The organism is Bacillus sp. FSL R5-0585 (assembly GCF_038004545.1).
GTDB classification, from domain to species: Bacteria; Bacillota; Bacilli; order Bacillales; family Bacillaceae_G; genus Bacillus_A; species Bacillus_A cereus.
In genome coordinates this window covers 3,453,161-3,508,567 of record NZ_JBBORJ010000001.1, presented here as the reverse complement: position 1 = coordinate 3,508,567, position 55,407 = coordinate 3,453,161, and the positions used below count along the sequence as shown (strand labels likewise).

Below are 55,407 nucleotides of genomic sequence, written 5' to 3'. Positions count from 1 at the left end.
AATCCGAATTGGCGTGCCCGATTTGGAATCTTAGAAAATATGTATAAGAGTCATCCTGTGAAAATTGATATAGCGGGAACAATAGATTCTATTAATCAAATCACTAAAGAGGATTTATACTCTTGCTATAATACTTTCTATCATCCTAACAATATGTTACTTTTTATTATCGGACCTGTAGTTCCTGAAGAAGTAATAAAGCTCATTCGGGAAAATCAAGGGAGAAAAACATTTCCAGACCCTGAAGAGATTCAACGTATATTCCCTAATGAAGATGCAAAAGTGAATAAAAGGTCAAGTATTATGAAACTTCCAGTTCAAATACCTAAAGTTTTTATTGGATATAAGGAAGCTAATCCTATGAGACAAGGTAAAGAGTTGCTTAAATATGAGCTATCTCTAAATGTTTTACTGGAGCTAATGTTTGGTAAGGGCTCTAAAGCGTACGAGAAGATGTATGATAATGGTTATTTGGATGAATCGTTTACTTTTGATTATACAAATGAAAAGTATTTTGGTTTTTCGGTAATTGGTGGAGGTAGCCAAGAGCCTGAAGAAATTATAAAAATTGTCAATGAAACTATCTTTGAGTTTAAGAAGGAATCAATAAAGAAGGAAGATGCACAACGTGTAATTAAGAAAGAGATTGGCAACTTCTTAAGTGCTATTAACTCTCCTCAATTTATCGCTAATCAATTTACACGCTATCGTTTTAATGATATGGATTTATTTGACGTTTTGCCAATGCTTGAAAATCTAACCGAAAACGATCTTGAAGAAGTACTACATTTACATTTTTCTGATGAATCAAGAACAACGCTAATTGTAAAAGGGGAATAAAATGAATTGCAAGAAAATTCTTGTATTAATACAAGTTATAGATAGGTTCAGAATCTAACCAAGTACTCAGTACTAAAATTGAATCCGCTTACGTATTAGTCGAGTAAGTGAGTGGCAAATTGTTAGATATCTAAAAATAACAATAAAAACATAAAAATACAATATCGTAATAATTAGTTTTATTGAGGTTTTGGATAATAACTGTTTCTTATCTTCGGTTCATCGAAATATAAGGGGGGATAATAAATTCTTTTTAATTAAAACATGATAGAAATATTCATAAATTTCTTCAAGGAAAGTGAAAGTAAGTATATAGCTTGATTTTTCAGACGCATTTAAAAAAACATTGTAAAATTCAGTAAAAATATTGAAATAAGCTGGAATTCATATTATTATATATAATATATATATACAATATACAAAGAAAGGCGATAAAAACTCTAGTTTTTTACTATTTGTAAAAAACAGATAGTGATATGTAAATCCCATAGAATTGGTAAATTGAAAATTAATTTGGTGTTTTATTCCCATGACATTTTGATTTTTTATCGCTTCATATTACATATTGTATTAATGGCTTAGGCTTTAGTTTTCCCTGATAGCGATACTTATAGCTATTACATTAGAAATAGAAAAATTGAGGAGGTAGATTCCATCCCGCTTCATGAAATGAACAACAAGCACTTTGTAAAAATGACAGAGTCAAATACTAGAGTGCTCCTTATCCTTCGCCAGTTTTTAATTTTTAATCGTATATCTTGAAAGAAGGTGCTTCAATAGACAATATAAATAATAGATAAAATTTACCTAGAATTTCCTATCAAATAAATATGGGATAAAACAATCATATTTATAGATGAGGAAGCTACAATGCTAACTTGGATAAATTATAAAAAGATATTTCAAATCAACCCGAATTTTTTTGGAAGCAATCTAGTTATTATGACAGGAGTGAAACGATGTCAAACCTTTTAGAAATTAAAAACATTCAAAAATCTTATGACGATAAAGTTATCCTAAAAAATATTACATTCAATGTGCCTTCAGGATCAATTGTTGGATTCATCGGTAATAACGGGGCAGGTAAATCAACAACATTTAAAACAGTACTAGGATTAATTTCTAAAGATGGCGGTACAGTTAAAATATTAGGAGAAGAAAATATAAATAAACATGCCAAGATTAAGGAAGAGATCGGGGTCGTATTTGATGCTATGAATCTACCGGCTCATCTTACAATAAAACAATTAAGTAAAGTTTTTGAAAAAATGTTTGAATCTTGGGACCAAGATAATTTTTATAGATTAGTTAATTCTTTTTCTTTACCTATAGATAAAAAGGTAGATAAATTCTCACGTGGGATGTCAATGAAATTGTCTATAGCTGTTGCGTTGTCGCATAATGCAAAATTATTAATTTTAGATGAAGCGACGGGAGGGCTTGATGCCGCATCAAGGGAAGAAGTGCTAGATGAATTAAAAAGTTTTGCGAGTAAGAATAACTGTGGTATATTACTTTCTTCTCATATTATGAGTGATGTAGAGAAAATAGCTACTCATCTTGTCATTATAAAAGATGGAGAAATTATATTAAATGAAGAGAAAGATAAGGTTTTGAAAAGCTATGCGATTGTAGATATTGAGGGAAAACAACTATCCTTAATCAACAAAGACATCATTGTGGCAAAAAGGAACTATGGATCTTATTTTAGTGTACTTGTATCAGATGTAAATACATTACCAAATGATTTTGTTTTTAGAAATGTCTCAATGGAAGAAATTAGTGTTTTATTAACAAGGAGTGAAAATAAGTGAGAGGTTTATTATTGACAAGCTATTACCTAATTTATCGAACTTTTTTAATGTTCATGGCAGTAGCTATATTGGGGTCTGGATTAATTTTTTATTTTGGAGATGCTTCAATGTACAATTTGATTGCTGTATGCACTATATTATTTGCGGCGATTCCTGCACTTGAAGTTGTTAAACATGAGAGTAAGTCTGGTTATGATAAATACGTACTTACTTTACCGGTTACTAGGGGTAATATTGTACAAAGTCACTACTTTTTCTATTTTTTAGTTGTAATTATTGGTACTTTATTATCATGTGGCATATTTTATGTATATGGTTTAATTTCAGGTGCAACAATCGATGATAGTATATTTAAGGGCATTTCTTTGGGGATTTTCATAATCCTTAATGCAGGTGCAATATCTTATCCACTCCTCTATGTTTTCGGTGCGGAAAAATCTGATGCTATTACAATTGGAAGTGCATGTGGGGGTCTTCTGGCATATTTTGGATTGCAGGGCGTGATTGGATATCTAATAGAACAATTACCACTATCGAACTTAAGTCCAGTTATATATATTTCAATTCTATATACAATATTTGGTGTTATCATATATATTCTTTCTTTTCTTATTTCTATACTTATATATCATAAGAAAGAATTTTAATATGTAAACAAAATATATTTACTCTTATTGAAGTGGCATTGGTTGTAAGTAGATACTTAGTCAGAAGAGAAATCAAGTATTGGTGTGAGGGTGCTATAACTAATATAATTTTAGCTATAGCACTTACGATAATAATGGATTATTTATAATAAATTGAAAAATAAATATGTTAATTAAAATTAAATAACGTGCTAGTAAAATCAGAGTGTTTTAGCGGATTTTCTCTTAATATGGTTGAATTTTTTAGTTTTACAGCCAAGATATCATTTATGATCATCTTTTGCAGAATCTAAACAATAATTATAGATAGCTAAATGGAGGTCTTTTTATGGAAGGTAATATGCTTTATCATCGCTACTTAAAACCGAATTCTGAATATTACGGTAAAATGAGTGAGAGAGAACAGGATTCTATATACGAACTAAATGACATTCCTGATACATATGCTGTTATATTAAACAATGACTCAGTTTGGAAGCACTATCATGTTAAGGGCTCAATACTCCCAGAACAAGGGTGGAAAATTCATGTAACTTCATCATTAGAAGATTCAAAGAGTGTACTAGATAAGGTAGCAAGGTTATGCTTAGATAAGAAGATTGAGTTCAAGCATCTTAAGAATAAAGATAGTTTTATGAAGATGAATTCGAAAAATGCTAATCGTGCTTCTTCTGGGAAGTTTATAACAATATACCCTAAAAATAACGAAGTCTTTGTTGAATTGTTAGAAATGATTTCTTCAGAAATCCAAGATTTTAAAAAAGGACCTTATATTCTGAACGATAAGAGATGGAAAAATAGCAATGTATTCTATAGATATGGAGGATTTAAAGGTATTATTAATAAACATGGAGAGCATTGTATTAGGGATGAGAAAGGTAATTTAATTAAGGATCAAAGAAACCCCTTTTACCAAGTGCCTGAATTTGTGAAAGACTTTGATGATTATCTGAATACAATTAATAATTCTGGAGATTTGGAAACCCAAGGTGAGAGTAGACTTGAGCAATATAAGATTGAAACAGCACTTAGCTTTAGTAATGCTGGTGGGGTATACCTTGCGACTCGAAAGAAAGATAACTTGAAGGTAATTATTAAGGAGGCGAGACCAAGCGCCGGTTTAGATGGGGCAGCTCAAGACGCTTTAGCAAGGCAAAAAATTGAGTATGATGCTTTGAAAAAGCTTAAAGATGTGCCTGGTGTTGTTAACTTGATTGATTATTTTCAGGAATGGGAACATTATTTTCTCGTAGAGGAATTTATTGAAGGGCGAGACTTGAGACAATGGATTGCCCAAGATTTTCCGTTCTTTAGAGATAGTAATAGTATGAGTAATCATGCTGAAAATGTAAAAAAAATACTGTTACAACTGTTCACTCTAATAGATGGCATGCATAATAATGGGATTGCTATGGGTGATTTACAACCAGCAAATATAATGGTAACTGAGGAATTAACTGTTAGGATAATAGATTTTGAAACTGCTATGCCTGTAAAATCTGAAGATAGACCTACTCTGGCAGCAATTGGATTTGTTTCACAGGAAATGAAGGTTAGTGGTGCAAGAGATTGGTTTGGGTTTAAGAAATTGATAAGGTATTTAGCGCTTCCGTTACTGTCTTCAGAAGATTTAGAGGGTTATTTACAATATAATCACCTTAATTGGATAAAGGAGAATTATGGAGAAGAATTTTATAGTTTTATTTTGAATTTACAAGAGCAATGTGATAAGAGAATACAGGATTATCAAACATATAATCCTAAAGAAATTAACCTAAGTGATCAGATAAGCGATTTTGATTTAACTTCTATTATTAATAAGTTATTAATAGGTGTTGAGAATAATTTAACAAATGATGAAAGGTTTATTAATGGTGATATTCGTCAGTTTGAGATGAATGGAGGGAAATTTAATTTTTTAACAGGAGGAAGTGGAGCTGCCTTTGCACTAACTAAAAATAGCTCTAGCAGTACAGAAATAGATAAATGGATTCAAAGTGTTTTGTTGAATAATCTTTCTCTAATTAAAGAGACTGGATTATTTACTGGGAAAACAGGCATATTGGCTTTACTTTACGACAGAGGTTATAAAGAAGTTGTCATAAACGAGTTGAATAATTTAAAGGATAATAGTAACAAAAGTGATATTTCTTTGCGATCAGGCCTTTCTGGGATAGGTATATTCATTATTAGCTTATACTTGGAAACTAAAAATACTGAATTTTTAAATTTAGCAGAAGAGTTAGGTAGTTTAATTGAAATAAACAGAGTTAAAAATGAACCCCTAAGAGTTAATGATTGGATGGCGGTTGATATAGGCTTAATTGATGGACTATCTGGTGTATCCCTGTTTTATTCAGCACTTTATTCGGCTACCCATAATAAAAAGTATCTAGAAAAGGCTGAGGCATTACTAAAAAAAGATTTAGAATCGACAAAAAAAGATGATGTAACGGGTGTATTACAAATAGTAGATAATAAAAATCGCCTATTGCCATACCTTTCTGGAGGCTCTATTGGAGTTGCTATTTCAATTTGGTTTTTAAACCATGTGAGTGGACAAGACCTTTATAGAGAAGAGATGGATGCGATTTTAAAATTATCAAAGACACGTTGCACAATTAGTGGTGGCTTATTTGATGGCGCAGGTAGCTTCATGTTACTTCCTGTTATGGTTAAAACTGATAAAGAACGTAAGATGATTCTTAATGAGGTATTGAATTTACTTAATCTCTTTTTAATTGAGAAAAAAGGTTATTATGTATATCCAGGGCAATTTTCTTATAGATTATCCGATGATGTTTATACAGGTAGTTCAGGAATAATTTTAGCATTAATGGGAGTAGTCAAAGATAATCCAATCTATTGGTTACCTTTGATAAATTCAGATGAATTTTTAGCGAGAACAAAAGCTAAGGAATTATCAGTAACTAGCGGACAAATTTAATAAATGCCTTTAATCAAATAAAGGAGGTGAACAGGATGAACGCAGTATTAGAATTACAAAAATTAGCGAATGACACAGACGGAAAAGGTCAAGCGGCGGATGCGACGATCACTACAGTGACAGTAACATCAACTAGTATTTGGGCTTCAACAGTAAGTAATCATTGTTAATCAGTAACCAGCTTTAATCAAATAAAGGAGGTGAACAGGATGAACGCAGTATTAGAATTACAAAAATTAGCGAATGACACAGACGGAAAAGGTCAAGCAGCGGATGCGACGATCACTACAGTGACAGTAACATCAACTAGTATTTGGGCTTCAACAGTAAGTAATCATTGTTAATCAGTAACCAGCTTTAATCAAATAAAGGAGGTGAACAGGATGAACGCAGTATTAGAATTACAAAAATTAGCGAATGACACAGACGGAAAAGGTCAAGCAGCGGATGCGACGATCACTACAGTGACAGTAACATCAACTAGTATTTGGGCTTCAACAGTAAGTAATCATTGTTAATCAGTAACCAGCTTTAATCAAATAAAGGAGGTGAACAGGATGAACGCAGTATTAGAATTACAAAAATTAGCGAATGACACAGACGGAAAAGGTCAAGCAGCGGATGCGACGATCACTACAGTGACAGTAACATCAACTAGTATTTGGGCTTCAACAGTAAGTAATCATTGTTAATCAGTAACCAGCTTTAATCAAATAAAGGAGGTGAACAGGATGAACGCAGTATTAGAATTACAAAAATTAGCGAATGACACAGACGGAAAAGGTCAAGCAGCGGATGCGACGATCACTACAGTGACAGTAACATCAACTAGTATTTGGGCTTCAACAGTAAGTAATCATTGTTAATCAGTAACCAGCTTTAATCAAATAAAGGAGGTGAACAGGATGAACGCAGTATTAGAATTACAAAAATTAGCGAATGACACAGACGGAAAAGGTCAAGCAGCGGATGCGACGATCACTACAGTGACAGTAACATCAACTAGTATTTGGGCTTCAACAGTAAGTAATCATTGTTAATCAGTAACCAGCTTTAATCAAATAAAGGAGGTGAACAGGATGAACGCAGTATTAGAATTACAAAAATTAGCGAATGACACAGACGGAAAAGGTCAAGCGGCGGATGCGACGATCACTACAGTGACAGTAACATCAACTAGTATTTGGGCTTCAACAGTAAGTAATCATTGTTAATCAGTAACCAGCTTTAATCAAATAAAGGAGGTGAACAGGATGAACGCAGTATTAGAATTACAAAAATTAGCGAATGACACAGACGGAAAAGGTCAAGCAGCGGATGCGACGATCACTACAGTGACAGTAACATCAACTAGTATTTGGGCTTCAACAGTAAGTAATCATTGTTAATCAGTAACCAGCTTTAATCAAATAAAGGAGGTGAACAGGATGAACGCAGTATTAGAATTACAAAAATTAGCGAATGACACAGACGGAAAAGGTCAAGCAGCGGATGCGACGATCACTACAGTGACAGTAACATCAACTAGTATTTGGGCTTCAACAGTAAGTAATCATTGTTAATCAGTAACCAGCTTTAATCAAATAAAGGAGGTGAACAGGATGAACGCAGTATTAGAATTACAAAAATTAGCGAATGACACAGACGGAAAAGGTCAAGCAGCGGATGCGACGATCACTACAGTGACAGTAACATCAACTAGTATTTGGGCTTCAACAGTAAGTAATCATTGTTAATCAGTAACCAGCTTTAATCAAATAAAGGAGGTGAACAGGATGAACGCAGTATTAGAATTACAAAAATTAGCGAATGACACAGACGGAAAAGGTCAAGCAGCGGATGCGACGATCACTACAGTGACAGTAACATCAACTAGTATTTGGGCTTCAACAGTAAGTAATCATTGTTAATCAGTAACCAGCTTTAATCAAATAAAGGAGGTGAACAGGATGAACGCAGTATTAGAATTACAAAAATTAGCGAATGACACAGACGGAAAAGGTCAAGCGGCGGATGCGACGATCACTACAGTGACAGTAACATCAACTAGTATTTGGGCTTCAACAGTAAGTAATCATTGTTAATCAGTAACCAGCTTTAATCAAATAAAGGAGGTGAACAGGATGAACGCAGTATTAGAATTACAAAAATTAGCGAATGACACAGACGGAAAAGGTCAAGCGGCGGATGCGACGATCACTACAGTGACAGTAACATCAACTAGTATTTGGGCTTCAACAGTAAGTAATCATTGTTAATCAGTAACCAGCTTTAATCAAATAAAGGAGGTGAACAGGATGAACGCAGTATTAGAATTACAAAAATTAGCGAATGACACAGACGGAAAAGGTCAAGCAGCGGATGCGACGATCACTACAGTGACAGTAACATCAACTAGTATTTGGGCTTCAACAGTAAGTAATCATTGTTAATCAGTAACCAGCTTTAATCAAATAAAGGAGGTGAACAGGATGAACGCAGTATTAGAATTACAAAAATTAGCGAATGACACAGACGGAAAAGGTCAAGCAGCGGATGCGACGATCACTACAGTGACAGTAACATCAACTAGTATTTGGGCTTCAACAGTAAGTAATCATTGTTAATCAGTAACCAGCTTTAATCAAATAAAGGAGGTGAACAGGATGAACGCAGTATTAGAATTACAAAAATTAGCGAATGACACAGACGGAAAGGGTCAAGCGGCGGATGCGACGATCACTACAGTGACAGTAACATCAACTAGTATTTGGGCTTCAACAGTAAGTAATCATTGTTAAATGAGTATTCAGTTAATTACATATAATTCAACTGAGATGAAAAAGATAAATACAGTAATTGTTTGCTTAGTTGACCCCCAGCTAAGCAAACAATGATTTCTTTTACTATACTTATAAACTATAAAAAAATCAATAGAAGGTGAACGAGATGGAAAAGTTATTAGAAATAGCAAAAAACCCTGAACCATTTGAGAAAGGAACGCAAGAAATTTGGCTTGATCCAGATAGAGCTGACCTTGTTTTGAAGTCTCATTTTGATGAGAATATTCCTGGTGGGAGTAGGGAGAGCAGTTTTATTGATGGAACTGTTGATTTTATTAATAAAATTGCACCAGTAGAGAAGTTTAAAAAGGTTATTGACTTAGGTTGTGGCCCAGGACTCTATTCTCAAAGGTTAGCAATACAAGGGTACGACGTTGTTGGTGTAGATTTTAATGAAAAATCAATTGAATATGCAATTAGTGATGCGAGAAAGAAGGGTTTAACAATAGATTATAGGATTGAAAATATTACTAACATTGAGAGTCAAAATGAGTTTGATCTTGCTCTACTTATTTATCAAATTTATAGTGTCTTTAGTCCAGAGGATAGGAAAAAAATTCTTAGCAATATCTATCGTGGTTTAAAACCTGGTGGGTTAGTTCTTTTAGATGTGTTATCAGATGCTGGTTATGAAAACTTTCAAGAGAATTTAATGTGGTCTCTATCTAGAAAAGATAATTTATTTTCGGATAGGAAACATTTAACTTTATACGCTGCATTTAAATATCCTAATAACGTTACTTTGGCAAAAAATGTTCTAGCTTTTGGTGATGGCGAGATAGTGAATTATAATTATTGGAATCAACATTTCAGTATTGAAAGTCTAGAAAAAGAAGTGAATGATGCTGGATTTACTCTTCAAAAGGTGTATGCAGATGTTAATGGGGGAGATTACGTAATCGATAGCGAGTCCTTTGCGGTAGTTTTAAAGAAAAAATGAAAAAAGTGATAATTATCAGTTAATTATAAGGGTATAGAATATGTATTTTTCTCAACTAGAATTTTAAATAGGACTTTCGATATTACATTTATATCTAAAACGAGTGCATTTAATGGTTAAGAATCGTTAGAATCCAGTGTTAGCCATAATAGATGAATAATGCAATACTTATGCTAACACTGAATCCTAAAGTAAAAGGGTATTAGTATCCTATGAAAATATAAATTTTACATATGTATTATAAGTGTTTAATAAGCTGCATAAAAAACTTTGAAGAAAAGGATAATTCAAATATGAAAACACTATCTGTTAAGCAATTCATAGATATTTTAAATAGATACAGACCTTCTAAGTGGCTACTCAGCATAGCGTTTATACTATCAATAATTCAAACTGGTTTATCACTTGTGGTTCCATTAATTTCTAAGGAACTTATTGATATATTAGTTGTTAATGAATTTAATATGCTTATTATATTGGGCTTAATACTTGTTTTTATTTTACAAGTTTCACTTTCTGGTATTTCTCTTTATATGATGATGTATATTGGTGAAAAAATAATTGTACGTCTAAGAGAAGATTTGTGGAGCAGGATAGTAAGATTTCCAGTAAAATTTTATGATGCAAATAATTCAGGTGAAATTATGAGTAGAATTACGAATGATACTAATGTAATGAAAAGTTTTTTCGTAGATCACTTGATTCCATTTTTTACTGGATTGATTACTATTGTAGGTTCTTTGATCATTCTTTTTCTTATAGATTGGACAATTGCGCTTATTTTTCTACTTGTTTTTCCCTTAGCATTTTTGGTTTTAAGCCCACTGGGTAAAAGGATGTATAGTGTTTCAAAAAATTTGCAAAATGAAACTGCATCATTCCAAGGAGATCTTGGTAGAGTGTTAAGTGATATTCGTTTAGTAAAGCTTTCAGTTGCTGAAAATGAAGAAGCAGCTCAAGGTGGGAAACGTGCAAGAAGATTGTATAGGTATGGTTTAAAATCTGGAAAGATAATGGCGATGGTACTCCCTCTTATTACAACAACAATTCTTATGGTATTGGTTTGTATATTTGGTTATGGAGGCTATAAAGTTGCAATGGGTTCTTTGTCAACAGGAGAACTAGTAGCTATTGTGTTTTACCTATTTCAGATTATGGCTCCAGTAACATCAATGGCTCAATTTTTTACTCAATCTCAAAGAGCAATGGGAGCAACAGAACGTGTTAATTCATTATTAGAGGAGGAACTTGAAGGAGGTATTATAACAAACAAAGATAATGCAAATAAAGAAAATGAAGTTGGAATTACATTTTCTAATGTTGCGTTTTCATATAGTGATAAAAGAGAAATATTAAATAATGTTAGCTTTATAGCTAAAGGATGTCAAAAAACAGCAATTGTAGGAGAAAGTGGAGCGGGAAAAACGACTTTATTTTCTTTACTTGAACGATTTTATAATGTTACAAATGGGGACATTCATCACAATGGGAAATCCATATATTCCTATCAGCTCAATGAATGGAGAGAAAAAATTGCATATGTTAGTCAGGATTCACCTATTATGGAGGGGAGTATTAGGAGGAATTTAGTATATGGAGTAAAGAGGGATATAAGTGAGTTCAATATTTTTGATGCTCTAAAAAAGTCCAATCTAGATTCTTTTGTTTCATCACTACCTCAAGGCTTAGATACGGAAGTTGGTGAAAGAGGGATTCGTTTATCAGGTGGGCAAAAACAAAGAATTGCAATAGCTAGGGCTATTATACGAGATCCAGAAATTCTACTATTAGATGAAGCTACTGCTCATTTGGATGTTCAATCTGAGGCACTTGTTCAAGAAGCCTTAAATAATTTAATGAAAGATAGAACTACAATAATTATTGCACATCGTCTTTCAACGGTTATGGACGCAGATTGCATCGTTGTTATACAAGATGGTAAAGTATCTGGTTATGGCCCACATCATGAACTATATAAAACAAATCAGTTATATCAAAAATTAGTCGACCAACAAACAATTTCTAACACTTTCGATGTGACTGTGAAACAAAGTTTAACCGCTTTAAAAAATTGAACCATTTCACCCCGTTGAATAAGAATATCTACAGGGGTGTTTTTTCTGTCTAAAGTAACTAGAAAATATAAAATTAATAAATAGGTTAATGAAGTTGGTATGCAGTAAAAATAAAATTGTTTAATACCGTATATCGAATCTACAAAAGGATGAGGTCACGAATGATAAAATTGAAGTCATGCGTATTGGCATGAAGTATGAAAGATTAAATCATTCCAAAAATAACCTTTTTCCTCGTTAGAATAAAAAATGGGCAACCGACTGAAGGTACAGCTGAATAATTAATAGTTTGAACCCAACTTTTATATAGATGCTTTCATTTATCGTAAAATATGGGGTTGTTAGGTCTTTTGGTCAATTAAGGGTATTTTACAGTTTGTTATATGCTTATGGAATCCAAGGATAATAACCACTGTACTTCTATTATAAGAAAGTTTAAAGTTTGTAAATACTCAAAATGATGAAGCATGAGAGGAGACGTGTTTAAATGGGAGGCAAAAAAAAAACTCATAATATTAATTTAGCTAGACGCTGGATAATCACAATTGGTATATTTTTAAGTGTTCAATTGATATTTATAGCTGTTGATGGTACTTCCCTGGAGCCAAAGATGAACGATAGTGGGGACTTAATTCCTAGGATAGGTAGTTGGGTTTTGGAATCAAAGTTCTTTAATGAATGGATTGCCCCTTATTCTTACCCATTTTTTAATATACTTATGACAATTCACGTTATTGCTATGTTCATACTAGCAGTACATGACATCATTTCATATAAACTTTTAAAAAAGTGAAGAAGAGTGAGTGGTATGAAAATAATTATTTCTAACAGTTCAAAGGTGTTGATTTATGAACAAATTACCAATCAAATTAAAGTATCTATTTTAGCAGGGGAACTTATAGGCGGGGAAAGGGATTCATTGCATGCATAATCTCGTAAAGAATTTACAAATTAGTTTTATAAAGACAAAACGTGCTTACGAGGAATTGAGAGAGGGCGGACTATATCTATTCCATTGTCGGAAAAGGATCTATCATTGCAGATTAAAATTTAGAAGTTATAAGAGAGAAGAAACTTTAAGATCATTAAGGGGAAGTTGATTGTAGTTATAGCAAATATTAGAGAAATTAGTCTATCACTTTATGAATTGAAAGGTATATTTAATGTAGATAGAATTCAAAAGGATAGATTTAATTTAGACGGGAGAGAAGCAAGCATGTAAGAAACATAAAAAAGAGCCAGCCCCAACGATGAGACTGACTCTTTTTTACTAACTAGTTTAATACTTTAACTGTAACTGTTTTACGTCCCCAGTTACTTGATGTACCTTTGTCTGGCATTAAAACGTCGATTTTATTTCCTTTAATAGCTCCACCAGTATCACCAGCGATTGCTACTCCGTAACCTTCAACCCATACTTTTGAACCTAATGGAATGACACTTGGATCAACTGCGATTAGTTTCATGTTTGGATTAGCTGTTAAGTTGTGACCTAAAGCTGATTTTACTTGGTCGCCTGCTTTATAACCATTTTCAAGTGGATCTGCTGTGTAAGCTGTTGCTACAACACGTAATTCACGAGAAGATGATGGTGCACTTGTTTCAGTTTCTTTTGCAACAGGTTGTTGTGTAGCTGGTTTTTGAGCTTTAGCCGCTTCACGAGCTTTAGCTGCTTCTTGAGCTTTAGCCGCTTCACGAGCTTCAGCTGCTTCTTGAGCTTTAGCTGCTTCACGAGCTTTAGCTGCTGCTTGAGCCTTAGCCGCTGCTTGAGCTTCAGCATCTGCTTGAGCTTTAGCTGCTTCACGAGCTTTAGCTGCCTCTTGAGCTTTAACTTCTGCTTGAGCTTCAGCATCTGCCTGAGCTTTAGCTGCTTCTTGAGCCTTAGCTGCTTCACGAGCTTTAGCCGCTTCTTGAGCTTTAACTTCTGCTTGAGCTTCAGCTGCTTCGCGAGCTTTAGTTGCTTCCACTGCTTTAGCTTTTGCTTGAGTTTCAGCTACTTCCTGAGCTTTAGCTGCTTCACGAACTTTAGCTGTATCTTGAACTGTAGTCGTTTTTTCAACTTTAGCTACTGGTTGAACTTTAACTGGTGCTTTACCTGTTAAGTAAGGAACATGAACATAAGCTGTTTTTCCGTTATATTCAAATTGAATCCAATCATTTTGTACTTGGTGTGTTGTTTCAATTACATCATCTTTTTTCAACTTACCAAGAATCTCTGAGTCTGTGTTTGCCCCAGCACGTACGTTTAATACGTTTGCTGTTACGTAGTAAGTGTCTTTTGTATAGTCAGCGCTTATGAAAGCTTCTTTACCGCTATTCAATTGAACTTTTGACCAACCATTTTCTGTATGTAAAACATTTACTTTATATCCATCTAATAATTTTCCTACAACTTTTGATTCAGTAGTTGGGTTTTCTCGTACGTTTAGTACGTCAGTCGTTACGATTGTTTCTGCTTTAGCAGATGTTGTGAAAATCCCAAGACCAAAAACCGCTGCTGTTGCTATACCCATAAATTTTTTCATAATAGCCTCCATTGCATTTGTTTTCGTTGACCTCATTATAGCAACCATTATTTTCTTATTTGCGAAAAACATAAAATTACAAAGCTTTCGTAACGGGGCATTAATATTCTGTAACAATTCCATAAATATCCTGATAGCGCTTCCTTGTTGTTTTTTGGCGTATTAGGGCATATGAAACACAAAATGAGTAGTATTTCAATTACTGTAACGTTAATAATGTTACGGTAATATTTCTTGATGATATCTATAGTGTTACAAAAATAGCTTATTTTACTGTTTGAATGGAAATTTAGTTATGAAACGATAATCTTTTTAGGCGTGAAAATATATAAATGAGGTGAAATTTAATAAAATATCGATATAATTGTTACAAAATCAGTCGAAGTATGGAAAAAATTACGCCTTGATTTTCGTCTGTTACATAGTATTTTTGCAATAATAGAATTAGATAATAGCCTTAGTACCTATAAATAATGAAGAGTATTAGAATGATAGTTGTAACGTGAAACATATATAATAGAAGAAACTCAATTTAGTAGATAAATAAAAAACGCAGGAGTGTAAACTCCTACGTTTTTGTTTATTCATATCGTAAACATTCAATTGGATCCAGTTTGGCAGCTTTGTTAGCTGGCAGTAAACCGAATATAATACCGATTAACATTGAGATACCTACTGCAAGAAGTCCAAGTTCTTTTGAGACAACGAGTGGCCATCCAGCAAAGATTGAGACGATCCAAGCGAAGAAAATACCGAGCATGAATCCGATGAAACCACCAAGTCCTGTTAATATACAAGATTCGATTAAGAATTGTGTTAATACTTTACCACGTGTTGCACCAAGTGCTTTACGAATACCAATCTCACGTGTACGTTCTGTTACAGATACGAGCATGATGTTCATTACACCGATACCACCAACAAGTAAGGAGATAGCGGCAATACCACCGAATACCATTTTCATCATACCGATTGATTCGTCTAGTTGTTTCGTAAATTCACCTAAATCTTGTGCTTCGAATTTGTGCTCAAATTTAGGAGCTTTCATTTCGTTTAAGACAGAAACAGCTTGTTTTTCTACACTTTTACGTTCTGTCGGAGAGGTCATCGTTAATCTTACAGAGTCATACTCATTTACTCCTGAAATGACAGGCGCATTTTCAAGTGATGTATAACCTTCAGGCATAGGCATTCCAAAGTCATTTTTCGTTTCGTATACACCAACTATTTTATACGGCTTTCCTTTTATATCTGTGTATTGATTTGATTCCCAACCACTACTAAATAATTTGTTGAAAGCTTCTTCATTTAATATAACAGCAGGGATTGCTTGATTTAGTTCACTGTCATTTAATTCACGACCGTGAACTAATTTTATTTTCGAATCTGTCATAAAGGCGCCTGTTCCACCTTTTAAATCAAGATTTACATCTTTTGAACCAGCAGATGCTTTTACTTTCATACTTACGTCTGGATACACATCTTTAACGCCTGGTACAGTTTGCAGACGGTTTAGCATATCAGGTGTGATTTTGGCACTATCTGTTCCGTAATCAGGATTGTTGTAGTAAATCGTTACTTCGTTATCTTTTCCTTGGCCTAATTCTTTTTTAAACTTTGCGTTTGTACCATCACCCATTGAAATGATAGTAATAATGGCACTAATACCGATAATAATACCTAACATCGTTAAGATAGAACGCATTTTATGAGCAAAGATAGAGGAAAGGGCCATGCGTATATTTTCACTCGTATTCAAAATTAACCTCTCCAATCTTGGACGATATTTCCGTCACGAATTACAATTTGACGTGCTGCAGCTTCCCCGATTTCACGGTCATGGGTAATCATAATGATTGTTGAGCCTTGTTTATTTAATTCGTAAAAGAGGTCCATAATTTGTGTACTTGTTTTCGTATCAAGTGCTCCCGTCGGTTCATCGGCTAAAATGAATTTCGGGTTATTTACGATTGCACGGGCAACGGCGACACGTTGCTTTTGACCACCGGATAATTCGTTCGGTAAGTGAGTAGCGCGATCAGCTAAACCGACTTTTGTTAAAGCAGCTAATGAGCGCTCGCGTCTTTCTTTTTTATCGACTCCAGCGTAAATAAGAGGTAGTTCTACATTTTGAAGCGCTGTAAGTCTCGGTAATAACATGAAGTTTTGGAATACGAATCCGATCTCTTTATTACGTACGTGTGCAAGTTCTGTTTCAGACATGTTTGAAATATTTTGACCGGCTAGTTCGTACGTACCTGTCGTCGGTTTATCTAAGCAACCGATAATGTTCATTAATGTTGATTTACCAGAACCAGAAGGTCCCATAATAGAAGTGAATTCTCCTTGGTTCAGTGTTACGTCAATTCCGTGTAATATTTGAACGGATTCTGCACCATTTTGGAAGGATTTCGTGATGCCTTTTAAGTTAATCACTGGGCGACAACCTCCATACCATCTTTTAAGTCTTTTTCAGGTTTAGAGATAATTTCCTCTCCTTTTTTCACTCCAGAAACTTTTGCTTCGCTATCAGTCTCGAATTCAACAGTAACTGCTTGTTCTTTCGCCTTACCGTCTTTTACAACGAAGACAACATTTTTGTCACCTTTTTTCACGATACTGCTTTTCGGAACAATTGTACCAGTTGCTTCGCCAGATTTACTTGTTACGTAAACGTGGAAGCCGTTTTGTAATTCGTCACTATTATCTAATGTGACAGTGAATTGATAGTTAGAAACAGTTTTATTTTCATCCATGCTCTTTAATGGTGTAGAACCGATTTCTGTTACTTTTCCTGTCCAAGTCTTACCAGCGACAGTTTTTGATGAAACAGTTACTTCTTGCCCAACTTTCATACTAGCAAGCTCATATTCAGAAAGTTGACCTTTTACCTTAAATTGACCAGCGTGACGAAGAGTAACTCCGCTCATACCTGTTTTTTCGTCAGCAGTTTTCACGATATCATCAATTACGCCATCAGCAGGACTTGTTACAGAAAGAGTGTTTACTTTCTCTTTTGCTGTTTTAATCATTTCATCAGCTTTTTCAACTTCAAACTTTTTCATTTCAAGTTGTGATTCTAATTGCCCAACTTCAGCTTCTGATGCTTTTAATGCTTCAGCAGGAAGGCCTGCATTTTTATCTTTTTGTAATTTTTGTTTCGCCGCATCAATTTGTTTTTGGAACAACGTTACTTCTTTTTGTGCGATTTTCTTTTGCATTTCTGCTTCTGTTACACCTTGTTTAGCAGTCGGGTCATTGTATTTAAATAGAAGCTGCCCCTTTTTCACTTCATCGCCTTTTTTCACAGCTAATTCATATGTTCCTTTTGTTGGATCGAATGAAATAGTTTCAATTCCATTTGGAATAACTTCGCCACCAAATTTTTGCGCGTTTTGGATTTGTTTTTCAGTTACTTTATATCCGCTATATGCCATTGCTACTTCTGAACCGCCCCCAGCAAATGCAAAGTATGATCCAGCTGCAATTCCGATTGCTACTACACTAGTAATTAACACTTTATTTTTCTTTTTCATCTATTTATCACCTTTTCGTTCGTTTTAGTATCTACATTAAGTATAGAAGAGGTGAAGAATCTGACAAATCGTTTTAGCTTACAATAACCTTACAGTTTTGTAAGGTATGAATATGTAAATGTAAGGTAGAGGTTGTCCTATTGTAAGCAAATGAATTGACTCGTTGTTTCTTTCTTACAATAATATTGTATGAAGGAGAGGAGGAAGGAAGATGGAAGCTTATTTTAGTGCGCATCCATTAAAACCGTTTATTCCATACTCAAGGCAACATGCCATTATATTATTTATTATGTTGGTGGGGATATTTTTTCTGTATCAATACCAAGATTTATTACGTCAAAATGAGTGGAATATAACGGTTCGATATGCGATTGCATTTTTATTTATAGGTAGTGAAATTGGGCTTCATATGTGGGAGTGGAAAGCGGGGATTTTTGAGCTAGCTACTTCATTACCGTTTGAGTTATGTACAATTAGTTTGTTGTTAGCGTCGATTATGATTGTAACGAAAAGTTATCGAATATATGAGATTGTATTTTTTACGGGAATTATTGGTGCATCACAAGCTATTTTAACACCAAATTTGCAATATGCTTTTCCGCATTTTCGTTTCATTGAATATTTTATCGCGCATGTATTGCTTATTTGGGCACCACTCTTTATGACTTGGGTGGAAGGCTATAGACCGACCTTGCAATCTATTAAGCGTACGATGATATTTTTAAACATATTGATTCCGCTTGTTTCGTTTGTGAATTATAAAACAGGTGGTAATTATATGTTTTTAGCTCATAAGCCAGAAACAGCTTCATTACTCGATATGTTAGGACCGCATCCTTACTATATTATTTCATTAGAACTCGCAGCACTTATTGGATGTTTTATTTTATATATGCCGTTTGCGAAAAGAGAAAGGCATGCGCATAAAGAATCACTAGGATCATAACCTAGTGATTTTTTACGTTTGAATATTTACAATTCAGAAAATTAAGAATAAAATTAGAGGGTAAAATATAAAGAGAGAGAAGGGAAAACGTGGTCAAAAAAGTTTTTCTGAATGGGATGGAAGTGACAATTCAATTTATTATTTCGATCTTGGGGATTATTATGTTAGGGGCTCTGCCGAAATTGTTTTATGGATTTAAGCTGGATGTATCAAAGTACATACAGAGTTTAAAAGAAGTGTTTGTGAACTTAATGGATATTTCCAATTTGCAATATGTGAGAGGTAAATTTTTATTTCCGCAGCTGTTCGTCCATTATAAAGAAACGATTATTATTTTTTTAGCTGCTTTTTTTATTTCATTATTTGTAGCATTTTGTATTGTTTATGTCATTATGAGTAGTTCACCGCGTATACAACATCGAATTAAATCATTTCTCATCTTCCTAGAATCCATTCCAGATATCCTCCTTATTTTAGTATCACAAATTTTAGTTGTATGGTTTTTTAAACAAACAGGTTTTTTACCTTTTCAAATTGCTTCAATTGGAGGCGAGTCGATTAGAGGGTTGCCAATATTGTGCTTGAGCATCCCGACTACGATTATGTTTGTAAAAATGGTCGTGCTTCGTTTTGAAAATGAACTAGAAAAAGATTATGTACTATTTGCTAAGGCGAAGGGTTTAGGGCGTTTTCATATTTTAAATCGTCATATTTTACGAAATGTGTTGCTTAGTACACTATTCTTTGCGAAAACGAATATCTTTTTTATGTTATCTAATTTATATATTATAGAATGGATTTTTAATACGGGTGGTATTTTTATGTTTTTGAAATCGTATGAGGGTATTAGAGTTGAGGTTTTCATCGTTAGTATGCTGCTTATATATATCCCGATATTTATTTTATTCAAGCTGTTTCATTATTTCATTCCAGCTGCGATGAAGGAGAGATTATAATATGTGGATGTATATAAAACGCGATAAAAGATTTTGGATAAGTATTGGATTTCTTCTCATATTAGTTCTTTTGAGCATCGGAAATACGTTATGGAATGATGGACACATTAGACAAGTTACATTGCAATATGATGCGGATGAAAATCCACAAGTGCCACCGTTTTCACCTTCATTCCAATTTTTACTCGGGACAGATCGGAAAGGATACGACCTTTTACATTTAGTTATTGAAGGCGCGAAGTGGACGATTGGTATATCTATTTTAATTGCGGCACTTAGAATGGTAATAGGTGTGTTCTTTGGTGTTGTACTTGGAACATATGTAAGAAGAGGTTTTTCAAAGATTGAGGCTTTTTTTGATAGTTTCACAGTTATTCCGACAGTTATGATTGCGTATTTTTTTCTTCAATTTGTAAATCTATTTGGAAGCGGAGAGGAAACAACAAGCTTTTTTGAAAGAGCTTCGTTTCAAGTTGTATTACTTGTAATGCTTGTAATGCCAGTTATTGCACTGTATGTTGCGAAGGAAGTTCGTAAATTACAAACAGAAGAATTTGTTGATGCCGCGCGCATATTAGGCGGCTCGAGAAGACGTATTGTTATAAAACATCTTTTTCCGCATCTCTATATGACTTTTATACTCGTATTTCTTCAACAGTTTACGCAGACTCTTACTATTTTACTGCACTTAGGGTTACTGGAAGTATTCTTTGGTGGAACAGTTAGTTTTTTGGGGCCAGTGGAAGAAGTGGAATCTTATACGCATGAATGGTCAGGTTTAATTGGGGTATACTTTAGGTCATTAACAGTGCATCCATGGATTCCTCTCGTACCAATTACATTTTTCGGCCTAACTATTTTTTCAGGAAATATGATTGTGAAAAGTATAGAAGAGGCGATGTTGAAAGTAAGGTTAGGAGGAGAGAGAAAGAGGAAACATGTAGAAGAGGAACAATCTGCTTTGCAGTCAAAAGAAGAGTTATTTACTTTTAAGCATACGATGTGAAGAGAAAGAAGAAGCAAGCATGGATTTCATGCTTGCTTCTTTTCTTTATTTTGTAGAAACTTCACCTGCAGCTTCTGTTTGCGGAATAAAGTATCCAATTATACCACCGATTATTGCTGGAATGATCCAGCCAATTCCTAAGTTATAAAAAGGAATCGTGTGTACGATATTAGCGATAAAATCTGGTATCATTTCCACATTATCAAGTGCGTGAATACAGCTAATAATAAATGCTGCGATCATCGCTCCGATGTAGACAGAAGGTTTACGTTTCGTATATTTATCGATAAATGATACGAAAATTAAAATGATTGTAATTGGGTACAAAATAATTAATACAGGTAGTGTGATTTTAATTAATAAGCTTAATCCTAAGTTTGAAATAACGAAACTAAAGATACAAACGTATAGCACAAGCTTTTTGTATGAAACATTTGTTAGCACTGTTGTGAAGTAATTTGCAAATGCACTTACAACGCCAATTGCCGTTGTTAAACAAGCGAAGATAATGGCGATACTTAATAAAATATTACCGCTTGTCCCAAAGAATTGATACATAACAGTAGCTAATAGTTGACCACCGTTTTCGAATTGCCCTAAGTTTCCGTTTGAAGCTCCGATATAACCGAGTAAAAAGTAAACAATTGTTAAGAATAGAGCAGCGATACTTCCGCAAATGATTGTATATTTCGCGATAGATTTCTTCTCTTGTATACCGTTTTGACGAATTGCATTTACAACAATTGTTGATAGTACGAGAGCGCCAATTGCATCTAACGTTAAAAATCCTTCAATAAATCCTTTGAAAAACGGGATGTCTTTATAGTCACCGATAGGCTCTGCAAACGTTCCTGGTGAAAGAATCGCTTTTGTTGCCATAATTGCAATAATTACAAGTAAAATTGGCGTTAATATTTTACCGATATGATCTACTAGCTTGGATGGATTTAATGATAAGAAGTAAACGACTGTAAAGAAAATCGCACTAAAAACTAACATAGAATACCATTGATCTGGGAAAAGTGGTGCAATCCCGATTTCATAAGATACAGATCCAGTTCGTGGAATAACAAATAGTGGGCCGATTGAAAGATAAATAATGATAGCGAATACTGCTGCGAATTTTGGATGAACACGGCTCGCTAAAGTGTTAAAACTACCACCAGCAAGGGCAACAGCAACGATAGCAAGTAAAGATAAACCGACGTCTGTAATAATAAATCCTGTAATGGAAACCCACATATTTTCTCCGGAAGAAAGACCAAGAAGGGGCGGGAAAATCATATTACCAGCACCGAAGAAAACTGCGAAGAGTAATAAACTAATCGAAAGTATTTGCGCTGGTTTCAAAGTTGTACGCATATAAAGAAAATCCTCCTAATGAGTATTTTTGTCGAAAATTCAAATAATTTGTCGAGTAACTGTTATTATTTTAAAGGTCTGATGACTAGAAAGCAATAGGGAATTTTGAAAAAATTAAAAAATAATGCATTAAATCGAATAAATATACTATTTGTATGTTTAATAGGAAGGATTTAACTTTTAACGTAAAAAAACACATATCGCTAGGATATGTGTTTTAAAAATATATTTTTTTATCGCGTTCTTCTTTTAAAATTTCAACGGCTTCTCGGAAGCGTTGTGAATGGACAATTTCTCGTTCGCGTAAAAAGCGTAAGCTGTCATTTATGTCGGGATCGTCAGATTGGTTGATAAGCCATTGATATGTGGCACGCGCTTTTTCTTCAGCCGCAATATCTTCGTATAGGTCGGCAATTGGATCACCTTTAGCTTGTATATAGGTTGCAGTAAATGGAACACCAGCTGCGTTATGGTAATGAAGTGCGCTGTCATGATCGACGTAATGAGGGTCGAGACCAGCTGCCTTCATCTGTTCAGGAGTCGCATCTTTTGTCAGCTTATAAACCATCGTAGCAATCATTTCAAGATGCGCAAATTCTTCTGTACCAATATCGGTAAGGAGGCCAATGACTTTATCCGGGATTGTATAACGCTGATTTAAGTAACGTAGTGCAGCAGCTAATTCTCCATCTGCACCACCGTATTGCTCAATTAATAATTTTGCAAGTGCTGGATTACAAGTTCCTACTTTAACAGGGTATTGTAATTTTTTTTCATAAATCCACATAGTTTCTCTCCTTTATATTTGCCATGGCCAAGGACCTTTGCTCCATTCCCAAGGGGCATTAGAATAGCTATTTCCATACTGTTGAAGCGGTCCATATTTTTCTTCCATCTGTTGTTTTAATACTCTTCGTTTATAGGAAAAATCATTAAATTGGTTAATAGCTGCTGTATCGTCTGGGTGGGTGTCTAAGTAAAGGGTTAGTTCAACTAATACAAAGTCTAATTCTTGGAGATTCTCTAAAAGTCGATAATACTCTTCTGGTAGTGGCTGGTTCACGTCAGTAGTCACCGCCCTTTTTTATAAGGATTTTCATAATAATCATAAAAAACAGGCCATAAAGTTCCTTTTTGTAGTGCTTCTTTCGGTGAGAACTGTGGTAAATTTGGCGGTTGAAAACCTAAATATAAATTAGGAGGGGTAGAGTAATATTTTTTTCCAATAGGAGGACAAGGATCTTGAGGGCTATGATATGGCACATATGATTTCATGTATTTATCCATTAATAAACCTCCCTATATTCTTCATCACTACGTATTGTATTCAGACATAATAGGCCTTTATGACACATATAAAAAAGTAATAGGTACGGGGGGAATGAATGTGGAGCAATGTATTGTATTAGAAGTGAAGAATTTAAAGGAAACTTTGTATTTTTATGAAGGGGTTTTAGGAATTAAACCTAGTTTAGAAAGACCCCAATTAGATGTAACGGGGGTTTGGTATGATTCTGATTCAAAGAGAATTAGTTTTGTTATGAATCGCATGCTAGGGGGGAGAGAGAAGAGTGTTACGAATTCATGCGAGGTTATAACATTTTCGATTTCTAACATAGAGAAGTTAAAAAAGAAGTTAGCGTTTTATGAAATTTTATATACAGAAAATAAACGTGGAAAGAGCATTGTAGTACAAGACCCAGATGGATATAAACTTCAAGTGATAGAGAAGGATGAATAAACGGAGGGGATTTAGTGGAGAGGAATTATGAAGAAAGTGCGTTGTTTGAGCATCAATTTTGGCTAAAGGTGCTTACTGATCATGCGCAATTTTTACTTGATGCGTTAGCTCCAAAGGAAAAAGAAGATATAAAAAAAGCTACTTATTTTGTTGAAACATTTACGAATCTGTTAAATAAAGTTCGTAATGTGAATCTCGTGGCATTTTCCAAAGAGGCGGAACAAGCAGCTAAGGAGATTCGGACGTTTAAATTAAATATTATACAGAAACAGTTGGAAGGAAAAATTACCATTCATTTTACGCCAACTTTCATCAATCATATGGTAAACGAAGTAGAAGAGTATATAACAGTGTTAGAATTTTTAAAGAAAGGAGAAGTTCCGCCTGTTTTTCATGAATTACATTATCATCTCGTTTGGTTAACAGATGCAGCTGGTCATGCAGGCTCTATTTCTGGTGGGCTAGATCTTGTTGAAAAAAGATTAAAAGAGAAAAGCGAAGAATTTACGAAGCACTTTGAACAATTTTACTTAAAGGCAGTTGAAATGACGGGGTATTTACGGACAGAGCTTCATCATTTTCCTGCATTAAAGAAGTTTACAAAAGATGTTTCACTTGAGCTAAAATTATTTTCGCATTTTCTCCATGAGGTTGAAGAGCTGGAGTTATCGAATGAAATATTAAGTGCATTATCTGCTAGAATGGCGGATCATATGGCAAGAGAAGAATGTTATTATTTATTAAAATTAGCACAATCGTCTGGACTTGAGATGCCAAAATGTAATCCGCTTTAAAGAAAAAAGAGGTCAATTTTATTTGGCCTCTTTTTCTGTTTTATTGTCTCTTTTTATTTTTGCTTGTTCAATACTTGCCTGTAATGTCTCCATAATATTGATGATGTTTGGAGTTGGAGAGATTGTTTCGGTTTTTTCCTGTTGTTCAATTTTGTTTTCGATTAGTTCGGTAAGGGCTTCTTTATACTCATCTGTATACATCTCTTGTTCAAAAGGATTTGTAAGATGGTGGATTAAATTGATTGCTGCGGTGAGTTCTTGTTTTTGAATCGGATAATTTTCGTTACTTGGTAAGTTAGGTGTATTTGTTATAGCGCGAATTTCATTAGGGTAGTGAATAGTTTGCAACATAAGACCATCCTCAAAGTTACGGATAATAGCTAAATGTTGTTTTTTTCTAATAGAAATATGAATAAGCCCAAGTTTATTTGTACGTTCAAGAGCTTCTTTTAATAATAAATACGATTTTTCATGTCCTGGGGTAGGACCTATAAAATAAGAGCGATCATAAAGAACAGAATCAATTTCGTTATTTTGGACAAAAGATATAATACGAATGGATCGTGGTTCATGAGCTTGTTGTAATTCAGCTAATTCTTTTTCATCCATAATAATATATTTATGAGGTGCGTATTCATAGGCTTTTACAATATCGTTATCATCAATTTCTTCATCCGTACAATCGGGAGCGAACTTTTTATATTTAATAGGTGTTAAGCATTCTTTATGGAGACTTAAAAATTTTATGTCGTTTTCTTCTACGGCACTATATAGTTTGATGCCTATATTTAATAGTCCAAGTGAAAGTGCACCTTTCCATACAGTATGCAAATGAAACATCTCCTTTCGTTCAAAAATGATTATGTATATTATGAGATAGTAAGAAATTTCCTATACGTTTTTTGTTTTTTACGAAAGGGATTGGGATATAAAATATATTGACAAGCCCTCTGAAATATTTTAATGTGAGTGTATAAAATTGTGTATAAAGGGGAGTAACTTATTACAGTAAAGTCGTCATTACAGGGAGAAACCCTCGGCTTTATTGGCAACGTTTCGTTGTTAGTGAGACCTTTACCAGCAATGGTAAAGGCCCCTTTCTGTCTTTTTGAGGACCCTTACCATATTTGGTAGGGTCCTTTTCGTATACAAAGAGAGGAGATATAAAAATGAAAAAACTTATTAGTAGATTAAGAGTTGTATTTCATGTTCGCCGATTTGTTCCATTCCTATTTGACTTTTTTACTTCAAAAGAGGTTTCAATAAAGAAGAAAATTTTATCTGTTGCTTTTTTAGTTGGTTATGTTGCGATGCCGCTTGATTTAATTCCAGACTTCCTACCGTTTATCGGTATTTTAGATGATATTGGAATTGTGTTATTTATTTTGAACCGAATTGTAAAAATGGCGCCAGTTCAATTACAAGAAAAGCATAACGTAAACGTAGGATAGGAGTTAAAATATGGAGCAAATAATTTTAGATATAATCGAGTTTTTAAAGCAGTTTTCTTATTTTGGAGTTGTACTGGCTTTAACGTTCGAATTTATTCCGGCAGAAGTTGTTTTGCCTATGGTTGGGTATTGGGTATACGAGGGAGATATGAATTTTTGGCTAGCTGTATTAGCTGGAACACTTGGCGGAACGACAGGACCGTTAACGTTATACGCACTTGGTTATTATGGTGGTCGTCCGCTATTAATAAAATACGGAAAATACTTCTTTATTAAAGAAGAACAAATTCAAAAAGCAGATGATTTCTTTGAGAAATATGGACCAGTTGTAGCATTTGTTGGACGCTTTGTACCAGGGGTTCGAACGCTTATTTCTGTTCCGTGTGGTATGGCGAAAATGAACATATGGAAATTTAGTATATATACATTTGTAGCAATGTTCCCGTTAACGACTTTGTATGTTTATTTTGGAATGAAACTAGGTCCACATTGGGAAAAAGCAGCGGATGTTGTTGGGCAATATATGTTCCCGATATTAGGGGGCGTTATTCTTATCGTTGCTAGTATCTTTGTCTATAAATATATGAAGAAAAGAAACAAAACGGAATCTATCTAGTCATTTGAATATTTTTTGAAAATAGATGAATAGTACAGGCAAAAGACTCTGGGGGACATACACATATAGGGAATATAAAAGAGAGAGGGGAAACAACTATGTCTTGTGAGTGCTCAGGGTCAGCATTAACTTGTTGTCCAGATAAAAATTATGTGCAAGATAAAGTGTGTAGTCCGTGGTCTGCTACTGTAGTTGCAACAGCAATTGATAATGTTCTCTATACAAATAATATCAACCAAAACGTAGTTGGTACTGGTTTTGTTAAATATGATGTTGGACCAGGCCCAATTACTGTAGAAGCGCTTGATTCTGCTGGGGGTACAATCGATACACAAACATTAAACCCAGGAACGAGTATTGCTTTTACGTATCGTCGCTTTGATAGTATACAAGTTGTGTTACCTGCAACACCTGCTGGAACGTATCAGGGAGAATTTTGTATTACAACACGTTATCCACTTTCATAGCAGAATAGGAGAGGATCGAAATGGGAATGAGAAGTTCCAGTTTGTCTTGTTGTTCTAATAAAACACTTGTGCAAGACCAAGTATGTACAGACTGGTCTATTACAGGTGCTGGTACTCAAATTGTATATACAAATAATATCACGCAAGAAGTATATGGTTCAGGTTACGTGAAATATGATGTAGGTGCCAACCCGATTACAGTTGATTTTTTAGTAGGTGCAACAGTAGTTGATACAATTACTGTACAACCGCAAAGTAGTGGTACTTTCACTGTCCGATATTTTACGACTGTCCGAATTACTACGACAGGAACGACTGTTAATCAAGGTGAGTTTTGTATTACAGTACGTTATCCAATCTCATAAAAAGCATACCGTAAACGGTATGCTTTTTATATTAAGGAAATAATGAAATTGGTATTCTATAAGCAACATGTAAATTCACAACAGTACTTGCCTTCTAAATATAGTGAAGGATTACTTGTTATATTGATAATATTGACCGACTGTAGGTCTTTTCCTGTGTACGATATTGTATTACCAGGAAACACAGTGAAAATATTGGTTACTGTTCCAACGATTTGAATTGTAATTGCTTCGGTGCTGCTAGTACTATTGTAAACCGAGACAGTACCTGATATAAGTAGTATCCCATCACTTTGCCACAGTATCATTGATTGTGATGCATCTTTGACAGAGGGGATGGTGTTATTCGTTATGAGGAAATTTCCTGCAAATTCATTTGTTACTCGTTCACAATTTGGATTTGGAGGAGGGGGCGGTGGACAAGGGTCTGGACAAATGATAGATAAAGGAGCGAAACAGCCAATATTTTTTTTGTTCTTCAATACAACCCCTCCTTTTAAGTTGTCTTTTATTACTATTAAATGTAAAAGCATGGCCGATGTGTTAAAAAAAGAAGGAAATATTAAAAATTAAGATTGTCTAATAGGCTTAAACCTTAACTTATCATTAGTGTTATAGAAAAGATTATATGTAAATGGTCATAGGAAAAGAATGATTAGACTCTTTTAGACAAAAGGTGGTTGTATACCATAGTACGAGGAATGTTGGACTTAATTTCTAATTAACTGTATATTTACAAAAATCTAATAAAGTTCATTTGTTATTTAAACGACATTAACATATATTAGATAAAATAGCCCTTGTAATGAATCAATTATTATGAGGAGGATTCACGTGGACAGAAATGCTTTAAGAAAAGTAAAAGGCCTTATTGGATTATTAATGGTTTTTGTATTAGCATTCGTATCATTTCCGTGGAGTACATCAGTCAAGGCGGAAGAGAAAAAGCAAGAAAAGGCATCAAGTGAGAAGAAGATAGTTTTTCCAGTTGTAAGTGATGTGCATATTAAAAATAGTGGAACGGATGATACGTTTCGCTGGAAAAGAGCGATTGAACAGTTTAATACATTAGCACCAAAGCAAGATGCGTTTGTTATTGTAGGTGATTTCACAGATACAGGATCAGTGCAGCAATATGATCGTTTCATGCAAGTGTATAATGAAAATGCAAATAAAGATGCAGTGCGAATGAATTCTCTCGGTAACCATGATTATTGGAACGGTTTATCCGTAGAGGGTGCACAGAAGCGTTTCTTAGAAAAAACAGGTATGGAATCAATTTATTATCATAAAGTGGTAAAAGGTTATCACTTCCTTGTTATGTCTCCAGAGAATGGAACAACACATGGTTATTATTCGGACAAGCAAATTAATTGGTTAAAAGAAGAAATGGCAAAAGCACAAAAAGATGATCCAGAAAAACCGATTTTTGTATTTTTACATCAACATATTAAAGATACAGTGTACGGTAGTCAGGAATGGGGAACACAAGATAGCGCAAAAATTAATGCAGTGTTAAAAGAATATCCACAAGTTATTACGTTTTCAGGTCATTCACATTATCCGTTAGATGATCCGAGATCGATACATCAAAAAGACTTTACATCAGTTGGTACATCTTCAGTAAGTTATATGGAAGTTGAAGGTGGTAAAGTACAAGGGAATATCCCGCCAGGAGCTAGTACGTTAAGCCAAGGTTTATTAGTAGAAGTAGATGAAGAAGAAGTGACGATTAATCGCCGTGATTTCCATACGAATTCTTGGACAGGCGAGCCTTGGAAAATTAAATTACCAGCAAAGAAAGAAACATTTACACATGTAGAAGATCGTGATAAAGAAAAGCCTTACTTTGCTAAAGATGCAAAGCTTGCTGTATCAAATGTAACAGAAAATGCGGCAACAGTAACATTCCCGCAAGCATTGGACAACCTCCTTGTTCACTCTTACCGTGTGCAGGCTAGAGATAAGCAAACGGGTGAAATAAAAAATAAATTGTTAGCATTCTCAGAGTTTTATCGTGATCCAGTGCCGAAAGATCTTACGTTTACGCTTGCAGGGTTAGATGGCGGGAAAGCATATACACTTGAAGTAGTTGCGATTGATTCATTTGGCAATGAAACCGCACAGCCGTTAACTGCGGAAATTACTACGAAAAAAGATAATATTGACCCGAATGTGAAAGTACCAAAAGCTGATGTTTTCGATGTAAACTTTGCAGATGGTACATTTAAAGACAATTCACCATTTGGTACAAAAGGTGATGTGAAGGGCAATGTGACTATTGAATATGATAAAGCATTGAAGAAGAATGTTATGAAGTTAAACGGACAATCTAATACATTTGGATACCTTCCATTTTCAGCAGCACAAAAAGAGAAAATAGTAAATACGTTTACATTAGAAACTGTATTTTCAATGAATGAAATTCGCGGACAAGGTATTTTGCAAAATACAGAGAGCGGCGGAATTGGATTTGAGTCTACAGGAAGTGGATATGTTGAATTATGGGCTCACATTGGAGGTAGCTATAAACGTGTTGGCGTTCAATTAGAAGCGAACAAAACGTATCATTTAACAGGAACGTATAACGGAAGCGAAGTGGCAATTTACGTAGATGGTAAAAAAGTAAATAGTCAGCCAGCTCAAGGAAAAGTTTATAACCCGAACGTACCATTTGCATTTGGAGCGGATCCTGATAGTAACGGAAATGGTGGTATTCCGTTAAATGGACAAATCGCGTTAGCAAAATTATATAGTAAAGCTTTAAGTTCTTCAGAAGTATTAGCATCATACAATGAGTTTTCTAACCGTACGAAGTTAGAGCAAGTAAATGCGTTATTTGAAGAGCTTGGAAAAGTAAAAGAAGTGTTAGTTAGTACGTATGAATTTGGTGATAAGCCAGGTCAATATTCAAAGGAAGCATTTCAAGAATTAGAGAAAAGCTATAATAATGCAAAACAAGTGTTTGGAAATGTAGGGAGTACGGGAGAGCAAATCGTTCAAACATATAACGAATTAAAAACAGCTAATGTAACATTTGTACAATCTAAAGTAGTAGAACAACCGAAAACACCGAAAGAAAAATTAAAAATCAATATTGAATCTGCAAAAGTAGTAGTGAAAAAAGCGCAAGATGCAAATGTAATGGACGGTTCAGTGAAAGCACTGAGTCAAAAAATTACAGTGGCCGAAGCTGTAGTGAAAGATGTAAAAGTAAAAGATGCACAGGTAGAAACGATGAATCGTACATTAGAGTATGCGATTTCACTTGTTGACAAAAGTATGAACAAATAAGAGAGAAGAAAAGAAGCTTATCATGATAGGCTTCTTTTTTGTTATACTAAAAGTAGCATAGAAAGAAGGAGCGAATAATTTGGAACAGAAAAAGCTAAAAAGAATTCTTGAATATGTATGGATCGCGGTTGTGCTCCTTGTAGGATATTATTTATTAAAAGATAAAAGTATTTGGGTTTTATTCTTAATGACGTTTTTATTAGCAGGATTAGGAACGTTATTTATTAACTTCTTCTTTGATAGTTTGAATGCCTGGAAGAAGAAAAAGAAGGGGACGAAGTAAAGGAGGGAATATATGCAAAAGTGGAAGCTCATATATCAGGTGATTATTTTCTTAGTGCTTGTGGGTATTGGAATGATCAAATACTCGACACCAATAGGAAATTGGGCATGGTTTACAGCTTGCATCGGCATATTTTTCATTTTACAATCGTTAACGAAAAAATATAATAGTACAGAAAGATAGCTCGCCGTTTTATCGGCGAGCTATTTTGTTATGCTTTTTTCTGTTCGTCATTTGTTTTTTCAATAGCTAAATGACTATGCTTTCTAGAGTAGAAGAAATAGAAGCATAAGCCGACTATAAGCCAAACTGCAAAGCTAATCCATGTTGTTTTAGACAAATTGATCATTAAATATAAGCAGCAAAGAATCGCAACAACTGGTAATACAGGTACGAAAGGTGTACGGAATCCGCGTTTTAAATCAGGGTGTGTTTTTCGTAAAATAAGTACTGCGCAGCAAACGAATGTAAAGGCTGTTAATGTGCCGATGTTTACTAAATTCGCTAGCAAATGTAAGTCTAAAAGGCCTGCTAATAAAGCAGCAACAACGCCAGTAATCCACGTATTTAATAAAGGGATTTTTACTCTTTTATTTACACGTGCTAACGCTTTTGGAAGTAGACCGTCACGGCTCATTGCATACGAAACGCGAACTTGTCCATACATAACGACTAAGAGGACGGTTGTCATTCCAGTCATCGCTCCAACAGCGAGTAGTCCTGCAATTGTATCCTCACCAACGAAATGCAATGCAAATGCAACTGGATCAGAAACGTCTAATTGCGTATAAGGAACCATACCTGTTAAAACGAAAGATACAATCATATATAAAACAGTACAAATAAGAAGAGAACCGATAATACCAATTGGTAAATCACGCTGCGGTTTTTTCGTTTCTTCTGCAGCGGTTGCGATTGCATCAAATCCTAAGAAGGCGAAGAACACAGTGGCAGCGCCAGTAATAATACCGTCGTATCCGAATGGAATGAACGGTGTCCAGTTTTCAGGTTTTACATATTTTGCGCCTGCTACGATAAAAGCGATAATAACTGCTAGCTTGATAAGAACCATAATATTATTAATGCGAGCGCTTTCGCGTATACCGAAGCTTAAAAGACCGGTAATGATTAGTAAAATACAAACAGCGGGTAAATCGATGAGGCCACCTTTTCCTACGCCAGGGGCCGAGGCGATTATGGCGGGCAGGTGTATATTGAAACCTTGTAGTAATGATTGTAAATAACCAGACCAACCGACAGCTACTGCTGCAACGGCAAGTAAATATTCGAGCATTAAACACCATCCGACGATGAAGGCGACGACTTCTCCGACTGTCATATATGCGTAAGTATACACACTTCCTGAGACAGGAATAGAAGAAGCAAATTCAGCGTAACAAAAGGCTACACAAGCACAAGTAAATGCAGCAATAAGGAATGATAGCATAATACCAGGACCAGAATGTTTTGCTGCAACAATACCTGTTAATACAAAGATCCCTGTCCCAATTACGGCGCCGATTCCTAAAAACGTTAAATCGAGTGCAGTTAATGTTCTATCTAGCTGCTTTGGTGATTCAGTACTAAGCGCTTTTTTTCGTAATAATGACTTCACTTTGGACTCTCCCCCCGTTTTTTCATTTCCATAACTGCGACTATAGTATGAGCCCATTAAAAAAGAGTAAGTAAGGAAGTGGAGGTGCAGTTATGGTATGTAGTTTTTTAAAATTGCTGGATTAATCTTAATATAATTCAGAATATTTTGTCAAATAAAAATATGACAAATAAAATGCGGATCAATAGGGGAAACTACTTGCAGAAATGGACGGGGGTTAACGACCCACTGATTAAAGTTAAAGTAGGAGCAGATGCTATGTTATTTTATTTTGAACTTGTCGTCATTTTACTTTGTACGAAATTAGCTGGTGACATTAGTGTAAGACTTGGTCAGCCTTCTGTACTTGGTAAGTTAATTGTCGGTATTATTATCGGTCCGGCGGTACTCGGTATTATTAATAGTTCTGAACTGATTGATGAACTGAGTGAGATTGGTGTTTTGTTGCTTATGTTTATGGCGGGACTTGAAACGGATTTAGAAGAGTTAAATCGGAATTTGAAATCGTCATTTGCAGTAGCGGCTGGTGGAATTATTTTTCCTTTCATCGGTGGTTATGTAACAGGATTGCTGTTTGGATTAATACAATCCCATGCCATTTTTTTAGGTTTATTACTTTGCGCAACATCGGTTAGTATTACGGTGCAGACGCTACGTGATCTAGGAAAAATGAATACGAGAGAAAGTACAACAATTTTAGGTGCTGCCGTATTTGATGATGTCATTGTCGTTATTTTATTGGCATTTGTAATGAGTTTTTTAGGAACACAAGATGTTAATATAACGCTTGTCATTGTAAAGAAAATTATTTTCTTTGTAAGTATTGTTTTTATTGCATGGAAAGTCGTTCCTTGGATTATGAAAATGCTTGTCCCGCTTCGTGTAACAGAAGCGTTAATTAGCGCAGCTCTTATTATTTGTTTCTCTTTTTCTTATTACAGTGAAATGATGGGAATTGCAGGTATTATTGGAGCATTTGCAGCAGGAATTGCTATTTCTCAAACAGAGTATAAGCATGAGGTGGAACATAAAATTGAACCGATTGCTTATGCAATATTTGTTCCAGTATTCTTCGTAAGTATCGGAATGGAAATTACATTTCAAGGCATTGGAAGCCAGCTTTGGTTCATTATTATTATGACTCTCATTGCAATTTTCACAAAGTTAATCGGATCAGGTTTAGGAGCGAGACTGACAGGATTTAATCTCCAATCTTCTATTAGTATTGGCGCGGGGATGGTATCACGTGGTGAAGTAGCGCTTATCATCGCTGCAAATGGACTTACGGCGAATTTATTAGCGAAAGAAAATTTCACAGCGATTGTTATTGTTGTTATATTGACGACGATTATTACACCGCCACTTTTGAAGAAATATTTTGTATAGAGAGGAAGGGCTTATCTGATGTAGGTAAGCTCTTTTTTTATTCCCAAAAGCAATGATCATATAGCATGAAGGGTTTGTAATTATGGTAAAATCTATGTATGTGATATGACAAGGAGAGGGAAGTGTGAAGATTACGAAGGAGAAGGTTATCGGTGTAATCGTACTTATTGCAGTATGTATACCATTTACGGCATGGAAAGAATCAAAAGTGAAAGATTTTCCGGTTTCTATTTTTTCGGAAGAAGCAGATGGTGAGTACGGTCAGAAGCTGAAATATACTGCTTTTTTACCTGATGTTGCGATTTGGATGAACGGTTGGGAAAAGAAGTGGACAGAAGGGGAAAGAACTGTTTATCAAAAAGGGAATCGCATTGTAAATGTGTTTCATCCTCCTGGCGATGATGGTTATTACCTTCTTGAAGCAAGAGAAAATAAGTGAACGCAACCGTAAGAAGTGGAGGTTAAATAGTGAAAGCTTCAACATTACTATTTAAAATTGAAAGTAATATGGATCAATTTTCACCAGCTGAGAAGAAGGTTGCCATGTACATAATGGAGAATGCAGAGATTGTTCCGAACTTAACGACGAAAGAAGTGTCAACGAATGCAGGCGCAAGTGAGGCGAGTGTCGTTCGTTTTTGTAAGTCGATTGGGATTGGGAGCTTTAAAGCATTTAAGATAGCACTCGTTCGTGAATTAACGATTGCTGATTATAATATTAACGATTTTTCAGTGATGAATACAGAAGATGGACCGTACGATTTATTTAATAAAGTTACTTATGTGAATAAAGCTGCAATTGAGGCGAGCGTGACGGCGATAGATAAAAAAGAACTTGAAAAAGCTGCAGATCGTATTGTAAATGCCGATAAAATTATCTTTTATGGAGTAGGCGGATCAGCTACTCCGGCGATGGACGGAGCTTATAAATTTACAAGGCTCGGATTTACAGCGATGATGCTATCTGATTTTCATATGATGCTGCCGCTTGTGACGAATTTAAAAGAAGGCGATATATTTGTTGCGATTTCAACATCTGGTCGAACGAAAGATGTGCTTGAAATGGCGCAGTATGCAAAGAGACAAGGTGCAACTGTTATTGGAATTACGAAATTAGATAAATCATCACCGTTATATAAAGAAGCGGATATTCGCCTTTGTATGCCAGATGTAGAACAAGATCATCGTATTGCGAGTATTGCTTCGAGAATGACGCAATTGAATATGATCGATGCTTTATATGTGATTACTTTCAATCGAATTGGTAATAAAGTATTGAATCAATTTATGGAGACACGAGAAGAAGCGTTGCGGTTACGGAAGTTAAAGTAGAAGAAAAGATGAGGAGACTCATCTTTTTTTATCCCGCTATTTGCCGTGCAGTAAGACCCTCACTTCAAAATTCAGCGGAAGCAAAGAAAGTTAGGTGGGGATCAACTGCCCGTTAATGCCCGATTGGTGCGGGCTAATAATCAGTGGGGATGAACAAAACCCCCACTGATTAAAGTTTCACTTTATGATCTTTGACAAAAATATGTCATGTTGTGAAATTTTATTTCATAAAATAAGAAAGAGTCATTGATTTTTAGTTTCTTAAAGTTATAATAAAAGTGTGAAATATAATTTCAAAGAGGGTGGCAATATGTTAGAAAATTTATCGACAGAACATCGTAATGAGAAAACAATGAATTTGGATGAGATGAGCATAAAAGAAGTGTTGCAAAGTATGAATGAAGAAGATCGAACTGTTGCGTTAGCAGTTGAAAAAGAGATAGAACAAATTGAAAAGGTTGTACAGACTGTTATTAAATCTTTTGAAGAAGAGGGACGCTTAATTTACATTGGTGCTGGTACGAGTGGTCGTTTAGGTATTCTAGATGCAGTGGAATGTCCGCCGACATTTGGCACGGATGATAAAATGGTGCAAGGGTTTATAGCAGGTGGATTGAAAGCGTTTACTAAAGCGGTGGAAGGTGCCGAAGATCGCGAAGAGTTAGCGGAAGAAGATTTAAAAAGTATTGGATTAAATGAGAAAGATACAGTGATTGGAATTGCTGCAAGTGGCAGAACTCCTTACGTAATCGGCGGCTTGAAATATGCACAGAGCGTAGGAGCGAGTACAGCGAGTATTTCTTGTAATAAAAATGCTGAAATAAGTAAATATGCAAAGTTAAATGTGGAAGTAGAGACAGGTGCAGAAATATTAACAGGATCAACGCGTTTAAAAGCTGGTACAGCACAAAAATTAGTGCTGAATATGATTTCAACAGCTTCGATGATTGGTGTAGGAAAAGTATATAAAAACTTAATGGTAGATGTTCAATCCACAAATGAAAAGTTAGTAGAACGGTCAAAACGAATTATTGTGGAAGCAACAGGCGCTAGTTATGAAGTAGCGACAGAGTATTATGAAAAGGCAGAACGTAACGTAAAAGCTGCAATTGTTATGGTGTTGTTGCAGTGTGAATATGGGGAAGCACTGGAGAAACTAAAATACGCTAAAGGGTTTGTGAAGAAAGCACTATAAAATAATAGGGAGGGGGATTCTATTATGAAGAAAGAAGAGAGAATGGCCAAGGAAATTTCGGAGCAACTTGGAGGAATAAAAAATATTCGTAGTATTGCTCATTGTATGACGAGACTACGATTAACGCTTCATGATGAAAGTAAAGTAAACATGGACCTTTTGAAAAAAGTTGAAGGCGTTATGGGTGTTATAGAAGATGAGACGCTTCAAGTTGTCGTTGGTCCAGGAACAGTAAATAAAGTGGCAGCTGAAATGGAAGGTTTGACAGGACTACGAATTGGTGAGGTAGCAGATCATCACCTTGAAGATATTGGGCAAGAGATGAAATCAGAGATTAAGAAGAAAAATAATACACCGGTGAAAAACTTTTTACGAAAAATAGGGAGTATTTTCATCCCATTAATTCCAGGTCTTGTTGCGTCAGGAATTATAAACGGGGTTGCTAACTTTGCGAAAAACGCTGGTGCTGATCCAAATGCAACGTGGTTACAAATGTTACTACTCATTGGCGGCGGTATCTTTACATTCTTAGGAATTTTAGTTGGTTGGAATACAGCGAAAGAGTTCGGCGGGACACCGGTTCTTGGGGCAATTGCTGGTATTCTAATTTTCAATCCGGCGATGGCAAACGTAAAATTGTTTGGTGAAGCATTAGTGCCCGGACGGGGCGGATTGTTCGCAGTTATTTTTGCAGCATGGCTTATGGTTGTAGTGGAAAGACAAGTTCGAAAAGCAGTGCCAAATGCAGTTGATATTATTGTGACACCACTCATTACTGTATTAGTTGTAAGTATCGTAACGATGTTAGCCATTCAGCCATTAGCAGGTTTCTTATCAGATGGTATTACGAGCGGAATTAATGCGATTTTAAATATTGGCGGAGCATTTGCTGGCGCAGTACTTGCGGGAACATTTTTACCTCTCGTTATGGTCGGATTGCATCACGGTTTAACACCAATTCATATGGAATTTATTAATCAAACACACGTAACACCTTTATTACCAGTACTTGCAATGGCTGGTGCTGGCCAAGTGGGCGCAGCAATTGCGATTTATGTGAAAACAAAAAACAAACGACTTCGAAATGTAATTAAAGGTGGATTGCCAGTTGGCTTTTTAGGAATTGGTGAGCCGCTATTATACGGGGTTACATTACCACTTGGGAAACCGTTTATTACTGCTTGTTTAGGAGCGGCTGTCGGTGGTGCATTCCAAGCAGTTATGCAAACGGCTTCACTTGGAATTGGCGTATCAGGGCTATCTTTAATTCCGTTAATTGCTGACAATAAATATTTACTATATTTCTTAGGTTTAGTAATTGCATATGCTTTCGGATTTATCTTTACGTACTTCTTCGGATTTAAAGAAGAAATGGCAGAAAACATATAGAGAAAGGGATTCCTTTCTCTTTTTCTATTAATAGAAAGGGAGATTTATATGATCGGAGTTTCCATTTATCTTTCAAAAGAACGAGTAGAGAAACAAGAAGAGTGGTTAAAAGTAGCGAAGGAAAATGGGTTTACATCTATTTTTACATCACTGCACATTCCAGAAGATGATCCAAATACGTATAAAGAGTTAATTCAAATATTAGGGAGACAAGCTCTTGCACATGAAATGGAGCTAATGGTTGATGTTTCTCCAAAATCGTTACACCATTTAGGGCTAACATATGAAAATGTGGAAGAGTTATTGAACTGGGGCATTACCGGTTTAAGAATGGATTACGGCATTGCGCCAAAAGAAATTGCAAGCGTATCTCATAAGATGAAAGTAGCTTTAAATGCGAGTACGATTACAAAATCATTTTGGAAAGAATTACTTGCAGAACATATAAGAGTAGAGAATGTAGAAGCATGGCATAATTTTTACCCGCGCCCAGAGACAGGACTAGCAAAGTCTTTCTTACAAAAACAAAATCAATATTTACAGAAGTGCGGAATAAAGACAATGGCATTTATTCCAGGAGATGCGGAAAAACGAGGGCCGTTATATGAAGGGTTACCAACGTTAGAAAAACATCGCAATATGCGCCCGCTTGAAGCGTACTTAGAACTTGTTCAAGATTGTGGTGTTGATAAAGTATTGATTGGCGATATAAGCGCAAGTTTGGAAAGTATGCAAGAAGTAGCTAGTGCAAGTAGAGGGATTATTCCATTGCGTTACAAATCATTTATAACTGATAAAGAAGTATTAAAAGTGGTAGAGCAAGTGCATACAAATAGACTAGATCCAGCTCGTGATGTTATTCGATCTGTAGAATCAAGGGAAGGAAATAGAGTGGTGTTACAGCCGATGCATACAATTGTAAGAAAGAAAGGCAGTATTACAATTGATAATGAATTGTATGGTAGATATGCAGGGGAGATGCAAGTTGCTATAAATGATTTATCTGTAGATGAGAAAGTGAATGTTGTTGGAATGGTTGTGGAAGAGGACGTTTCTTTACTGCCTTATATTGGCGCTGGAAAAATGTTTCAACTTTTTTTATGCGATAGAATAAAAGCTTGAATTAGCGCTATTTTGTAAGAAAACATTATCCGTAAAACGGATAATGTTTTTTGTTTTCTTTAAAAAAGTATTTGACGAATGAAATAAAATACCGTATTGTTTTGACTTGTAAATAAAAGTTCACCATAACAAAACAAAAAGGAGAGTTCAAAATGAATCAATATATTGGGAATTTAATTATTCGTATCGTGTTAGGAGTTACGTTCTTTGCACACGGTTTAGCAAAGTTTCAATCAGGTATCGATAATGTAGCAGGGTGGTTTACAAGCATCGGTTTACCAGGTGGCCTTGCATACGGCGTAGCAACTGTAGAATTAGTTGGTGGTATATTATTAATTATCGGTTTAGGTGTACGATATGTAGGATTGTTATTCGCTCTTATTTTAGCTGGAGCTATCGTAAAGGTAAATGGAGCAGCAGGTTTATTAGGAGATGGAAAGAATCCAGGATATGAATTAGATCTTGCATTATTATCAATGGGTGCGTATTTATTCGTAGTAAAAGCAGAAGGATATGTAGATCGTTTCTTAAAAGAGAAAGTAATGAAAACGAAGTGAATTTTATTTATAAATTGTTGACTTGAAGAATTAATGTAACTATAATGATTACAACTAGTGGATTAAGAGTAAAACAATTTAAATATTTTTTTACACAAGATGTAACTATGAAAGTTACATCTTGTGTAAAAATAAATAAACGGGAGGAAGTAATATGCCTAAATCAAATTTAGAAATTATTAAAAGCACGTATGAAGGATCAGCTTCTTCAAATGCAAAGCATTTAGCAGAAGCCCTCTCTGAAAAAGTGGAATGGACAGAGGCAGAAGGTTTCCCGTACGGCGGAACATATAAAGGCGTAGAAGCTATAATGGAAAATGTATTTAGCCGTTTAGGATCAGAATGGGATGATTATAAAGCAAGTGTAAATACATATCATGAAGTAAACGGAAAAGATGTAATTATTGCTGAAGGTATGTATTCTGGAGTTTATAAAGAAACAGGAAAATCATTTGAAGCAGAATTTGTTCATGTATGGCAACTTGAGAACGGAAAAATCGTGAAGTTTAAGCAATATGTAGATAGTCATATTGTTAGGGAAGCGATGAAGAGATAATGCTTTTTAAATGGATCGTAGGTATATGCATTACAATTATAGTAATTTTCTCGTCTATAGTTGGCGGAAAGAAATTGCTTGCATATGTGGAAAAAGAAAATAAAAATATTCAAACCGAGCGAGCGGCAAACGAAAAAGAGAAAAAAGCTGCAGAAGAAGCTCCGCAAATTAGTGAAGGTGAAATTATTTCTACTATGCATAAAATGGTGCACCAAAAGGTAAAATCCTCTGAAAAATGGGGATTTGTAGAGATGACAAAAAAGGAAATTTCTAATGTAAAAAGAGATATTGAAAATAGTACAGGTTTTCAATATAAAATGAAGTTATTTTCTATTATAAATAGGTGGGAAAAAGGAGATTTTTCTCAAACTGTTGAGGAGCATAACTTTTTATGGAGCCTTCAAGGTGGAGATACTGGCAAGGCGACGGAACGTTTATCGCCAGAAGAGGAAAAGCAGTATATAAAAGAAATGAAGAGTAAATAAAAACATCGCCAACCCAGATGACGATGTTTTTTCATTAAGAATGTTTTCGTATTAAAGGTCTAGTTGGCTGAACGGCAACAGTTTTGAAATGAGAAAATAAATAACATCCTGTTACAACGACAATTGTCCCTAAAATTTGTATCCACGTTAATTCTTCTCCGAGAAATATGAATGCTAAAATGGCTGTGAAAATTGGATTGAAGTTTAGAAAAATACCTGATGTAGTTGCGCCTAATTTTTGTACGCCAATATTCCAAAATACCATACAAAGAACTGTCGAAATAAGCCCAGTATATAAAAGTGATGTGATGAAAGAAGTATTTATATTTGAAACAGTGAAGCTACCTATGTTAAACGGTAGTAATAAAATAACGCCGAAAATACCAGAGTACAACGTTGCCATAAGTGGTGTAGTTGTTTTTGTTGCCCATTTACTACAAACAGAATAGATTCCCCAAATACAAACTGCTGCAATCATCCATAAATCACCGCTATTAAAATGTAGTGAAAATAAAAGCGAGAAATCACCTTTTAATAGGACGAGGATGACCCCGAAGAATGAAAGAATCATGGATAGGATTTGAAGTGTATTTATTTTTTCTTTTAGAAATAATACTGAAAATAATGCGATTGAAATTGCATTCAATGTAGAGATAAGACCTACATTCGTAGCGGATGTTTTTTCTAATGCTAAAAATTGAAAGATGTTAAAAAGAGCGACTCCTGAAATTCCCATGAATATTAACGGAAGTATCGCGGTACGTGGTGGAAGGATTTTCTTTTCTTTAAACCATACCATTGGTAATAAACAAACAATCGCAATCAGCCACCTTAAACTTGTCAGTGTCATCGGTGATGCATGATCGACGAGTGATTTTCCAACGACGAAATTTCCTCCCCATAATAAGCTCGTTAGTAATAGTAAAAAGACGTAAAAATAAGGCATGATAAAATCCCCTTTTTTGTAATCAATACTAATTGTAAATAATTTTAGCATTTTTCTTTATTATGTAATATATTCTTTTGTATAATGGTGAAAACTCGATAAAATATTTAGTTTAAAATGATATTTACAGAAAAATATTCAGTTTTATATAAATTATAAGTTGTTTTTTCGAATAATCATCGGTAAGAAAAAAGGAGGAATTGTAATGGAGTCGTCTGTTATTAAAGTGTTGGATGATTTGGATGTACAAATTTTAGATATATTGCAGAAGGATTCACAAGTAAGTAATGCAGAGCTGGCACGTCGCGTTAATTTATCACCGGCTGCGATGCATGCAAGAATAAAAAGGTTAGATGGGGAAGGTTTCATCGATAAGCAAGTTGCGATTTTAAATCAAGAAAAGCTTGGGTTTGATTTATTATGCTTTATTTTTATGAGTACGAATATTCATCAATTTGACAAGTTGGAAGTGTTGGAGAAAGAATTAGAATCAATGCCGGAAGTGTTAGAATGTCACTGTTTAACAGGAGAGTACGATTATTTATTAAAGGTTGCAAATCGTGATCGTAAAGAACTAGAGCAGTTTATTAGAAAGCTGAATAAGCTTGGTATTACACGTATACAGACGAGTTTGGCACTTCGTGAAATTAAATATTCAACAGTATTGCCGATACGAGATGAGGAACCGAGCATCGATTAGATTGCTTGGTTTTTTGTTTGTATAAAGTGATTGACGAGGAGAAAAGAGAGCTGTATTATTATATAAAATTATGAATTAAAATTCATTTAAAGTTATAAATATTAATATCGAGGGCAAGGGGATGTAATATGAAAATCTGTAATGCGGTGACGAGTGATGTGAAAGAAATTTATAGTCTTATTGAGGTTTATGCAAAAGAGGGAGTTGTTTTACCACGTTCTCTTTTGTCTCTTTATCAATATTTGCAATGTTTATATGTTATGAAAGAAGACGAGAGAATTGTTGGAGTTGCTGGATTGCATGTATTGGGGGAAGATCTTGCAGAAATACGATCGTTAGTAGTTTCGCATACATATGCAGGGAAAGGGATAGGGCGTATGCTCGTAAATCATGTAATGGAGGAAGCTACGAAAATAAATGTAAGAAGAGTAATTTCCTTAACATATGAAACAGTATTTTTTCAAAAGTGTGGATTTGATTTTGTAAATAAAGAAACGTTGCCAGAGAAAGTATGGATTGATTGTAGACATTGCCCAAAGGTGGATTATTGTGATGAAGTGGCGATGGTGCGGTATGTTGGATGAAAAATTTATAGGGAAAAGTTCCCACTATTATTTACATATATAGTGGGAATATATATTTCCATAAGAAATGGACAGGTTATTAAGAATTTGAATTCTTTTGTCTTACGGCAAAATTATAAAGTGGATCTTTAAGTTCATAGTTATACGTTAAACCGTCAACAATTCCTACAACTTTATCGCTATCATAAAGATCGAGCATAAATTGTGCCATTTGTTTTGCAGTGTGGAATTTCGGTACAACATTATCGTATTGGAATTCATCAATATCAAATGAACGCTTTGCAAATTCTGTTTCAGTTGCAGCAGGAGCTAAAACTTTTGCTTGCAGTTTTGCGCCTTGTTCTTTCAGTTCGTGAGACAACCCTTCTGTAAATGCACTTACATAGAATTTTGTAGCGCAATACGTAACAGCATCAGCAACAATTGTGTATCCGCCGCCCGATGAAACGTTAATAAGCTGTGTTCCATCAACCATTGAATAATCTCGAACGAAAAGAGAAGAGAGTATTGTTAGTGCTTCTATATTTACATGTAACATCGTTTCGATTTTATTTAAATTTTGTTCAGCAATTGAGGCGAAATTACCAAAACCTGCGTTGTTAATCCATGTTTCAATTTGAAAAGATTGTAGGCTTTCATAAAGTTTATAAACATCTGCAGTAACAGATAAATCAGTTTTTCGAATGACAACATCCAATTCTGGATGCATTTCGTTAATTTTCAATTTTAATTCGTTTAATTCTTCTTGTCTTCGAGCTACAAGTACTAAATTTTTTCCGCGAGATGCAAATGCTAAAGCTGCTTCATAACCAATTCCGGAACTTGCGCCAGTAATAACCGTGTATTTCATATAAAATCCCCCTAAATTCAAATTCATTTATGGTTAGATTGTATTTGTTAGAGTATACTCTAAGTCAAACGTTTTTTATAAATTTGATACGGTTATAAAATATATGAGGGTAAGCATGTGAAGGGAGTTTTAGTATGTACACAATTAGCGAGGTAGCAAAATTATTAGGCGTGAGCACACATACACTACGTTATTATGAAAAGGAAAATATATTAATTGCAAATCGTGATACAAATGGAAATCGACTTTACGAAGAGTCACATATAAAGTGGTTGCAGTTTGTAATGAAATTAAAACAAACGCAAATGCCAATAGCGAAAATAAGAGAATACGCTAGATTATATACAGAAGGGGAGCATACAACAGAAGCTCGTTTACAGCTCCTAGAAGATCATAGGAAATCTATTCAGATTCAAAGAGAAAACTTAGAAGTTACAGAGAAGATGCTTGAGAATAAAATTCGTGCATACAAAAACTCATTGGAAAATAAATAGATGGTTGTTATGTGATGAAAAATGGATTTGATCTATGAGTATTTCATCATAGTGTATGGATAAATAAAAAAGAGCAGCTAGCAAAAGCTAACTGCTCCATTCAAGGGATCTCTCCAAGGGGGAGTGGAGAAAATATTATGTTACTAGCATTATTGACAGATTATTAAAAAATATACAAATAGGATGAAAGAAATTTTAAATAAACTTTCGGCATTGACAATTTTTAAAATGTTCATGTACAATATATATGAATGACATTCAGTCATTTTTGTGTGACAGGATGCAGTTAGCTTAGAAATGGAACAAATACAATGGTAAATGAGGATGATAGTTGTTTTTATATAGTATTGATGAAAGAGTATATTTTTTAAAATAAAAATGACTGATAGTCAGTCATAAGAGGTGAGAGGTATGAAAAATAGAGCTTGGTTATATGTCATATTAACATGTATCTTTGAAATTTTTTGGGTGTTTGGTTTTAATACGGCTAATACTTGGTGGCATTGGATTATTATTTTAGGAGTTATCGCTGTTGATTTTCACTTCCTTTCTAAAGCGTGTGAACATCTTGCAACAGGAACTGTATATGCTATTTTCGCTGGAGCTGGTACGGTAGGTACTTTCTTAATGGATGTATTTCTTTTCGGTGGAAGTTTCAGCGCAGGCAAACTATTCTTCATTCTTATGGTAGTAGCCGGCGTTATCGGTTTAAAGTTAGCTGACAATAAAGAAGAAACTGTGGAAGGAGTTGCTTAAAAATGGGTTGGTTTTTCGTATTTTGTGCTGCAATTAGTGAAATAGTCGGTGTGATAGGACTTAAAATGTATAGTAAAGATAAGACATTAGCCAATGGTGCGATTTATATAGGTGGGTTTGCTACATCCTTCGCATTTTTGTATACTTCCTTCTTATTTTTACAAGTAAGTGTCGCGTATGCGGTTTGGATTGGTATCGGAACAGCGGGTGCAGTTTTGTTAAACATGTTCTTGTTTGGTGAGTCGAAAAGTAAAGCGCGTATCATTAGTGTGTTTCTTATTGTATGTGGAGTGACAGGATTAAAGGCACTTTCTTAAAGATATATTGTATTTTTATCTCCTAATTGTTTATTAGGAGATTTTATTATAAAAAAATGATTTCCTCTTAGAGTTCACTATCATTGACAGTACAATCGATTATCTTATAAAATGAGTGACAGTCATTCAATATGCGTGTGAAAGGGTTTAGATGATGAATAAAAAAGAGAAAATTGTCTATGCAGCTATTGAAGTGTTTCAGGAAAAGGGCGTCGAAAAAACGAAGATTTCTGATATCGTGAAATTAGCTGGCATTGCGCAAGGAACTTTCTATTTATATTTTCCTTCTAAGTTATCTGTTATGCCTGCAATAGCAGAAGTGATGGTTGAAAAGATGATACTTGCAGTGAAAGAAAAAGTGCAAAACGATGCGCCTTTCTCAAGTAAAGTGACGCAAGTAATAGATGCGGTGTTTCACTTTATAGCTGAATATCGTGAAATACAAGCTTTAATGTATGCTGGTCTTGCATCTACAGAACATATAAAAGAATGGGAAGCTGTGTATGAGCCTCTTTATATGTGGCTAAGTGAATTTTTAAATGAGGCAAAAGAAGCCGGTGAAATTCGTGATTCGGTTCACGCAGAGCGAACAGCGAAGTTATTTATCGCTCTAGTTGAATCAGCAGCGGAACAAGTGTATTTATATGATCATAAAGATGATGAGCAAGTCGATTTGCAAAAGGCAGAAGTACTAGATTTTTTAACACATGCACTACATATAAAGAAATAGTGAGATGAACCTGTCTGAAAAGGTAGGTTCATTTTTGAGGAAAACTGAATGATAGTCATTCACCTAATGCGTATGTATGTGTGGAAGGATAGTGTGAAATTCTAACGAGTAGGGGGCATCTCTACTCATGACCAGCCCACAAATAGAAGGATAGAGAAAAAGCTTCTTGGGCATTATTTTTTGAGAGGAACTTACGGGAAGAGGTGTTAAAAAGTGAAGAAACCGATAAAAGAACAAAAGATGGTATTGGTCATTCTTTTGAGTAATATATTTATCGCTTTTCTAGGGATTGGATTAATCATTCCGGTTATGCCGTCCTTTATGAATGATATGCATTTAACAGGGAAGACGATGGGATATCTCGTTGCAGTGTTTGCAATGGCACAGCTCATTACTTCACCTATTACAGGCCGGTGGGTTGATCTTTACGGTAGAAAGAAAATGATAATCATTGGATTATTTATTTTTGGTGTTTCAGAGCTTCTTTTTGGATTAGGAAAAGATGTATGGATGCTTTATGTAGCAAGGGTATTAGGCGGAATTAGTGCTGCTTTTATTATGCCTGGTGTTACGGCATATGTTGCGGATATTACATCTATTCAGGAACGTCCAAAGGCGATGGGATACTTATCTGCGGCTATTAGTACTGGATTCATTATAGGTCCTGGAATCGGCGGATTTATTGCAGAATACGGTATACGTGTGCCGTTTTTCGTTGCAGCAGTAATTGCTTTTATAGCATGTGTGATTTCGATCTTTATTTTAAAAGAACCGTTAACGAAAGAAGAACTTGCAGAGATTTCTTCTAATACGAAGGAATCAAGTTTTATTGGTGATTTAAAGAAATCATTACATCCAATGTATGCAATTGCATTTATTATCGTATTTGTACTCGCATTCGGATTATCAGCGTATGAAACAGTGTTTAGCTTGTTCTCTGATCATAAATTTGGCTTCTCGCCGAAAGATATCGCAGCAATTATTACAATTAGTTCAATCTTTGGGGTAGTTGTGCAAGTATTTATGTTTGGCAAATTGGTAGACATGTTCGGTGAGAAAGTATTAATCCAAATATGTTTAATTGTAGGTGCAGTATTAGCATTCGTCTCAACTGTAGTCTTTAATTATTGGATTGTACTTCTCGTTACTTGTTTCATTTTCTTAGCATTTGATTTACTTCGTCCAGCTTTAACGACATTTTTATCAAAAGCAGCCGGAAAAGAGCAAGGATTCGTTGCTGGAATGAACTCGACTTATACGAGTTTAGGAAATATCGCAGGACCAGCGATGGGCGGAATATTATTTGATATGAACATTCATTACCCATATGCATTTTCAGGAGTTGTTTTAATAGTTGGTCTCGCTATTACATTTATGTGGAGAGAGAAACAGTTGGCTGAAAGTTTTGCGAAGTAATGAAGCCCCTTACGACTGTAAGGGGTTTTTGTTTTATAAACTTAACCCAAACCGTTTTAATTCAATAAAAATCCCCTCTAATTGCTTTCCTTTATCCGTTAATGTGTACTCTACACGAGGCGGAACTTCTGGATATACTTTTCTCGTTATAATGCCTTGAGACTCTAATTCTTTTAGTCGAAGCGATAATGTTTTTGGACTAATCCCATTCATTGATTTTTGTAAATCACTAAAGCGTAATGTTCCTTCGATAAGAAGATCACGAATGATTAAAAACGTCCATTTTGTACTAATTACATCAAGCGTTTTAGCGATAGGACAAGGTATGCCAGGTAAACCTTTCGTTAATTCAACTGGATCTATATTGTTCATGGAACTAGCCTCCATAAAATTTTTTTTGATGAATTTGCTTTATAGTATCACAAAACTATACTTTTGGTAACTATATGAAAAAAATATCACTACTTCCATAAAGGAAGTTAATGCATATACAATAGCAATACGGAACAAAAAGGATTTATATAAGGAGGTGGTGATTTCCATGGGGATAAAAAAGTTACTTGGATTTCTTAGTTTGTTTGTTATTTGTATTGTGCTTGTAGCATGCGGCGCGGAACAAAAAGGTGAAGTTCAGTTATTAAAAGAAATGCCAAGGCCAAAAGCAATGACAATTGATCCCTCACTAAGTAAAAAAGAAGCGACAGAAATGGTTCATGCCGCGCAGCGTTTTTATGCATTTTGGGATACAGGTAAGGAGGAACTTATTCCGCAGACTGTTACTGAAAATTTTTTCGATAATACATTGCCGAAAGGGCGACCACAAGGCATTGAAGGATTAAAGTTTGCAGCGCAAAATTTTCGTAAAGTTGTGCCTGATATACATTGTGAGATTGAAGACTTATTAGTTGTTGGTGATAAAGTAACAGCCCGTCTTTTTTTTACAGGAATGCATAATGGTAAGAAAATTAATTTTTTTGCAATTGATATTTTACATGTGAAAGACGGAAAGATAACGGAAGATTGGCATTTAGAAGATAATCTTACACTACAGCAGCAACTCGGCTTAATAGCCGAAGAGTAGATCATATAGGGGAGAGAAAAACGATGAAAAATATATTTATTATAAATGGACATGAAAAATACGGTACAAAGGAAGGACGATTAAATAGAACGTTAGTAGATTATATGGTTACTGTATTAGGCGAGAATCATCATGTGAAAACAACAACGATTCAAGATGGTTACAATATTAAAGAAGAACAAGATAAGTTTTTATGGGCCGATGTTGTGATTTATCAAACACCGATTTATTGGTTTAGTGTACCGGGCTTATTTAAAACGTATATGGATGAAGTATATGAATACGGTTTGTTCTTTAAAGGTGCAGATGAATATGGAACAGGTGGTTTATTAAAAGAGAAAGAGTATATGTTCTCTACAACTTGGAATGCACCTGAAAAAGCATTTGGAGATAAGACGAAGTTCTTTGAAGGAGAAAGTTTAGAATCAGCGCTTAGTCATTTACACCGCGTGCAAAAGTTTCTCGGTATGAGTCCGTTAAAGAGTTTTGCTTGTTATGATGTGGTGAAGAATCCGGATATAGAGAAGTTTTTAGTGAACTTGAAAGATCATTTAGATGGAGTAATTAAATAATAGTATGTGAAGAAGGTACTACTAAGGATGTAGTACCTTCTCCTTTTATAAAAACTCACACTTTAATACGTGGATGGCTGTATCCATAACTTCGCAAAATTTGCCCAACCAAATGAATCAATTGTTACGTTTTTTAAAGAAGAAGGGTATGTTTTTCTTTTTAAAACGTGATAGTTAAATAAAATGATGTGTTCTGCTTGTAAAAACTCTTCAATCTCATACATGAGTTCATAACGCTTTTCTTTATTTTCTTCTAGTAAAAATGTATCTAGTAAACAGTTAATTTGTTTTTCGTAGTGCGGGTCCATGAACCGATTTACGAAGCAACTTTTATTTTTAAATACATTTAAGAATGCAATTTCATGATTGGCAGCAAAGACTTCTCCCATGAAAATAATATCAGCATGTTTATCAATAGAGCGATCCATATAATCTGAAACGGGAAATGGGTGAAGCTCTACTTGTATACCTAAACTTTCACATCGTTCTTTTAAGAAATATGCATCATTTGCACTATCTTTAAATGCGAAGAAGTAAATATGTATCGTTTCTCCATTATATGTACTCTTTTTCAAATACTCTTTTGCTTTTTCTAAAGAGTAGGATCTTCTTGTTGCAAGGCGGCTTCTATCAGGGAAGAAGCTTGATGCAGCAATTGTCCGTCTACCCTCTATGTTACGAAGTATCATTTCAACATCATATAGTTCTCTCCAAGCTTTTCGAAAGTAAATGTCGTGATGAGGACCAGGTTTTTTAAAGTTGAAGCTAGCATAAATACAACCTATTTCTTCTATTTGTATATCATGCCTTTCATTTTCCTCTTCGTTTGGTAGTTCATAATCAGCATCTATTTGCACATGGTCAGGAATACCCCAAAATTCAATACGGTCTAATAACGCGCGCTCTTTAAAATAATGGGTGAACGCTTCGAGTACGATATTATCTTCAGAGTAATGAGCAAGTTTGAAAGGTCCAGTACCTATATAATGATGATTTTAAATACTCGTATCACGCGGTAAAATTGCGAGCTGCATGGAACTTACATAGTGTAAGAAAAATAAATTTGGTTTTGCTAAATGGAATCGAATTTGCAGTGGTGATGGTGTTTCAATTTGAATAATTTCTTCTGTTAACCATTCGAAAGGGGATTGAACTTGTTTTAGTCTTTCAAATGAAAATTGTACATCTTTAGAAGTTAAAATTGTTTCGTTATGAAAATATATATCTTTTCGTAAATAAAAGGTCCACGTAAGTCCATCTTCACTTAATTCCCACGTATGCGCAATGTGAGGCTCCATTTTTTCAGTAACATCGTTATAGACGACTAACGTATCAAAAATTTGACTCGTAAGATGGCTCTCTGTAGTTACAGCCACAAAAGCCGGATCTAATGGGAATATCTTTCTTGATATAGGAATCTTTAATACGTCGTACATATCATTTGAAGGTTCGTATCCAAAATGATGATGTAGTTTATTTTCTATCTTTGTTTGAAGTGCGAGGGGGAGGGGTTCTTTTAAAAGAAGAAAGATATCTTTTAATTTTTCTTGCGCTAACAGTTCATCTGTATAGGACTCAATCGCTTCTACGAAATTATGTATAAATAGAATTTCCGTTTTATTTCCGCGGCCTCGTCCTGGAGTCCAGCGAATTAATTGTTCCTCACTCATTTTCTTTAATAAAATCTTTACGTTTTTCGTACTGCAATATAAAACATCAGCTAATTCTTGTAAGCTATTTCGCATATGTTGTTGATCTTGTGCATGTAGTCTTAGTCTAATGTAATAGTCCATAATTTTCATATATACACTTCCTTCTATCATAAAAGGGGAAACTCTTTAGAATATTCTAACCTTTTTCTTCCTTTTTTTCAAAGTAAAATAAGTAAGCATAAGGAGGGGGAAACAATGGGATTTTGGAGTATGCATCGAAATATAAAAATTAGAATTATAACTTCGTTTTTAACACGTACTGTGTCCACGATGATTTTTCCATTTATGGCGATTTATTTTTCAATAAAGTTAGGTAGTGCGGTTGCTGGTGCGTTACTACTCATTAATGTCATAGCTTCATTAGTAATTGGTTTATACGGTGGATATGTTGGAGACCGGCTTGGGCGTAAAAAGGTTATGATTATCGGTCAAAGTATACAAGTCATTTCTATTGCTTGTATGGGAGTTGCGAATTCGGATTATGTAGATTCACCGTGGTTAACATTTATCTTTATGCTAGTGAATAGTTTAGGATCTGGACTTATGAATCCTGCGACAGAGGCGATGTTAATTGATGTGAGTACACCTGAAAATCGAAAAGTAATGTACAGCATTAATTATTGGGCTATTAATTTATCCATTGCGATTGGAGCAATATTTGGTGGGTTACTATTTGAAAACTATAGATTGCAATTGTTTATCGTATTAACGCTTGTTGCAATTATTACTTTATATGTGATGGCTGTGTATATGGAAGAAGTGTATGTAGCACGAAAAACGGTGGAGAAGAAAAATGTATTAAAAGATATGGCAGATAGTTATAAAGTCGTGATGAAAGATAAAGCATTTTTAATTTTTTGTGCAGCGAGTATATGTACATTGTCTTTAGAGTTTCAAATTAATAATTATTTAGGTGTTCGCTTGCAGAAGGAATTTGAAACGGTGCACTTTTTATTCGGGAATGGTGTTACGTTTGATTTAACAGGGATTCGCATGCTGAGCTGGATTTCTGCAGAGAATACAATTTTAGTTGTGTTATGTTCAGCACTTCTTATTAAAATGCTGAAAAGCTTCAACGATTTGAAAATCTTATATGTAGGTTTATTCATTTATACAATTGGATTTACAATACTCGGAACGAGCAATAGCTTATGGATTTTATTAATTGCAGGGCTTTTCCAAACGGTAGGTGAGATGATGTATGTGCCAGTGCGTCAATCTATTATGGCAGATATGGTGCCAAATGAGGCAAGAGGTTCTTATATGGCGATTAACGGAATGGTCTTTCAAGTGGCAAAAATGAACGGGGCATTAGGTGTTATGCTAGGTTCATTTATTGCATCTTGGGGCATGAGTGCTCTGTACTTTATCGTTGGTATGAGCAGTATTTTACTATTTATGAAAGCGATAGGGAAAGAGAAGTATGAGGATGAGAGAAATGTTTCTCAAATTGGATGAAACTATATAAAAGCGAACCAGTTATACTGGGATTCGCTTTTTATATAATTTTTAGAACGGATCAACTTCAGCTAAATTTGGAGTAGTACTAGGCTGTAGCAAAAGATTTTTTAATGTGCCTACTTCAGAAAGCGTTACTAATATGTAGCCACTAATCAGTACAATTAGCCCAATAACGCGTAACGTTTGTAAGCTCACTTCATTATTATTCGTTTCCGTTGGATTTGGGGGCGTTGAAGGTGGATTGTTATTCATAAATAAGGCTCCCATCTTTTGTATTTATATATGTGCGAAATCATTATTTAACTTATGGATAGGAATTATATAGTCATTTTCACTATATGAGAACTGCCTATGAAAAGTGATAAGGAATTTTTTGGCGAGAAAAAGGGGGAATCCAAAAGATTATTAAAACTGAACTTTTGGATTCCCTCTTTTTATTTATCTTGCTATTTGTGGTGGTCGGATTGCCTGTAAACGACCAGTTGGTGAGGGCTAATTAATCAGTAGGGGATGAATAAAACCCCAATGATTAACTATTTTCATGTAAATAAAAGGAGGTTAGTTATCCTAATATACGCAACGATTCTTCAATAAACGCTGGGATGTCCTCTGGCTGTCTACTTGTTACTAGCTGATTTTGACATACGACAACCTCTTTGTCATGAAAGTTCCCGCCGGCATTTTTCAAATCGACTTCAATAGATTTATATCCAGTGATATCACGTCCTTCAAGTGTTTGTGCAGTGATGAGTAGCTGAGGTCCGTGACAAATAGCGAAAACGGGTTTGTCCGCATCCATAAATGCTTTACTAAAGCGAACAAAACGTTCATCTGCACGAAGTATATCTGGGGAGAAACCGCCTGGTATGAAGAGGGCATCAAAGTTTTCTGGAGAAACATCGTCAATACTTTTATCAATTACGACTTCACTTTTTCCTTGTTTACCGTGTACCGTTTTCCCTTTTTCCATTTCAATAGTTGTTAATTCATATCCCTTTTGTTTAAAAGCTCCTACTGGCTCTGTGTATTCTGTGTCCTCGAAATAATCCGTTATTAAAATAGCAATTTTTTTACTCATTCTAATCCGCTCCTTATATTATCGGTTCCAGAATCTTCCTTGGGCAATGCCTTCTATAAATGATTCAATTGAAGTGTTTGTTAAGTTATAAACTCCTGCTCCATCTAATTTAATTTTACTATTGTCCAAAGCATGAGGATTACTAAGGACATGAGCTATCGGTTTAAAATGTTTAAAAGTAGTTTCTGTAAATTCTAAAACAGGGGGGTGAATGACAGACTCACTACTAAACACTAATACTGCATCAAAAAGGGAGGAGTCTGTTGTTGTATAAGTATCAGTTACTTTAATGGAATCATTGAAATGATAAATTTTATTATCTATGATGCTATAGTTCATTCGGTGCTGTGCAAAAGCTTGAATCCATTCGGACAGAAGGGAGACGCTTGGGTCACCATTTAATAGAATTGCGACATTTTTAGAATCAGATTTAAAAATAGTATTGGACATACTTAGTGCAGGTGATTTTGCATCTGAATTTACTTCGTGATTTTCTTTAGGTAAAGGAGCTCCAACAATGTTAGCGACTTCTTGTGCTAATTGACGATCGACGTGGTTTAGGAGAGCAATTACATTTGCCTTCACCATGTCTGATTTACACTTCCCAACTTCAAAGCAAAAAGCTTCTTTTATGTGCTGCTTTTCAATAGGGCTCATACTATTGTAGAAAAGTTTAGCCTGAGAATAAAAGTTAAGAAAGCTTTTACTACGACCTCTAATTTTATGCCCATCAATCTTTTCTTGATAATGTTCATATCCTCCTTGTTCGGCTTGGACGGTTGCAGGTTGATTGTTATTTAATCCATTAGGATGATAGCTTGTTTGACCGCGATGAATCTGCATTTGATGCATACCATCACGTTGATTATTATGAAAAGGACATACGGGTTGATTGATAGGGATTTGATGGAAATTAGGGCCCCCTAAACGAGATAATTGTGTATCTGTATAGGAGAATAATCTTCCTTGCAGAAGAGGGTCATTTGAAAAATCAATACCTGGTACGACATGACCAGGGTGAAAAGCTACCTGCTCTGTTTCAGCAAAGAAGTTATCAACATTTTTGTTCAGTGTCATTTTACCAACTAATTTTACGGGAACTTCTTCTTCTGGCCATAATTTCGTTGGATCTAAAATATCAAAATCAAATTTATGTTCATCTTCTTCTGGAATTAACTGTAATCCAAGCTCCCATTCAGGATAATCCCCTTTTTCAATTGCTTCGTATAAATCTTGACGATGAAAATCAGGATTTTTCCCAGCAATCCTTTGAGCCTCATCCCATACTAATGAATGAACCCCGAGGGTAGGTTTCCAGTGAAACTTTACGAAATGGGCTTTTCCTTCTGCGTTAATGAGTCGAAATGTGTGAACTCCAAAACCTTCCATCATTCGTAAACTACGCGGAATAGCTCGGTCGCTCATTTGCCACATAACCATATGAGTGGACTCAGGATTATGCGCAACAAAGTCCCAAAAGGTATCATGAGCGCTAGCTCCTTGAGGAATATCATTATGTGGTTCTGGTTTAACTGCATGGACAAAATCAGGAAATTTAATAGCATCTTGGATAAAGAATACTGGCATATTATTACCCACTAAATCATAGTTTCCTTCATCTGTATAAAATTTTGTGGCGAATCCGC

General features: G+C 34.9%; 72 protein-coding genes and 2 pseudogenes (2 of these 74 only partly in view). 56 read left to right on the top strand and 18 right to left on the bottom strand.

Annotation, left to right across the window (positions count from 1 at the left end; all coding sequences use genetic code 11):
• The 24 genes and pseudogenes from yfmH to MKY38_RS18030 all read left to right on the top strand — a co-directional run.
• On the top strand, window positions 1-840 hold the 3' portion of the coding sequence (gene yfmH / locus MKY38_RS18145) for an EF-P 5-aminopentanol modification-associated protein YfmH (protein ID WP_098225444.1). 444 nt of this gene lie to the left of the window's left edge; 840 of the gene's 1,284 nt are visible here — the last part of the coding sequence; its start codon lies beyond the left edge, outside the window; it ends in the stop codon at window positions 838-840.
• A gap of 959 nt (window positions 841-1,799) precedes the next feature.
• A complete protein-coding gene (locus MKY38_RS18140) occupies window positions 1,800-2,654 on the top strand; it encodes an ABC transporter ATP-binding protein (protein ID WP_098225445.1) in 855 nt (284 codons plus the stop codon).
• Window positions 2,651-3,301 carry an ABC-2 transporter permease gene (locus tag MKY38_RS18135; protein WP_098225447.1) on the top strand — a complete coding sequence of 217 codons (651 nt, stop codon included), beginning with the start codon at window positions 2,651-2,653 and terminating at the stop codon, window positions 3,299-3,301. Before MKY38_RS18140 ends, MKY38_RS18135 begins: the two co-directional genes overlap by 4 nt.
• A 328-nt stretch (window positions 3,302-3,629) precedes the next feature.
• Window positions 3,630-6,248: a class III lanthionine synthetase LanKC gene (lanKC, locus tag MKY38_RS18130; RefSeq protein WP_098225449.1), complete on the top strand. Its 2,619-nt coding sequence runs from the start codon at window positions 3,630-3,632 to the stop codon at window positions 6,246-6,248.
• A 35-nt stretch (window positions 6,249-6,283) separates the two neighbouring features.
• Complete coding sequence (locus MKY38_RS18125) at window positions 6,284-6,418, top strand: class III lanthipeptide (protein ID WP_170924637.1); 135 nt, start codon at window positions 6,284-6,286, stop codon at window positions 6,416-6,418.
• A gap of 39 nt (window positions 6,419-6,457) precedes the next feature.
• Window positions 6,458-6,592, top strand: coding sequence for a class III lanthipeptide (locus MKY38_RS18120; protein WP_170924637.1), 135 nt, complete (start codon window positions 6,458-6,460; stop codon window positions 6,590-6,592).
• A gap of 39 nt (window positions 6,593-6,631) precedes the next feature.
• Window positions 6,632-6,766: a class III lanthipeptide gene (locus tag MKY38_RS18115; RefSeq protein ID WP_170924637.1), complete on the top strand. Its 135-nt coding sequence runs from the start codon at window positions 6,632-6,634 to the stop codon at window positions 6,764-6,766.
• Window positions 6,767-6,805: 39 nt separating this feature from the next.
• Window positions 6,806-6,940, top strand: a complete 135-nt coding sequence (locus MKY38_RS18110) for a class III lanthipeptide (protein WP_170924637.1) — start codon at window positions 6,806-6,808, stop codon at window positions 6,938-6,940.
• A gap of 39 nt (window positions 6,941-6,979) precedes the next feature.
• Complete coding sequence (locus MKY38_RS18105; protein ID WP_170924637.1) at window positions 6,980-7,114, top strand: class III lanthipeptide; 135 nt, start codon at window positions 6,980-6,982, stop codon at window positions 7,112-7,114.
• Between the two features lie 39 nt (window positions 7,115-7,153).
• A complete protein-coding gene (locus tag MKY38_RS18100; protein WP_170924637.1) occupies window positions 7,154-7,288 on the top strand; it encodes a class III lanthipeptide in 135 nt (44 codons plus the stop codon).
• Window positions 7,289-7,327: 39 nt separating this feature from the next.
• Window positions 7,328-7,462, top strand: coding sequence for a class III lanthipeptide (locus MKY38_RS18095; protein WP_170924637.1), 135 nt, complete (start codon window positions 7,328-7,330; stop codon window positions 7,460-7,462).
• A gap of 39 nt (window positions 7,463-7,501) precedes the next feature.
• Window positions 7,502-7,636, top strand: a complete 135-nt coding sequence (locus MKY38_RS18090; RefSeq protein WP_170924637.1) for a class III lanthipeptide — start codon at window positions 7,502-7,504, stop codon at window positions 7,634-7,636.
• A 39-nt stretch (window positions 7,637-7,675) separates the two neighbouring features.
• Window positions 7,676-7,810, top strand: a complete 135-nt coding sequence (locus tag MKY38_RS18085) for a class III lanthipeptide (RefSeq protein ID WP_170924637.1) — start codon at window positions 7,676-7,678, stop codon at window positions 7,808-7,810.
• Between the two features lie 39 nt (window positions 7,811-7,849).
• The gene (locus MKY38_RS18080; RefSeq protein ID WP_170924637.1) at window positions 7,850-7,984 is read left to right on the top strand and encodes a class III lanthipeptide; all 135 of its coding nucleotides are present in this window, start codon (window positions 7,850-7,852) and stop codon (window positions 7,982-7,984) included.
• Between the two features lie 39 nt (window positions 7,985-8,023).
• Window positions 8,024-8,158 (top strand): class III lanthipeptide, encoded by a 135-nt coding sequence (locus tag MKY38_RS18075; protein ID WP_170924637.1) that lies wholly within the window; start codon window positions 8,024-8,026, stop codon window positions 8,156-8,158.
• 39 nt (window positions 8,159-8,197) lie between these two features.
• Entirely contained in the window at window positions 8,198-8,332 is a 135-nt protein-coding gene (locus MKY38_RS18070) for a class III lanthipeptide (RefSeq protein ID WP_170924637.1), read from the top strand.
• A gap of 39 nt (window positions 8,333-8,371) precedes the next feature.
• Window positions 8,372-8,506 carry a class III lanthipeptide gene (locus MKY38_RS18065; protein WP_170924637.1) on the top strand — a complete coding sequence of 45 codons (135 nt, stop codon included), beginning with the start codon at window positions 8,372-8,374 and terminating at the stop codon, window positions 8,504-8,506.
• 39 nt (window positions 8,507-8,545) lie between these two features.
• Window positions 8,546-8,680 (top strand): class III lanthipeptide, encoded by a 135-nt coding sequence (locus MKY38_RS18060; protein WP_170924637.1) that lies wholly within the window; start codon window positions 8,546-8,548, stop codon window positions 8,678-8,680.
• A gap of 39 nt (window positions 8,681-8,719) precedes the next feature.
• Window positions 8,720-8,854 (top strand): class III lanthipeptide, encoded by a 135-nt coding sequence (locus MKY38_RS18055; RefSeq protein WP_170924637.1) that lies wholly within the window; start codon window positions 8,720-8,722, stop codon window positions 8,852-8,854.
• 39 nt (window positions 8,855-8,893) lie between these two features.
• Complete coding sequence (locus MKY38_RS18050) at window positions 8,894-9,028, top strand: class III lanthipeptide (protein WP_170924637.1); 135 nt, start codon at window positions 8,894-8,896, stop codon at window positions 9,026-9,028.
• A gap of 148 nt (window positions 9,029-9,176) precedes the next feature.
• Window positions 9,177-10,010 (top strand): class I SAM-dependent methyltransferase, encoded by an 834-nt coding sequence (locus tag MKY38_RS18045; protein WP_098225451.1) that lies wholly within the window; start codon window positions 9,177-9,179, stop codon window positions 10,008-10,010.
• 293 nt (window positions 10,011-10,303) lie between these two features.
• The gene (locus MKY38_RS18040; protein ID WP_075396503.1) at window positions 10,304-12,085 is read left to right on the top strand and encodes an ABC transporter ATP-binding protein; all 1,782 of its coding nucleotides are present in this window, start codon (window positions 10,304-10,306) and stop codon (window positions 12,083-12,085) included.
• 487 nt (window positions 12,086-12,572) lie between these two features.
• Window positions 12,573-12,878, top strand: coding sequence for a YfzA family protein (locus tag MKY38_RS18035; RefSeq protein ID WP_098225452.1), 306 nt, complete (start codon window positions 12,573-12,575; stop codon window positions 12,876-12,878).
• A gap of 15 nt (window positions 12,879-12,893) precedes the next feature.
• Window positions 12,894-13,307, top strand: a pseudogene (locus MKY38_RS18030) (GntR family transcriptional regulator).
• A 52-nt stretch (window positions 13,308-13,359) separates the two neighbouring features.
• Here MKY38_RS18030 and entC read toward each other — a convergent pair.
• From entC to MKY38_RS18010, 4 genes are all read right to left on the bottom strand, one after another.
• On the bottom strand, window positions 13,360-14,733 hold the full coding sequence (entC, locus tag MKY38_RS18025; RefSeq protein ID WP_114555738.1) for a cell wall-binding protein EntC: 1,374 nt from the start codon (window positions 14,731-14,733) through the stop codon (window positions 13,360-13,362).
• 457 nt (window positions 14,734-15,190) lie between these two features.
• Window positions 15,191-16,345 (bottom strand): ABC transporter permease, encoded by a 1,155-nt coding sequence (locus tag MKY38_RS18020; RefSeq protein ID WP_001986269.1) that lies wholly within the window; start codon window positions 16,343-16,345, stop codon window positions 15,191-15,193.
• Window positions 16,346-16,371: 26 nt separating this feature from the next.
• Window positions 16,372-17,046 carry an ABC transporter ATP-binding protein gene (locus tag MKY38_RS18015; protein ID WP_000609100.1) on the bottom strand — a complete coding sequence of 225 codons (675 nt, stop codon included), beginning with the start codon at window positions 17,044-17,046 and terminating at the stop codon, window positions 16,372-16,374.
• Window positions 17,043-18,146, bottom strand: coding sequence for an efflux RND transporter periplasmic adaptor subunit (locus tag MKY38_RS18010; protein ID WP_065224708.1), 1,104 nt, complete (start codon window positions 18,144-18,146; stop codon window positions 17,043-17,045). The genes MKY38_RS18015 and MKY38_RS18010 overlap by 4 nt, the downstream gene beginning before the upstream one ends.
• 211 nt (window positions 18,147-18,357) lie before the next feature.
• Here MKY38_RS18010 and MKY38_RS18005 point away from each other — a divergent pair, with 211 nt between their 5' ends.
• The 3 genes from MKY38_RS18005 to MKY38_RS17995 all read left to right on the top strand — a co-directional run bounded on the left by MKY38_RS18005 (window position 18,358) and on the right by MKY38_RS17995 (window position 21,054).
• A complete protein-coding gene (locus MKY38_RS18005) occupies window positions 18,358-19,092 on the top strand; it encodes a YwaF family protein (RefSeq protein ID WP_016109278.1) in 735 nt (244 codons plus the stop codon).
• 89 nt (window positions 19,093-19,181) lie between these two features.
• Window positions 19,182-20,048 carry an ABC transporter permease subunit gene (locus MKY38_RS18000; protein ID WP_065224706.1) on the top strand — a complete coding sequence of 289 codons (867 nt, stop codon included), beginning with the start codon at window positions 19,182-19,184 and terminating at the stop codon, window positions 20,046-20,048.
• A gap of 1 nt (window position 20,049) precedes the next feature.
• The gene (locus MKY38_RS17995) at window positions 20,050-21,054 is read left to right on the top strand and encodes an ABC transporter permease (protein ID WP_065224705.1); all 1,005 of its coding nucleotides are present in this window, start codon (window positions 20,050-20,052) and stop codon (window positions 21,052-21,054) included.
• Between the two features lie 45 nt (window positions 21,055-21,099).
• Here the strand turns inward: MKY38_RS17995 and brnQ2 are convergent, their stop codons facing one another.
• The 4 genes from brnQ2 to MKY38_RS17975 all read right to left on the bottom strand — a co-directional run bounded on the left by brnQ2 (window position 21,100) and on the right by MKY38_RS17975 (window position 23,703).
• Window positions 21,100-22,416: a branched-chain amino acid transport system II carrier protein BrnQ2 gene (gene brnQ2, locus MKY38_RS17990; protein ID WP_065224704.1), complete on the bottom strand. Its 1,317-nt coding sequence runs from the start codon at window positions 22,414-22,416 to the stop codon at window positions 21,100-21,102.
• 217 nt (window positions 22,417-22,633) lie between these two features.
• Window positions 22,634-23,203, bottom strand: coding sequence for a spore coat protein CotJC (gene cotJC, locus MKY38_RS17985; RefSeq protein WP_000265277.1), 570 nt, complete (start codon window positions 23,201-23,203; stop codon window positions 22,634-22,636).
• 12 nt (window positions 23,204-23,215) lie between these two features.
• The gene (gene cotJB / locus MKY38_RS17980; protein ID WP_001075543.1) at window positions 23,216-23,479 is read right to left on the bottom strand and encodes a spore coat protein CotJB; all 264 of its coding nucleotides are present in this window, start codon (window positions 23,477-23,479) and stop codon (window positions 23,216-23,218) included.
• A gap of 8 nt (window positions 23,480-23,487) precedes the next feature.
• The gene (locus MKY38_RS17975) at window positions 23,488-23,703 is read right to left on the bottom strand and encodes a spore coat associated protein CotJA (protein WP_000362188.1); all 216 of its coding nucleotides are present in this window, start codon (window positions 23,701-23,703) and stop codon (window positions 23,488-23,490) included.
• A 94-nt stretch (window positions 23,704-23,797) separates the two neighbouring features.
• Between MKY38_RS17975 and MKY38_RS17970 the strand changes: the two genes are divergently transcribed.
• Both MKY38_RS17970 and MKY38_RS17965 read left to right on the top strand, forming a co-directional pair.
• Complete coding sequence (locus MKY38_RS17970) at window positions 23,798-24,157, top strand: VOC family protein (protein WP_063535714.1); 360 nt, start codon at window positions 23,798-23,800, stop codon at window positions 24,155-24,157.
• A gap of 14 nt (window positions 24,158-24,171) precedes the next feature.
• On the top strand, window positions 24,172-24,951 hold the full coding sequence (locus MKY38_RS17965; RefSeq protein ID WP_065224703.1) for a DUF2935 domain-containing protein: 780 nt from the start codon (window positions 24,172-24,174) through the stop codon (window positions 24,949-24,951).
• 18 nt (window positions 24,952-24,969) lie between these two features.
• Here MKY38_RS17965 and ku read toward each other — a convergent pair whose 3' ends face one another.
• Window positions 24,970-25,782, bottom strand: a complete 813-nt coding sequence (ku, locus tag MKY38_RS17960) for a non-homologous end joining protein Ku (RefSeq protein ID WP_000557746.1) — start codon at window positions 25,780-25,782, stop codon at window positions 24,970-24,972.
• 338 nt (window positions 25,783-26,120) lie between these two features.
• Here ku and MKY38_RS17955 point away from each other — a divergent pair, with 338 nt between their 5' ends.
• The 4 genes from MKY38_RS17955 (at window position 26,121) to MKY38_RS17940 (ending at window position 27,850) form a co-directional block, all read left to right on the top strand.
• Complete coding sequence (locus MKY38_RS17955; RefSeq protein ID WP_000733852.1) at window positions 26,121-26,402, top strand: YkvA family protein; 282 nt, start codon at window positions 26,121-26,123, stop codon at window positions 26,400-26,402.
• A gap of 10 nt (window positions 26,403-26,412) precedes the next feature.
• Entirely contained in the window at window positions 26,413-27,018 is a 606-nt protein-coding gene (locus MKY38_RS17950) for a DedA family protein (protein ID WP_065224702.1), read from the top strand.
• A 98-nt stretch (window positions 27,019-27,116) separates the two neighbouring features.
• The gene (locus MKY38_RS17945) at window positions 27,117-27,485 is read left to right on the top strand and encodes a DUF3992 domain-containing protein (protein WP_001277540.1); all 369 of its coding nucleotides are present in this window, start codon (window positions 27,117-27,119) and stop codon (window positions 27,483-27,485) included.
• A 20-nt stretch (window positions 27,486-27,505) separates the two neighbouring features.
• Window positions 27,506-27,850: a DUF3992 domain-containing protein gene (locus MKY38_RS17940; RefSeq protein WP_000525819.1), complete on the top strand. Its 345-nt coding sequence runs from the start codon at window positions 27,506-27,508 to the stop codon at window positions 27,848-27,850.
• Between the two features lie 56 nt (window positions 27,851-27,906).
• Here the strand turns inward: MKY38_RS17940 and MKY38_RS17935 are convergent, their stop codons facing one another.
• Window positions 27,907-28,287: an S-Ena type endospore appendage gene (locus tag MKY38_RS17935; protein WP_234411761.1), complete on the bottom strand. Its 381-nt coding sequence runs from the start codon at window positions 28,285-28,287 to the stop codon at window positions 27,907-27,909.
• On the opposite strand from MKY38_RS17935, the gene MKY38_RS17930 reads away from it, so the two are divergent.
• The 4 genes from MKY38_RS17930 (at window position 28,175) to MKY38_RS17915 (ending at window position 31,610) form a co-directional block, all read left to right on the top strand.
• Window positions 28,175-28,423 carry a hypothetical protein gene (locus MKY38_RS17930; protein WP_065224701.1) on the top strand — a complete coding sequence of 83 codons (249 nt, stop codon included), beginning with the start codon at window positions 28,175-28,177 and terminating at the stop codon, window positions 28,421-28,423. The genes MKY38_RS17935 and MKY38_RS17930 overlap by 113 nt on opposite strands.
• Before the next feature lie 261 nt (window positions 28,424-28,684).
• Window positions 28,685-31,144 carry a LamG-like jellyroll fold domain-containing protein gene (locus MKY38_RS17925; protein ID WP_114555740.1) on the top strand — a complete coding sequence of 820 codons (2,460 nt, stop codon included), beginning with the start codon at window positions 28,685-28,687 and terminating at the stop codon, window positions 31,142-31,144.
• A gap of 79 nt (window positions 31,145-31,223) precedes the next feature.
• Window positions 31,224-31,427 (top strand): hypothetical protein, encoded by a 204-nt coding sequence (locus MKY38_RS17920; RefSeq protein ID WP_000435800.1) that lies wholly within the window; start codon window positions 31,224-31,226, stop codon window positions 31,425-31,427.
• Between the two features lie 12 nt (window positions 31,428-31,439).
• Window positions 31,440-31,610 (top strand): hypothetical protein, encoded by a 171-nt coding sequence (locus MKY38_RS17915; protein WP_001174850.1) that lies wholly within the window; start codon window positions 31,440-31,442, stop codon window positions 31,608-31,610.
• Window positions 31,611-31,638: 28 nt separating this feature from the next.
• Here MKY38_RS17915 and MKY38_RS17910 read toward each other — a convergent pair whose 3' ends face one another.
• A complete protein-coding gene (locus MKY38_RS17910; RefSeq protein ID WP_000838711.1) occupies window positions 31,639-33,042 on the bottom strand; it encodes an amino acid permease in 1,404 nt (467 codons plus the stop codon).
• Window positions 33,043-33,204: 162 nt separating this feature from the next.
• Between MKY38_RS17910 and MKY38_RS17905 the strand changes: the two genes are divergently transcribed.
• From MKY38_RS17905 to MKY38_RS17865, 9 genes are all read left to right on the top strand, one after another.
• Window positions 33,205-34,428 (top strand): cation:proton antiporter, encoded by a 1,224-nt coding sequence (locus MKY38_RS17905; protein WP_061113410.1) that lies wholly within the window; start codon window positions 33,205-33,207, stop codon window positions 34,426-34,428.
• Window positions 34,429-34,552: 124 nt separating this feature from the next.
• On the top strand, window positions 34,553-34,867 hold the full coding sequence (locus tag MKY38_RS17900) for a hypothetical protein (protein ID WP_000704958.1): 315 nt from the start codon (window positions 34,553-34,555) through the stop codon (window positions 34,865-34,867).
• A 29-nt stretch (window positions 34,868-34,896) separates the two neighbouring features.
• Window positions 34,897-35,760 carry a MurR/RpiR family transcriptional regulator gene (locus MKY38_RS17895; protein WP_114555742.1) on the top strand — a complete coding sequence of 288 codons (864 nt, stop codon included), beginning with the start codon at window positions 34,897-34,899 and terminating at the stop codon, window positions 35,758-35,760.
• A gap of 310 nt (window positions 35,761-36,070) precedes the next feature.
• A complete protein-coding gene (gene murQ / locus MKY38_RS17890; protein WP_000892348.1) occupies window positions 36,071-36,955 on the top strand; it encodes an N-acetylmuramic acid 6-phosphate etherase in 885 nt (294 codons plus the stop codon).
• A 24-nt stretch (window positions 36,956-36,979) separates the two neighbouring features.
• Window positions 36,980-38,344, top strand: a complete 1,365-nt coding sequence (locus MKY38_RS17885; RefSeq protein WP_000711293.1) for a PTS transporter subunit EIIC — start codon at window positions 36,980-36,982, stop codon at window positions 38,342-38,344.
• Window positions 38,345-38,392: 48 nt separating this feature from the next.
• Window positions 38,393-39,466 (top strand): DUF871 domain-containing protein, encoded by a 1,074-nt coding sequence (locus tag MKY38_RS17880; RefSeq protein WP_065224698.1) that lies wholly within the window; start codon window positions 38,393-38,395, stop codon window positions 39,464-39,466.
• A 152-nt stretch (window positions 39,467-39,618) separates the two neighbouring features.
• Window positions 39,619-40,023, top strand: a complete 405-nt coding sequence (locus MKY38_RS17875; RefSeq protein WP_001077751.1) for a DoxX family protein — start codon at window positions 39,619-39,621, stop codon at window positions 40,021-40,023.
• Between the two features lie 154 nt (window positions 40,024-40,177).
• A complete protein-coding gene (locus MKY38_RS17870) occupies window positions 40,178-40,579 on the top strand; it encodes a nuclear transport factor 2 family protein (protein WP_001126689.1) in 402 nt (133 codons plus the stop codon).
• Window positions 40,579-41,064 carry a PRK06770 family protein gene (locus MKY38_RS17865; protein WP_065224696.1) on the top strand — a complete coding sequence of 162 codons (486 nt, stop codon included), beginning with the start codon at window positions 40,579-40,581 and terminating at the stop codon, window positions 41,062-41,064. The genes MKY38_RS17870 and MKY38_RS17865 overlap by 1 nt, the downstream gene beginning before the upstream one ends.
• Before the next feature lie 34 nt (window positions 41,065-41,098).
• Here the strand turns inward: MKY38_RS17865 and MKY38_RS17860 are convergent, their stop codons facing one another.
• On the bottom strand, window positions 41,099-42,010 hold the full coding sequence (locus MKY38_RS17860) for a DMT family transporter (RefSeq protein WP_030023432.1): 912 nt from the start codon (window positions 42,008-42,010) through the stop codon (window positions 41,099-41,101).
• A gap of 205 nt (window positions 42,011-42,215) precedes the next feature.
• On the opposite strand from MKY38_RS17860, the gene MKY38_RS17855 reads away from it, so the two are divergent.
• Window positions 42,216-42,710, top strand: coding sequence for an Lrp/AsnC family transcriptional regulator (locus MKY38_RS17855; RefSeq protein WP_000446088.1), 495 nt, complete (start codon window positions 42,216-42,218; stop codon window positions 42,708-42,710).
• Between the two features lie 128 nt (window positions 42,711-42,838).
• Window positions 42,839-43,294 (top strand): N-acetyltransferase, encoded by a 456-nt coding sequence (locus tag MKY38_RS17850; protein WP_000686667.1) that lies wholly within the window; start codon window positions 42,839-42,841, stop codon window positions 43,292-43,294.
• A gap of 79 nt (window positions 43,295-43,373) precedes the next feature.
• On the opposite strand, the gene MKY38_RS17845 is transcribed toward MKY38_RS17850, so the two are convergent.
• On the bottom strand, window positions 43,374-44,144 hold the full coding sequence (locus tag MKY38_RS17845; RefSeq protein WP_341049329.1) for an SDR family NAD(P)-dependent oxidoreductase: 771 nt from the start codon (window positions 44,142-44,144) through the stop codon (window positions 43,374-43,376).
• Window positions 44,145-44,278: 134 nt separating this feature from the next.
• Between MKY38_RS17845 and MKY38_RS17840 the strand changes: the two genes are divergently transcribed.
• The 5 genes from MKY38_RS17840 (at window position 44,279) to MKY38_RS17820 (ending at window position 47,857) form a co-directional block, all read left to right on the top strand.
• Window positions 44,279-44,638, top strand: coding sequence for a MerR family transcriptional regulator (locus MKY38_RS17840; RefSeq protein ID WP_065224695.1), 360 nt, complete (start codon window positions 44,279-44,281; stop codon window positions 44,636-44,638).
• A 411-nt stretch (window positions 44,639-45,049) separates the two neighbouring features.
• Window positions 45,050-45,394, top strand: coding sequence for a DMT family transporter (locus tag MKY38_RS17835; protein WP_000796019.1), 345 nt, complete (start codon window positions 45,050-45,052; stop codon window positions 45,392-45,394).
• Between the two features lie 2 nt (window positions 45,395-45,396).
• Entirely contained in the window at window positions 45,397-45,711 is a 315-nt protein-coding gene (locus tag MKY38_RS17830) for a DMT family transporter (RefSeq protein WP_000539671.1), read from the top strand.
• A 151-nt stretch (window positions 45,712-45,862) separates the two neighbouring features.
• Window positions 45,863-46,441 carry a TetR family transcriptional regulator gene (locus tag MKY38_RS17825; RefSeq protein WP_001999151.1) on the top strand — a complete coding sequence of 193 codons (579 nt, stop codon included), beginning with the start codon at window positions 45,863-45,865 and terminating at the stop codon, window positions 46,439-46,441.
• Between the two features lie 213 nt (window positions 46,442-46,654).
• Window positions 46,655-47,857: an MFS transporter gene (locus tag MKY38_RS17820; protein ID WP_000742955.1), complete on the top strand. Its 1,203-nt coding sequence runs from the start codon at window positions 46,655-46,657 to the stop codon at window positions 47,855-47,857.
• Window positions 47,858-47,890: 33 nt separating this feature from the next.
• On the opposite strand, the gene MKY38_RS17815 is transcribed toward MKY38_RS17820, so the two are convergent.
• On the bottom strand, window positions 47,891-48,229 hold the full coding sequence (locus MKY38_RS17815; RefSeq protein WP_001059472.1) for a winged helix-turn-helix transcriptional regulator: 339 nt from the start codon (window positions 48,227-48,229) through the stop codon (window positions 47,891-47,893).
• 169 nt (window positions 48,230-48,398) lie between these two features.
• Here MKY38_RS17815 and MKY38_RS17810 point away from each other — a divergent pair, with 169 nt between their 5' ends.
• Both MKY38_RS17810 and MKY38_RS17805 read left to right on the top strand, forming a co-directional pair.
• Window positions 48,399-48,938 (top strand): ester cyclase, encoded by a 540-nt coding sequence (locus tag MKY38_RS17810; RefSeq protein WP_000511570.1) that lies wholly within the window; start codon window positions 48,399-48,401, stop codon window positions 48,936-48,938.
• Between the two features lie 23 nt (window positions 48,939-48,961).
• Window positions 48,962-49,510: an NAD(P)H-dependent oxidoreductase gene (locus MKY38_RS17805; RefSeq protein WP_000789190.1), complete on the top strand. Its 549-nt coding sequence runs from the start codon at window positions 48,962-48,964 to the stop codon at window positions 49,508-49,510.
• Between the two features lie 62 nt (window positions 49,511-49,572).
• Here the strand turns inward: MKY38_RS17805 and MKY38_RS17800 are convergent.
• Window positions 49,573-51,333, bottom strand: a pseudogene (locus MKY38_RS17800) (SgrR family transcriptional regulator).
• 84 nt (window positions 51,334-51,417) lie between these two features.
• On the opposite strand from MKY38_RS17800, the gene MKY38_RS17795 reads away from it, so the two are divergent.
• On the top strand, window positions 51,418-52,680 hold the full coding sequence (locus MKY38_RS17795; protein WP_000508230.1) for an MDR family MFS transporter: 1,263 nt from the start codon (window positions 51,418-51,420) through the stop codon (window positions 52,678-52,680).
• 51 nt (window positions 52,681-52,731) lie between these two features.
• Here MKY38_RS17795 and MKY38_RS17790 read toward each other — a convergent pair whose 3' ends face one another.
• The 3 genes from MKY38_RS17790 to MKY38_RS17780 all read right to left on the bottom strand — a co-directional run.
• Window positions 52,732-52,935: a hypothetical protein gene (locus tag MKY38_RS17790; protein ID WP_001063866.1), complete on the bottom strand. Its 204-nt coding sequence runs from the start codon at window positions 52,933-52,935 to the stop codon at window positions 52,732-52,734.
• 310 nt (window positions 52,936-53,245) lie between these two features.
• Window positions 53,246-53,761: a type 1 glutamine amidotransferase domain-containing protein gene (locus tag MKY38_RS17785; protein ID WP_137049935.1), complete on the bottom strand. Its 516-nt coding sequence runs from the start codon at window positions 53,759-53,761 to the stop codon at window positions 53,246-53,248.
• Between the two features lie 18 nt (window positions 53,762-53,779).
• A protein-coding gene (locus MKY38_RS17780) for a catalase (protein ID WP_070179748.1) crosses the window boundary here: on the bottom strand, window positions 53,780-55,407 show its 3' portion. The gene runs 370 nt beyond the window's last position; the window shows 1,628 of its 1,998 coding nt (coding positions 371-1,998); its start codon lies off the right edge, out of view; the stop codon is at window positions 53,780-53,782.

Bases quoted from the DNA above. Each gene is read 5' to 3' on its own strand.
- MKY38_RS18140 (WP_098225445.1), top strand. From the start codon at position 1,800: ATGTCAAACCTTTTAGAAATTAAAAACATTCAAAAATCTTATGACGAT.
- lanKC (WP_098225449.1), top strand. From the start codon at position 3,630: ATGGAAGGTAATATGCTTTATCATCGCTACTTAAAACCGAATTCTGAA.
- MKY38_RS18125 (WP_170924637.1), top strand. From the start codon at position 6,284: ATGAACGCAGTATTAGAATTACAAAAATTAGCGAATGACACAGACGGA.
- MKY38_RS18120 (WP_170924637.1), top strand. From the start codon at position 6,458: ATGAACGCAGTATTAGAATTACAAAAATTAGCGAATGACACAGACGGA.
- MKY38_RS18115 (WP_170924637.1), top strand. From the start codon at position 6,632: ATGAACGCAGTATTAGAATTACAAAAATTAGCGAATGACACAGACGGA.
- MKY38_RS18110 (WP_170924637.1), top strand. From the start codon at position 6,806: ATGAACGCAGTATTAGAATTACAAAAATTAGCGAATGACACAGACGGA.
- MKY38_RS18105 (WP_170924637.1), top strand. From the start codon at position 6,980: ATGAACGCAGTATTAGAATTACAAAAATTAGCGAATGACACAGACGGA.
- MKY38_RS18100 (WP_170924637.1), top strand. From the start codon at position 7,154: ATGAACGCAGTATTAGAATTACAAAAATTAGCGAATGACACAGACGGA.
- MKY38_RS18095 (WP_170924637.1), top strand. From the start codon at position 7,328: ATGAACGCAGTATTAGAATTACAAAAATTAGCGAATGACACAGACGGA.
- MKY38_RS18090 (WP_170924637.1), top strand. From the start codon at position 7,502: ATGAACGCAGTATTAGAATTACAAAAATTAGCGAATGACACAGACGGA.
- MKY38_RS18085 (WP_170924637.1), top strand. From the start codon at position 7,676: ATGAACGCAGTATTAGAATTACAAAAATTAGCGAATGACACAGACGGA.
- MKY38_RS18080 (WP_170924637.1), top strand. From the start codon at position 7,850: ATGAACGCAGTATTAGAATTACAAAAATTAGCGAATGACACAGACGGA.
- MKY38_RS18075 (WP_170924637.1), top strand. From the start codon at position 8,024: ATGAACGCAGTATTAGAATTACAAAAATTAGCGAATGACACAGACGGA.
- MKY38_RS18070 (WP_170924637.1), top strand. From the start codon at position 8,198: ATGAACGCAGTATTAGAATTACAAAAATTAGCGAATGACACAGACGGA.
- MKY38_RS18065 (WP_170924637.1), top strand. From the start codon at position 8,372: ATGAACGCAGTATTAGAATTACAAAAATTAGCGAATGACACAGACGGA.
- MKY38_RS18060 (WP_170924637.1), top strand. From the start codon at position 8,546: ATGAACGCAGTATTAGAATTACAAAAATTAGCGAATGACACAGACGGA.
- MKY38_RS18055 (WP_170924637.1), top strand. From the start codon at position 8,720: ATGAACGCAGTATTAGAATTACAAAAATTAGCGAATGACACAGACGGA.
- MKY38_RS18050 (WP_170924637.1), top strand. From the start codon at position 8,894: ATGAACGCAGTATTAGAATTACAAAAATTAGCGAATGACACAGACGGA.
- MKY38_RS18045 (WP_098225451.1), top strand. From the start codon at position 9,177: ATGGAAAAGTTATTAGAAATAGCAAAAAACCCTGAACCATTTGAGAAA.
- MKY38_RS18040 (WP_075396503.1), top strand. From the start codon at position 10,304: ATGAAAACACTATCTGTTAAGCAATTCATAGATATTTTAAATAGATAC.
- MKY38_RS18035 (WP_098225452.1), top strand. From the start codon at position 12,573: ATGGGAGGCAAAAAAAAAACTCATAATATTAATTTAGCTAGACGCTGG.
- entC (WP_114555738.1), bottom strand. From the start codon at position 14,733: ATGGAATTGTTACAGAATATTAATGCCCCGTTACGAAAGCTTTGTAAT.
- MKY38_RS18020 (WP_001986269.1), bottom strand. From the start codon at position 16,345: ATGGCCCTTTCCTCTATCTTTGCTCATAAAATGCGTTCTATCTTAACG.
- MKY38_RS18010 (WP_065224708.1), bottom strand. From the start codon at position 18,146: ATGAAAAAGAAAAATAAAGTGTTAATTACTAGTGTAGTAGCAATCGGA.
- MKY38_RS18005 (WP_016109278.1), top strand. From the start codon at position 18,358: ATGGAAGCTTATTTTAGTGCGCATCCATTAAAACCGTTTATTCCATAC.
- MKY38_RS17995 (WP_065224705.1), top strand. From the start codon at position 20,050: ATGTGGATGTATATAAAACGCGATAAAAGATTTTGGATAAGTATTGGA.
- brnQ2 (WP_065224704.1), bottom strand. From the start codon at position 22,416: ATGCGTACAACTTTGAAACCAGCGCAAATACTTTCGATTAGTTTATTA.
- cotJC (WP_000265277.1), bottom strand. From the start codon at position 23,203: ATGTGGATTTATGAAAAAAAATTACAATACCCTGTTAAAGTAGGAACT.
- MKY38_RS17975 (WP_000362188.1), bottom strand. From the start codon at position 23,703: ATGGATAAATACATGAAATCATATGTGCCATATCATAGCCCTCAAGAT.
- MKY38_RS17970 (WP_063535714.1), top strand. From the start codon at position 23,798: ATGAATGTGGAGCAATGTATTGTATTAGAAGTGAAGAATTTAAAGGAA.
- MKY38_RS17955 (WP_000733852.1), top strand. From the start codon at position 26,121: ATGAAAAAACTTATTAGTAGATTAAGAGTTGTATTTCATGTTCGCCGA.
- MKY38_RS17950 (WP_065224702.1), top strand. From the start codon at position 26,413: ATGGAGCAAATAATTTTAGATATAATCGAGTTTTTAAAGCAGTTTTCT.
- MKY38_RS17945 (WP_001277540.1), top strand. From the start codon at position 27,117: ATGTCTTGTGAGTGCTCAGGGTCAGCATTAACTTGTTGTCCAGATAAA.
- MKY38_RS17940 (WP_000525819.1), top strand. From the start codon at position 27,506: ATGGGAATGAGAAGTTCCAGTTTGTCTTGTTGTTCTAATAAAACACTT.
- MKY38_RS17915 (WP_001174850.1), top strand. From the start codon at position 31,440: ATGCAAAAGTGGAAGCTCATATATCAGGTGATTATTTTCTTAGTGCTT.
- MKY38_RS17905 (WP_061113410.1), top strand. From the start codon at position 33,205: ATGACAAATAAAATGCGGATCAATAGGGGAAACTACTTGCAGAAATGG.
- murQ (WP_000892348.1), top strand. From the start codon at position 36,071: ATGTTAGAAAATTTATCGACAGAACATCGTAATGAGAAAACAATGAAT.
- MKY38_RS17885 (WP_000711293.1), top strand. From the start codon at position 36,980: ATGAAGAAAGAAGAGAGAATGGCCAAGGAAATTTCGGAGCAACTTGGA.
- MKY38_RS17880 (WP_065224698.1), top strand. From the start codon at position 38,393: ATGATCGGAGTTTCCATTTATCTTTCAAAAGAACGAGTAGAGAAACAA.
- MKY38_RS17875 (WP_001077751.1), top strand. From the start codon at position 39,619: ATGAATCAATATATTGGGAATTTAATTATTCGTATCGTGTTAGGAGTT.
- MKY38_RS17870 (WP_001126689.1), top strand. From the start codon at position 40,178: ATGCCTAAATCAAATTTAGAAATTATTAAAAGCACGTATGAAGGATCA.
- MKY38_RS17865 (WP_065224696.1), top strand. From the start codon at position 40,579: ATGCTTTTTAAATGGATCGTAGGTATATGCATTACAATTATAGTAATT.
- MKY38_RS17860 (WP_030023432.1), bottom strand. From the start codon at position 42,010: ATGCCTTATTTTTACGTCTTTTTACTATTACTAACGAGCTTATTATGG.
- MKY38_RS17855 (WP_000446088.1), top strand. From the start codon at position 42,216: ATGGAGTCGTCTGTTATTAAAGTGTTGGATGATTTGGATGTACAAATT.
- MKY38_RS17850 (WP_000686667.1), top strand. From the start codon at position 42,839: ATGAAAATCTGTAATGCGGTGACGAGTGATGTGAAAGAAATTTATAGT.
- MKY38_RS17845 (WP_341049329.1), bottom strand. From the start codon at position 44,144: ATGAAATACACGGTTATTACTGGCGCAAGTTCCGGAATTGGTTATGAA.
- MKY38_RS17840 (WP_065224695.1), top strand. From the start codon at position 44,279: ATGTACACAATTAGCGAGGTAGCAAAATTATTAGGCGTGAGCACACAT.
- MKY38_RS17835 (WP_000796019.1), top strand. From the start codon at position 45,050: ATGAAAAATAGAGCTTGGTTATATGTCATATTAACATGTATCTTTGAA.
- MKY38_RS17830 (WP_000539671.1), top strand. From the start codon at position 45,397: ATGGGTTGGTTTTTCGTATTTTGTGCTGCAATTAGTGAAATAGTCGGT.
- MKY38_RS17825 (WP_001999151.1), top strand. From the start codon at position 45,863: ATGATGAATAAAAAAGAGAAAATTGTCTATGCAGCTATTGAAGTGTTT.
- MKY38_RS17815 (WP_001059472.1), bottom strand. From the start codon at position 48,229: ATGAACAATATAGATCCAGTTGAATTAACGAAAGGTTTACCTGGCATA.
- MKY38_RS17810 (WP_000511570.1), top strand. From the start codon at position 48,399: ATGGGGATAAAAAAGTTACTTGGATTTCTTAGTTTGTTTGTTATTTGT.
- MKY38_RS17805 (WP_000789190.1), top strand. From the start codon at position 48,962: ATGAAAAATATATTTATTATAAATGGACATGAAAAATACGGTACAAAG.
- MKY38_RS17795 (WP_000508230.1), top strand. From the start codon at position 51,418: ATGGGATTTTGGAGTATGCATCGAAATATAAAAATTAGAATTATAACT.
- MKY38_RS17790 (WP_001063866.1), bottom strand. From the start codon at position 52,935: ATGAATAACAATCCACCTTCAACGCCCCCAAATCCAACGGAAACGAAT.
- MKY38_RS17785 (WP_137049935.1), bottom strand. From the start codon at position 53,761: ATGAGTAAAAAAATTGCTATTTTAATAACGGATTATTTCGAGGACACA.